General features: G+C 39.9%; 51 protein-coding genes. 13 read left to right on the top strand and 38 right to left on the bottom strand.

All coding sequences use genetic code 11. From position 1 onward, the window contains the following. From L8106_RS16000 to L8106_RS16020, 4 genes are all read right to left on the bottom strand, one after another. Positions 1-225 (bottom strand): competence protein CoiA family protein (locus L8106_RS16000; protein WP_009785394.1); only part of this gene is annotated, 225 nt, incomplete at its 3' end. A gap of 124 nt (positions 226-349) precedes the next feature. Next, complete coding sequence (locus L8106_RS16005) at positions 350-682, bottom strand: hypothetical protein (RefSeq protein WP_039896500.1); 333 nt, start codon at positions 680-682, stop codon at positions 350-352. A gap of 1,491 nt (positions 683-2,173) precedes the next feature. Beyond that, positions 2,174-3,247, bottom strand: a complete 1,074-nt coding sequence (locus tag L8106_RS16015; protein WP_156803706.1) for a hypothetical protein — start codon at positions 3,245-3,247, stop codon at positions 2,174-2,176. 201 nt (positions 3,248-3,448) lie between these two features. Continuing rightward, positions 3,449-4,195: an ATP-binding protein gene (locus L8106_RS16020; protein ID WP_009785398.1), complete on the bottom strand. Its 747-nt coding sequence runs from the start codon at positions 4,193-4,195 to the stop codon at positions 3,449-3,451. A gap of 820 nt (positions 4,196-5,015) precedes the next feature. On the opposite strand from L8106_RS16020, the gene L8106_RS33040 reads away from it, so the two are divergent. Then, the gene (locus L8106_RS33040) at positions 5,016-5,174 is read left to right on the top strand and encodes a hypothetical protein (RefSeq protein WP_198012959.1); all 159 of its coding nucleotides are present in this window, start codon (positions 5,016-5,018) and stop codon (positions 5,172-5,174) included. Between the two features lie 28 nt (positions 5,175-5,202). Here the strand turns inward: L8106_RS33040 and L8106_RS16025 are convergent, their stop codons facing one another. The 10 genes from L8106_RS16025 to L8106_RS16060 all read right to left on the bottom strand — a co-directional run bounded on the left by L8106_RS16025 (position 5,203) and on the right by L8106_RS16060 (position 20,561). Then, complete coding sequence (locus L8106_RS16025) at positions 5,203-6,009, bottom strand: hypothetical protein (protein ID WP_009785400.1); 807 nt, start codon at positions 6,007-6,009, stop codon at positions 5,203-5,205. 236 nt (positions 6,010-6,245) lie between these two features. Next, positions 6,246-6,479, bottom strand: a complete 234-nt coding sequence (locus tag L8106_RS32260; RefSeq protein WP_156803707.1) for a hypothetical protein — start codon at positions 6,477-6,479, stop codon at positions 6,246-6,248. Beyond that, complete coding sequence (locus L8106_RS31495) at positions 6,442-6,669, bottom strand: hypothetical protein (RefSeq protein WP_009785402.1); 228 nt, start codon at positions 6,667-6,669, stop codon at positions 6,442-6,444. The genes L8106_RS32260 and L8106_RS31495 overlap by 38 nt, the downstream gene beginning before the upstream one ends. Further along, positions 6,666-7,013: a hypothetical protein gene (locus L8106_RS29700; protein WP_009785403.1), complete on the bottom strand. Its 348-nt coding sequence runs from the start codon at positions 7,011-7,013 to the stop codon at positions 6,666-6,668. The genes L8106_RS31495 and L8106_RS29700 overlap by 4 nt, the downstream gene beginning before the upstream one ends. Before the next feature lie 379 nt (positions 7,014-7,392). Then, positions 7,393-7,653 carry a DUF2784 domain-containing protein gene (locus L8106_RS30620; RefSeq protein ID WP_071941399.1) on the bottom strand — a complete coding sequence of 87 codons (261 nt, stop codon included), beginning with the start codon at positions 7,651-7,653 and terminating at the stop codon, positions 7,393-7,395. A 446-nt stretch (positions 7,654-8,099) separates the two neighbouring features. Continuing rightward, positions 8,100-16,994 (bottom strand): DUF4347 domain-containing protein, encoded by an 8,895-nt coding sequence (locus L8106_RS16040; RefSeq protein ID WP_009785404.1) that lies wholly within the window; start codon positions 16,992-16,994, stop codon positions 8,100-8,102. A 376-nt stretch (positions 16,995-17,370) separates the two neighbouring features. Continuing rightward, entirely contained in the window at positions 17,371-19,083 is a 1,713-nt protein-coding gene (locus L8106_RS16045; protein ID WP_009785405.1) for a hypothetical protein, read from the bottom strand. A gap of 507 nt (positions 19,084-19,590) precedes the next feature. Then, complete coding sequence (locus tag L8106_RS16050) at positions 19,591-20,019, bottom strand: hypothetical protein (protein WP_009785406.1); 429 nt, start codon at positions 20,017-20,019, stop codon at positions 19,591-19,593. 3 nt (positions 20,020-20,022) lie between these two features. After that, a complete protein-coding gene (locus tag L8106_RS16055; protein WP_009785407.1) occupies positions 20,023-20,229 on the bottom strand; it encodes a hypothetical protein in 207 nt (68 codons plus the stop codon). Between the two features lie 56 nt (positions 20,230-20,285). Then, positions 20,286-20,561 carry a hypothetical protein gene (locus L8106_RS16060; RefSeq protein WP_009785408.1) on the bottom strand — a complete coding sequence of 92 codons (276 nt, stop codon included), beginning with the start codon at positions 20,559-20,561 and terminating at the stop codon, positions 20,286-20,288. A gap of 124 nt (positions 20,562-20,685) precedes the next feature. Here L8106_RS16060 and L8106_RS33730 point away from each other — a divergent pair, with 124 nt between their 5' ends. Then, positions 20,686-20,904 carry a four helix bundle protein gene (locus tag L8106_RS33730; RefSeq protein ID WP_232228510.1) on the top strand — a complete coding sequence of 73 codons (219 nt, stop codon included), beginning with the start codon at positions 20,686-20,688 and terminating at the stop codon, positions 20,902-20,904. Between the two features lie 150 nt (positions 20,905-21,054). Here L8106_RS33730 and L8106_RS16070 read toward each other — a convergent pair whose 3' ends face one another. The 13 genes from L8106_RS16070 to L8106_RS16120 form a co-directional block, all read right to left on the bottom strand. After that, the gene (locus L8106_RS16070) at positions 21,055-21,360 is read right to left on the bottom strand and encodes a hypothetical protein (RefSeq protein ID WP_009785409.1); all 306 of its coding nucleotides are present in this window, start codon (positions 21,358-21,360) and stop codon (positions 21,055-21,057) included. Between the two features lie 235 nt (positions 21,361-21,595). Further along, positions 21,596-22,015 (bottom strand): hypothetical protein, encoded by a 420-nt coding sequence (locus tag L8106_RS16075; RefSeq protein ID WP_156803709.1) that lies wholly within the window; start codon positions 22,013-22,015, stop codon positions 21,596-21,598. Between the two features lie 198 nt (positions 22,016-22,213). After that, complete coding sequence (locus L8106_RS16080) at positions 22,214-23,767, bottom strand: ATP-binding protein (protein WP_009785411.1); 1,554 nt, start codon at positions 23,765-23,767, stop codon at positions 22,214-22,216. 117 nt (positions 23,768-23,884) lie between these two features. Further along, positions 23,885-24,097 (bottom strand): hypothetical protein, encoded by a 213-nt coding sequence (locus L8106_RS32265; RefSeq protein WP_156803710.1) that lies wholly within the window; start codon positions 24,095-24,097, stop codon positions 23,885-23,887. Positions 24,098-24,105: 8 nt separating this feature from the next. Continuing rightward, complete coding sequence (locus L8106_RS16085; protein WP_009785412.1) at positions 24,106-24,648, bottom strand: hypothetical protein; 543 nt, start codon at positions 24,646-24,648, stop codon at positions 24,106-24,108. A gap of 287 nt (positions 24,649-24,935) precedes the next feature. Next, entirely contained in the window at positions 24,936-25,169 is a 234-nt protein-coding gene (locus tag L8106_RS32270) for a hypothetical protein (RefSeq protein WP_009785414.1), read from the bottom strand. Between the two features lie 115 nt (positions 25,170-25,284). Next, positions 25,285-25,434: a hypothetical protein gene (locus L8106_RS32275; protein WP_156803711.1), complete on the bottom strand. Its 150-nt coding sequence runs from the start codon at positions 25,432-25,434 to the stop codon at positions 25,285-25,287. A 248-nt stretch (positions 25,435-25,682) separates the two neighbouring features. After that, the gene (locus L8106_RS32280; RefSeq protein WP_156803712.1) at positions 25,683-25,820 is read right to left on the bottom strand and encodes a hypothetical protein; all 138 of its coding nucleotides are present in this window, start codon (positions 25,818-25,820) and stop codon (positions 25,683-25,685) included. 236 nt (positions 25,821-26,056) lie between these two features. Then, positions 26,057-26,419 (bottom strand): hypothetical protein, encoded by a 363-nt coding sequence (locus tag L8106_RS16090; RefSeq protein ID WP_009785415.1) that lies wholly within the window; start codon positions 26,417-26,419, stop codon positions 26,057-26,059. Positions 26,420-26,455: 36 nt separating this feature from the next. After that, the gene (locus L8106_RS16095; protein ID WP_009785416.1) at positions 26,456-26,713 is read right to left on the bottom strand and encodes a hypothetical protein; all 258 of its coding nucleotides are present in this window, start codon (positions 26,711-26,713) and stop codon (positions 26,456-26,458) included. Between the two features lie 2 nt (positions 26,714-26,715). Beyond that, the gene (locus tag L8106_RS16100; protein ID WP_009785417.1) at positions 26,716-26,895 is read right to left on the bottom strand and encodes a hypothetical protein; all 180 of its coding nucleotides are present in this window, start codon (positions 26,893-26,895) and stop codon (positions 26,716-26,718) included. Positions 26,896-27,869: 974 nt separating this feature from the next. Then, positions 27,870-28,088: a hypothetical protein gene (locus L8106_RS16115; RefSeq protein ID WP_009785420.1), complete on the bottom strand. Its 219-nt coding sequence runs from the start codon at positions 28,086-28,088 to the stop codon at positions 27,870-27,872. Further along, positions 28,072-28,512 carry a hypothetical protein gene (locus L8106_RS16120; RefSeq protein ID WP_009785421.1) on the bottom strand — a complete coding sequence of 147 codons (441 nt, stop codon included), beginning with the start codon at positions 28,510-28,512 and terminating at the stop codon, positions 28,072-28,074. Before L8106_RS16120 ends, L8106_RS16115 begins: the two co-directional genes overlap by 17 nt. A gap of 322 nt (positions 28,513-28,834) precedes the next feature. Between L8106_RS16120 and L8106_RS29705 the strand changes: the two genes are divergently transcribed. Beyond that, positions 28,835-29,608 (top strand): hypothetical protein, encoded by a 774-nt coding sequence (locus tag L8106_RS29705; RefSeq protein WP_009785422.1) that lies wholly within the window; start codon positions 28,835-28,837, stop codon positions 29,606-29,608. 267 nt (positions 29,609-29,875) lie between these two features. On the opposite strand, the gene L8106_RS16130 is transcribed toward L8106_RS29705, so the two are convergent. The 3 genes from L8106_RS16130 to L8106_RS16145 all read right to left on the bottom strand — a co-directional run bounded on the left by L8106_RS16130 (position 29,876) and on the right by L8106_RS16145 (position 31,748). After that, entirely contained in the window at positions 29,876-30,517 is a 642-nt protein-coding gene (locus tag L8106_RS16130) for a hypothetical protein (protein WP_232228511.1), read from the bottom strand. Between the two features lie 94 nt (positions 30,518-30,611). After that, a complete protein-coding gene (locus tag L8106_RS16135; RefSeq protein WP_009785423.1) occupies positions 30,612-30,872 on the bottom strand; it encodes a helix-turn-helix transcriptional regulator in 261 nt (86 codons plus the stop codon). Positions 30,873-31,478: 606 nt separating this feature from the next. Continuing rightward, on the bottom strand, positions 31,479-31,748 hold the full coding sequence (locus L8106_RS16145; protein ID WP_009785425.1) for a hypothetical protein: 270 nt from the start codon (positions 31,746-31,748) through the stop codon (positions 31,479-31,481). Between the two features lie 793 nt (positions 31,749-32,541). Here L8106_RS16145 and L8106_RS32285 point away from each other — a divergent pair. The 6 genes from L8106_RS32285 to L8106_RS16170 all read left to right on the top strand — a co-directional run bounded on the left by L8106_RS32285 (position 32,542) and on the right by L8106_RS16170 (position 38,647). Then, entirely contained in the window at positions 32,542-32,706 is a 165-nt protein-coding gene (locus tag L8106_RS32285; protein ID WP_009785426.1) for a hypothetical protein, read from the top strand. Positions 32,707-32,822: 116 nt separating this feature from the next. Beyond that, entirely contained in the window at positions 32,823-34,205 is a 1,383-nt protein-coding gene (locus L8106_RS16150) for a DUF3987 domain-containing protein (RefSeq protein WP_009785428.1), read from the top strand. A gap of 813 nt (positions 34,206-35,018) precedes the next feature. After that, positions 35,019-35,735: a hypothetical protein gene (locus tag L8106_RS33735; protein WP_009785429.1), complete on the top strand. Its 717-nt coding sequence runs from the start codon at positions 35,019-35,021 to the stop codon at positions 35,733-35,735. Between the two features lie 254 nt (positions 35,736-35,989). Further along, a complete protein-coding gene (locus L8106_RS16160; RefSeq protein WP_009785431.1) occupies positions 35,990-36,592 on the top strand; it encodes a hypothetical protein in 603 nt (200 codons plus the stop codon). Positions 36,593-36,918: 326 nt separating this feature from the next. Continuing rightward, the gene (locus L8106_RS33740; protein WP_232228512.1) at positions 36,919-37,623 is read left to right on the top strand and encodes a hypothetical protein; all 705 of its coding nucleotides are present in this window, start codon (positions 36,919-36,921) and stop codon (positions 37,621-37,623) included. Between the two features lie 124 nt (positions 37,624-37,747). After that, entirely contained in the window at positions 37,748-38,647 is a 900-nt protein-coding gene (locus tag L8106_RS16170) for a GIY-YIG nuclease family protein (RefSeq protein WP_009785433.1), read from the top strand. A 106-nt stretch (positions 38,648-38,753) separates the two neighbouring features. On the opposite strand, the gene L8106_RS16175 is transcribed toward L8106_RS16170, so the two are convergent. The 4 genes from L8106_RS16175 to L8106_RS16190 form a co-directional block, all read right to left on the bottom strand. Further along, positions 38,754-39,221, bottom strand: a complete 468-nt coding sequence (locus tag L8106_RS16175) for a hypothetical protein (RefSeq protein WP_198012956.1) — start codon at positions 39,219-39,221, stop codon at positions 38,754-38,756. Positions 39,222-39,487: 266 nt separating this feature from the next. Beyond that, positions 39,488-39,874: a hypothetical protein gene (locus L8106_RS16180; RefSeq protein WP_156803714.1), complete on the bottom strand. Its 387-nt coding sequence runs from the start codon at positions 39,872-39,874 to the stop codon at positions 39,488-39,490. A gap of 184 nt (positions 39,875-40,058) precedes the next feature. Further along, positions 40,059-41,609 (bottom strand): efflux RND transporter periplasmic adaptor subunit, encoded by a 1,551-nt coding sequence (locus tag L8106_RS16185; protein ID WP_009785435.1) that lies wholly within the window; start codon positions 41,607-41,609, stop codon positions 40,059-40,061. Positions 41,610-41,747: 138 nt separating this feature from the next. Beyond that, positions 41,748-43,259 carry a M50 family metallopeptidase gene (locus tag L8106_RS16190; RefSeq protein ID WP_009785436.1) on the bottom strand — a complete coding sequence of 504 codons (1,512 nt, stop codon included), beginning with the start codon at positions 43,257-43,259 and terminating at the stop codon, positions 41,748-41,750. Positions 43,260-43,545: 286 nt separating this feature from the next. Here L8106_RS16190 and L8106_RS16195 point away from each other — a divergent pair, with 286 nt between their 5' ends. Together L8106_RS16195 and L8106_RS16200 are read left to right on the top strand one after the other, a co-directional pair. Continuing rightward, the gene (locus L8106_RS16195; RefSeq protein ID WP_009785437.1) at positions 43,546-43,965 is read left to right on the top strand and encodes an element excision factor XisH family protein; all 420 of its coding nucleotides are present in this window, start codon (positions 43,546-43,548) and stop codon (positions 43,963-43,965) included. Beyond that, positions 43,950-44,282 (top strand): XisI protein, encoded by a 333-nt coding sequence (locus L8106_RS16200; protein ID WP_009785438.1) that lies wholly within the window; start codon positions 43,950-43,952, stop codon positions 44,280-44,282. Before L8106_RS16195 ends, L8106_RS16200 begins: the two co-directional genes overlap by 16 nt. A gap of 76 nt (positions 44,283-44,358) precedes the next feature. On the opposite strand, the gene L8106_RS16205 is transcribed toward L8106_RS16200, so the two are convergent. Together L8106_RS16205 and L8106_RS32295 are read right to left on the bottom strand one after the other, a co-directional pair. Further along, positions 44,359-44,976 carry a GNAT family N-acetyltransferase gene (locus L8106_RS16205; RefSeq protein ID WP_009785439.1) on the bottom strand — a complete coding sequence of 206 codons (618 nt, stop codon included), beginning with the start codon at positions 44,974-44,976 and terminating at the stop codon, positions 44,359-44,361. Positions 44,977-45,292: 316 nt separating this feature from the next. Then, positions 45,293-52,492, bottom strand: a complete 7,200-nt coding sequence (locus L8106_RS32295) for a S8 family serine peptidase (protein WP_009785440.1) — start codon at positions 52,490-52,492, stop codon at positions 45,293-45,295. 418 nt (positions 52,493-52,910) lie between these two features. Between L8106_RS32295 and L8106_RS29710 the strand changes: the two genes are divergently transcribed. Together L8106_RS29710 and L8106_RS16220 are read left to right on the top strand one after the other, a co-directional pair. Continuing rightward, complete coding sequence (locus L8106_RS29710) at positions 52,911-53,411, top strand: hypothetical protein (RefSeq protein WP_009785441.1); 501 nt, start codon at positions 52,911-52,913, stop codon at positions 53,409-53,411. Between the two features lie 1,363 nt (positions 53,412-54,774). Beyond that, positions 54,775-56,058, top strand: coding sequence for a hypothetical protein (locus L8106_RS16220; protein ID WP_156803715.1), 1,284 nt, complete (start codon positions 54,775-54,777; stop codon positions 56,056-56,058). 51 nt (positions 56,059-56,109) lie between these two features. Here L8106_RS16220 and L8106_RS16225 read toward each other — a convergent pair whose 3' ends face one another. Next, the gene (locus L8106_RS16225; protein WP_009785445.1) at positions 56,110-57,012 is read right to left on the bottom strand and encodes a ParB/RepB/Spo0J family partition protein; all 903 of its coding nucleotides are present in this window, start codon (positions 57,010-57,012) and stop codon (positions 56,110-56,112) included. Continuing rightward, positions 57,005-57,373 carry a hypothetical protein gene (locus L8106_RS16230; protein WP_156803716.1) on the bottom strand — a complete coding sequence of 123 codons (369 nt, stop codon included), beginning with the start codon at positions 57,371-57,373 and terminating at the stop codon, positions 57,005-57,007. The genes L8106_RS16225 and L8106_RS16230 overlap by 8 nt, the downstream gene beginning before the upstream one ends. Positions 57,374-57,671: the final 298 nt, after the last annotated feature.

The raw sequence follows: 57,671 nt of genomic DNA on the forward strand, positions 1-57,671 counted from the left end.
GAAACGGTCATACATTGGCAAGCCAGGAAACTGTTTGGTTTTGTGTCGGCTAACAACTGGTTTACAAGTTTCGTCGGTGTGAGCAAAATGGTGTTGCTTGACTCTGCCCTTTTTAGCCGTTAATTTACCGCCGCAGTAGAGACAAGTTAGATTAGTTTTTCCTTTGAGAACATCATCAACACATTTCAAATACCCGTTGGGGGTTACGCCATACTTTAGCCACATCGTTCAACCTCTGAGTAGAACTGATGCACCCCAATTCTAAATATTCAATACTTAACTAAAGTGTAGCAATTTGGAATGGGAAGTGACATTAAAAGTCAATTTCCCCACTATCCAAACAAAAATTTTACTGAAGATTTTCAAGTATTTTGTTCATTTTTTGAAAATCATTAAGTTTATCAATTCCCGAAAATTGAATCGAGAGGTCAATTGAAAAGATTGTCACAACAATGGCAATGCTAATCAAGAAAAACCAAGTTTTTATTCCGCCTGGAGTTTGCTTTACTATTCTTCCAATCACTCTCAATCTAAATAAATCTGAGTCCATATTTTCTCGGGATTCCTCATTTTGTTTTTGCCGAAACTCTAATTTCTTTAAATGAGATAGTATAGAATTTTCAGACATATAAAGAATCTTTTCAACATTCTTCAGACGAATTCCTGCTTCTCTAATCTCCACTTCAAGCTTAATTAATTTATCGATTTGAGCTTGTGAAAGTTCTTGAATACCGCTATTAGAAGATAAAGGATCTTCGGTTAGCTGTTCGATATAAGCCTTTTTTTATTCCCAGGAATGTAGTAGAGCCGATATTCCTTATTCTCTATTTTTACCGTCGATTTCTCATCGGTTAAAGTTACTTTCCCCTTAATGATACCGATAGCTTGGAAGATTAATATACCTCTACTGAATTCTTCTGCTACAATGAAAACATCTAAAGTTCAAGTCGTTGGAACAAAAAGGAATTAAAATTTTATTAACTGTTGATCCCGACAAGTGTTCACGCTTATGCAAACAGATCAGGCGTTGAGGACATCAAGTTGATCACGTTCCTGAAAATGGTTTAGAAGTTTTGGCAGCTTTGCGTTGTCAATCTTATGATGTGCTACTAATGCCCTTACCGATGTGGGAAATGAGTGGATTGATGACTGCGCGACAAATATGTTCCGAATGGGGTCAAGAGAAACGTCCCTATATTATCGGGATGTTGGCTGATTATGAACTCGGAGATCTACATTACGAAAAATTTTTAGCTGCTATAGATGACCACATACTTATACCACTAAGAGATAAGCAGGTTTTGGTTACAGCTTTGAGGAAATGTTTTTCATCTGACGGGGTGACAAGAACCTCTATATCCAACAATGGATCTAACGACCTACAAACAAAAACATCTCAGCCTGCAAACAAAGTGTTGCCCTTGGTCTGTAGCCTTGATCATATTCTAAAACCCCTGGATAATAGATCAGAGTACGTGTTAAGTATTGTGTTAATTATCCTGTTGAGTTTGACTCTCACCACAGTCAAATATTGAACAATAATTACTCCAAACAATAAAAAACAAACAAAAATATTAAAATCAAAACCACAGCAAAACAAAAAAGTATCTTCGATCATCAATGCCTAAAATTTATAATCGATTTTGTGGACGGAGTTGGGTTTACTACTCACCTGATAGGCGGAAAAACAGCAAAGTTATCAACCCGTAATTATCAGCAATTTTAAACAACATTAAGGAGGGGAAGCGGGAGTTGAGATTGAGTTAGAGAAAGGTTCTGTTGCAGACTTATTTTTTAATGCAACAGAACCTCAACAAAACCCGGCATAGAGATGACTTAATTCCTGTCTTTTGCAGAATTAATCTGAAAACTTTAACTTAATATTATATGAAATTGATTTATTTTTTAACTCTCATACCCAACTCAATTTATATTTTATCACTTGCACGGATAAAACTCCCATCTTTTTGACGGGAGCAATTTTATTGAAACTTTCGGCTGTGATTTTACACAGTCAATCAGTTTACCGGAGTCAGAGTTTGAACGAAATCAAGCCAATTCTAAGTGAGAAAATAAAAACTTAGCATTGATCATTCACAATTCACAATTGAATTCAAAGATTATTCAACATCAAGTTGAGAATCATTCAACTATTCTATTGCTAATTTCTAGTTTAAGGTTTTGATTTCCCTCGTCTTTTCTTTTTATTTCCCTTTAAAGTCAGGTATCCTTTATGCCAATCACAATTAAATGTCTTGGGGATTAACTCTTTCAAAGAAATTACAATTACATCATTATTATGACAAGAACTATATTGGTTTTTTATATTCGTAATTTTATCTCCGATTTCCTGAAGTTTAGGGTCATTAGCTGGAAATACAACTTCTCCAATATAATTGCCATCACTTATACTTTGACCGGGTTCTAATAGCGAATCGAACTCCCAACAGATAATCTGATCGGTGATAACCAAAGGATGATTAAACGTTTCCTCTGTCGTAAATAAGTATTTATATTCTAAGCCTTTGAGTTGTTCAGGATTATCTACTTTATGTGTGCTAAAATCCAAGGCAAGGCTATCAAGTCCCTGTGCAGAAAAGCTCAGTGGTCTTAGCCAAAAACGAATGTAGGGTGAATGGTCTGGAACCAGGTAGTGCAGTAACGTATACAACGCGCCTAAACCCTGTTCTTCGCCTGGAATTGGACAAAAGAATTTCTGCTCTTTTTTTTGAGGAAAATCTAAAATATGAAAGAAGTCTCTGCCTAGAAAATATTCTTTACTTTGATTAAACTGTTTAACTTGGGTATCGGTTTTAGCATCGCTAATTTGGCGACCGATTCTCTCAATTAATTCTCGAAAGATTTGACTATCGTTCCAAGCTTTATCTAAAAAGTTTTTAATTTTTTTCAAAAATTCTTCTTGTTTTAAGATTTGATTGGAAGCTTCACTAATGGAATTACGGTTTGTGACTAATTGAAAGCTTCCTTCTATCATAAAAGTATAATGCGATTGAACTTTATTATCACTTAAAGATGAATAGTCTTCTAATACACTTTCTTGAAAAATTTCATTATAGGGACAAATCTTAATGCCTTCTGAACAGATAAAAGTCCCTCGTTGCGAACTAAAGGGAATTCCTGATTTTTTCTTACCCTGACGAGCTAAATCTTCATAATAATCTAAGGCTTTGCGATTTCCATCAATCGCAAGGATTAAGCAATAAGATGAGCCATTGTAGTTGATCATTTGTGCAATTCGAGCTGAAAACCGACCGGAACTTAATCTTTTAATTTCTTGAGGACTTTTAAGAGAAAAAAGCTCCAAGCTTAGGGGAGAATCTAACTTCTGTATATAGGGATATCCGGCGGGAATTTTTTCGAGTTTTTCATCTTGAGCTTGCGAATTCCAAAGCCCTAATTTACACTGGTCATTATAAGTAGGAGACGATCACTTAAAGTCGTGAGCAACTGTTGATTGAAAGCCTGTTTTTTCCGAATTCAAGATTCTCACATCTCCATGTCTAGTAAAAAATTTAATATAAGTTTTCAGGTAAGAACATTCTTGACTTGTTGCGTAATAGTTAGAAAAATCTTCGACTTCCAAGCCTTTGACCAAAATCAAAGTTCCGCTCTGAAATTGGGTGTTAAAAAAATCTTCATCTAAATGTTTTAAGATCGGAAGGGTTCGAGTATCAGGCTGAGATAGGAGTTTTTTTAAGGTATTCCAGGGCTGTCGATCTTCTACAATTTCTAAGTAATCTTTTTCAGCATCAAGGGTATCTCGTGGATTATCGATAATAACGGTACGCCAGTGGGGTTCATTTTCAGCACCACAGCGAGTAATTAGTGCAAATTTTTGAGAAGCAAAACATAATTTAGAACCCTGACATTTATAGCCGATGGTAGATCCGAGTGTCTTCGTAGACATCCCAATTGAGAAGAAAGCATCGATGGGAGTGATACCATTGACTTCTTTTACACTACTAATCCCAGTGCCATCATCGAAAAAGATAAATCCAAAGTATTGCAGTAAAGGAAAGATTTTAATATTAGACGCTTGAGCATCGTAAGAATTAGAAATCAATTCTCGAATCACTTCACAAGGATCTTTTCGATTAACAGCTAGCTCGGACAGAGTATGACGATAGTTAATTCGACATTTAATTTTATGGGAACTTAATTTGTTCTGATTCATTACTTAATTTTTTATACAACTTTAAGGACATATTCAATTATATTAGTCAGAAAAAACAAGATTGTCAAGAGTTTTTCAAGAATTTTTTTGGATTTTTTGTTAATGTATAATGCTTGCAACTTTTGAGTGTAAATTTGACAAGTTAATGTACTAAGCTCTAAGCAATTATTATTGTTTCGAGTGTCAATCTGACAAGTGATGGTATCAAGTTTTGAACATTTTTTTTTGTATTGATAGAGAAGCTGTTATGAAGTGCCATACTTATTTGAGAAGTTCTGTATAAGCTTTTGGGTTTGGTACTTTTCTCTTTTTAATCTCATTTCTGTGTCCAAAATTCCTAAATTTAGTCCCAATTTGATGAAAAAGTTCCGATACTAGCTAAAAACGAAACTGTATTAACTTCTGTAAATAAGTTACTGAAAATTAAGCATAACAGTGCTTTCAATTCGTTGGTACTTCGTGACAGCTTCTAAGCGCATTAGCCCTCATTAGTACGCCGCCTTAAAAGCCTGTAATGACTGGCTTCTACAGTTGGGGGTGTTTATCATGCAATGGGATTTGCTACTATGCTACTTAGTGATTTTCTCGATTAATGTTATGATTTAAGAAAGGATAATAACATGGTTGAGTACAGAAATCGGCTAAACGTAAACTCAAATTGTTATTGTGAAAAGAAACTTTAAAATAAGCTTAAAAATAAAACAGCAATAATAAATTTTAAAATAAGCGCAAAATAAATTTTAATATAAAATACTTTGATTGTAAGTTTTATTTATGTTCAATAAAGTACCGAATAACAATCGAGTAAGGAGAGGTTATTTTGGTGATTTATAGACCTATACATACAGAAGCAATTTGTCAGCAATCCCCAATTAATGTAATTCCAATCCCGAATAATAAAATTCAAAGTCCGGCTTCTATTCGTGCTTGTTGCAAATCTTCGGAAAATCCTAATCGACTCGACCAAGAGTTTAGATAATCAAAGTCTAGGGATTCTCCTTGTACTTTCAATATTCCCAAAATATCCCGCCATTGCTTATCCGATTGAGCCGATCTTCTCTCTTGGTGCGCGTTACGCAGAGCGGATGAGACATCCGCAGGGTCGCACCGCTCCACTGAAGTTTATTGAGGATTAGATCTTCTGGAGAGGCTAAGTTAACTCGAATACCACCGGGAGTTTCATATTGTTTTCTCCGTTCAAATTGAATGCGTTCAAATTCATCATTATTTGCTAAGATTAGGTCAGCACGGGAAATCGTTTCAATATCGGTAACTTGTAATATTCGCATTCGACCTTCAACAATATCTTCCACACCCGGAACGTAAAATCCCATCCCTTCTAACTCGGTTGCTAATACAAGAATATCAGCAGGTTGGATAAAAATAACAATATCAACATCACGAGTTGTCCGAACTTCTCCGTAAGCGATCGCCGCGACACCTCCAGTTATATAATAGGGAATGTTTAGCGATTCAAAAATGGGGTGCAATTTTTCAGCTAAAGCAATTGAATCTTGAATCCAATTCATTTGATTTTGAGTAGAAGTCAAACTGGGAAAATTATTGTCTCCCAACCAAGCTAAAGCCAACTTTTGAGCTAGTTCCGCATCGGATAGCTGAGAAAAGCGTTGTCTAAAACAGGAGATAGAAAACCGACGAGCATTTTTATTCATTGACGCTCCCATTTCCAATCTCTGTGAGGGTGAGCGTTTTTTCAATAACTCAAACCCTAATAAATCTACTTGGGGAGTTGTATCTGTCGATTGCGGTTTGTAGCCAGGTTTTACTTTGAATTTTGGAATAGATAACGTCATTTATTTTCTATATTATAGAGTTAAAGAATCTAGATTTAGCCCTAGTTCTCTTTGGAAGTTGTCGTAAAGTTAGGGTTCAAGTTCAAGCCTCAATGCTTAAATCAGATTTTTAATACATTTTAAATTTTAACATATTAAACGATAAAACTTTTGCATACAAACTGTTAAATTTGCTGTCTGGGATCAAGAAGAAAGTTTTTAAGTTTGGACTAGGATTGTTGCTGTGCTGATTTAACTTATAAAGTTACAATATTCTGTTTGTTGTCGAACGCAATATAAAACAGTTCTAAGGCTTGGTATCCCAAGATTACTCGGTCTATTTCTGGGAGTTGTCCGACAAAAACAGGGACTTCTATTTGATGAGTGTCAACAAAAATTTGCCCCCGATAAATCAAAAAATCCGCTTCTCCATTCGCAGTCGGTACTCCCCTTTCAGTAGCGATATATTGCCAACAAGACAGCTTCAACATCTTGAACATGGATTCCTAAGATACCCGATGTGAAACCCGTATCAAATAAAGCATCAACTGGAATCAATTCATTATCTGAAGTTATTAAATCTATTTCAAAATAAATTCCTTGCCTAGTAATTTTGCCATCAGGTTCACCGGATTCGTAATCCGGTGCTTGCCTGATGGTGCCTTCCGCACCATTAATCATTTTTGTCCGACAAACCCCGATTGATTTAACTGGTAGATGCACAAGATAGTCTTCGGAAAGTATAGATGGCTCCTCAAACAAACTCCCGTATAGGTCGAATCTAAAAAGTAAACGCCCGTGTCAGGATCTATGGCAATATACCAATCGCAATAATGTTTTCTTAAGTTGGGCTTGATTCGTTGGAGTATAATCCAAGCTTTATCGAGTCGCTGACGGGCTTCTGAGTGGCGCTGTTTGAATGAGGTTTCGGAAAGGGGATTAACTTCAAATAAGCGTCCGGGTTTGGTGCTTATTGGGAGCGAACTTGCTTTGAGCATCGTTTTTCTTAAATTAACTGAATCCATTGTTTTTATTTGATCAGACAAGCCACTGAATATCACTTTTCGGAGGATTAAAATGGAAACTCTCAGTCGAAAAACTTGCAAGCCTATTGAGAAAATTCACTCGCGACCTGTTGCAGTCTAGAAGAATATATTGCCAGCTACAATTGGCAGGGTTCAGTTGGCTAAAAATGCAGATTGAAAAATAATTACTAGGCGTAAAAATAGTAACAAACTAACATACTTTTTAAGCCTTAGTTTTAAGGAGACGAGATCCATAAATACCTAGATTGATAACTAATATAGCACTACGCATAAAGGTTAGGACATTTCTAAATCCTAGAATCCTTTCATAGTCTGCTGTTCCCTGATCCGGTGTTCCCTGTTCCCGATTCAAGTAGCGCTATAGCAACATACCTAAAAAGATTTGTATTGTTCGTGTTAGTTCTCCGGGGTAAATTATAGGCAATATATAGTGTTCGATAAAACTGGTTTCATAACCACTCATCCCACCCTGTTCTCTGAGCCAGTTTTCTAATGGTGTGAGGGGACATACCCAACCAAAGAGAGTTAGGAGTACAGCCCAAGTCAAAGCTGGCAGATGGAGAAGCGCACAACGAGGATACTTCAATACCAACAATCCTCCCAGGGAAGCGAAAAGGATTTTAGGATTTAGGTAACTACCCTATAATAACCGGATTTGGTATGAGAAGTCGGTTGCGGGCAGTATGCCAGGAAAACAGTAAAACTGATGGGATATTAAATATTAAGTAGTACACACGAAAGAAAGCCCGGTACATAGCCTTCAAAGGTGAATTGCCAATATACGTGCTGCAAAGAGTTTGAAAACGGAATCATCAGGAAAAACGGGAAAACCATGAGTCCAGTGGCACGAACAGTAGGTGGTCAGGTAGCAATATTACCCTGCTACCTGACCAGATAGACTCTCTGATTTTGTAGCTCTTAATTTCGGAGAGTGACAGAAGGGGGATAACTCTAAAATCAAATCAAACCCAAAATCACAAATCCCCCGAAAAAAATCACTCTCCAACTACATCTAGTCCTTTAATCTCGTCAATTGGTAAAATTTAGAGAGTTGATATTACCTCATCAGACGAAAGTGAAGTAATCTTCTTCTAGGTTGGGGAATGGAGTGCCTTGAATCATGGCAACTAATTCTTCTTGTTCTCCATTAATCCAGTAAAGGGAAGCACCAAAAGGTAAGCCGTCGGGTTGATCTCCTAAGCGATAATCCTGACGATTTCCATGCAACTGAATCGTATCGTTTTCGGCATCAAAATCGACGATGAGAGCATAATCACCCAAACCGGGATTAGTCGTATTGTCATTGTAATAGAATTGGAGATCATCACCTAAAACGAAGGTATCAGCACCTTCTCCGCCTTGGAGAGTATCAATTTCCCCAACTCCTGGATTGTTGGTTTCGGGATTTACCCCAGTGATAATATCTTCTCCATTATCTCCCCAAAGTTCATCGTTGCCGCGATCGCCAATCAGAGTATCCGACTCTTTACCGCCATGTAGGGTATCATCTCCTTCACCGCTTTCAAGGAAGTCATCGCCTTGGTTTCCATTCAACCAGTCGTTTCCTGCGTCGCCAGAGAGATGATCTTGTGCTTCAAGTCCAAAGATGACATCATTTCCTCCATCTCCATTGAGGATGTCACTGTCCTCTGTTCCCATTAGTTCATCATCGCGATCGCTACCTTCTATGGTTTGACCTGTGATCTGTGGGGGTTCAGGTCGTGTTTCACGAGTGAGTGTAACGGTTGGTTCAGTTTCAGGAGTGAGTGTAACGGTTGGTTCAGTTTCAGTATCGTTACCTTCACTACCATTAATAAAATCATTATCACCATTATTATCACCATTATTATTACCATTACCTTCAGGGATAATTTCAGCAGGTCCAACTGTCACAGTAACAATATTATTATCAACATTGCCGTTACTATCTTGAATCGCATAGAAGATAATGTCTTCTCCTGTAAAACCATTATTGGGAGTGTAGGTAAGGGTATTATCTGGATTGATAACTACCTCACCGTTATCGGAGCCAAAAATATCGACAATTTCCCCAGTATCCTCATCTACGTCTGTATTTTGTGCAGCAATAAGATCGACAATTTCAATTGCGTCGTTATCTGGATCACTGTCATTGGCTAAAACATCTATTGTGACGGGCGTAGCAATATCGGTAGTTACGAAATCAGGTTCAGCGATGGGGCGACTATTGCTAAAGTCGGGACGGGTAGTCGGGTCGATTTCTTCAGCGCTTTCAATTTGTTCGGTGAGTTTTTCTCCCGTATTTTTATCGACAATTGCTGTAATATTTCTCGAACTCGTACCTAATTCTACTAAATCTTCTACTGTACCTTCTGGGTCATCGCTTTGGGCTACTTGCTGTACTTGGACGATTTTTATTGATTTTTCGCGGTCTTCGATAGTTCCATCGGCAGTAATATCATCAATGAGTTTGTTAGCTTTGGTAATGATTTCTGCTGCACCATCAACAGTATTATCTTCTAATTCGGGAGCAAGTTCGTTGATAATTTTTTCTACTTGAGTTGAGTCGCTCAAATCGAGATTTTCAGAGTTAGCGATTTGATTTGATAGTGCTTCAACAATTTCGGTTTCGTCAACTCCCGTTACTGCCTCTATTTGGACGAGGGTATTTTGCACCTGAACCTGTTTTGCATAGACTTCTAGCCAGTTGGGGTCGTCATCGGAAGCTGCTTCTAAAGCATCGTAGTTGAGCAAATCCACGTCTTCTGGTATTCCGAATGCGGTTTTAACTCGGTCTTGAGCTACTGTGGTATCGGTACCTTCAGCAAGCAGACGGGAGATGGTTGCTAAAGGATTAGTGACTAGATGTTGGAATCCGCCAGCTAATTCGGGAGATTCTGTACTATCGACAAATACTTTACCAGGTTCGACAAAAGGATCGAGGAGATCTGTGCCATCATCAAAGACAGGAGAGAAGAGTTCTCCGCGATCGAATTCTCCGTTGCTATTACTATCTACAAATGACCATCGATCTACAGGGGTACTTTCAACCACTACTTGTCCTAGTTCGTCTAATTCTAAGACACCATTTTCATTATTATCTTCTCCTGGATCTAAGATACCGTTATTGTTATCGTCTTCTCCTGCTTCTAAAACTCCATTCTCGTTAAGATCGAAAGGAGAAATTGCAACTTCAGTGCCATCGGGATTGAGAGGAGAAGCGATCAAGAAGGGTTCGTTCTCATCTTGTACACCGTTGCCATTATTATCAATAAAATCAATTTCTAAGTTGTTATCACCGCTAGGATTGACAACTGAGAAGGGTTCGTCCGGATCGAATTCGCCGTTAGCATTACTATCTACAAAGACAAAATCTGGGGATTCTCCTTCGATGACAACGCGCACGTCTAACAGACCGTTTTCATTGGTGTCAAAGGGAGTAATATCTAGCTCGTCTCCCCCTGTTTCGTCTACTAAAGAAGAAGGTTCGCCCGTATCTTGTATCCCATTATCGTTAGCATCAATAAAGACATAGCGACCATTAATTTGTTGTCTTTGTTCGGCTTCAAAAAGGAAAGCTTTACCTAATATGCCATCAATATTGAGGTTTTTCTCTACAATGCTTGCGGTCAGTTGAGAAATGGCATTTTCATTAAGATTGGTATTGGGATCTTCAGCGATCGCAACGGTTAAAGCCTCGTTAATAATAGCAGTTACGGTATCAGGGTCGGTAAGATCGGGGGCTTCTCCATTGTTAGCGCGGGTTACAATGGCTTGAAGAATAGCACTGGCAATTTGTGCTTCGTTTACTGTAGAAGAAACTTCGTTATCATCTAATGTTCCGTTGTCGTTAACATCGAAGAAACGAGATCCATCATCAGCTTGAACGACTTCTAAATCTCCATCATCGAACTGTTGGTTATTATTGTTATCGAGATAAATCAGACCATCTTTAGTCAGAATGTCGCTACCATTGATGGTTTGCCCTGTAAAAGAAGTCGCACCGATAGTTTGGGTAGCTAAGATAATCAGATTTTGCAGTTGAGATTGTAAACCCAATACTGATAGTTCAGAAGTTTTGGGGTCATCATTATACAAATCGCTATTTTCTGATAAACCGAAAATATTAATTACTTCTGCTTGTGCTGCTTCGAGATCGGGTTCAGCCATTTCTACCACCAAGCTTGTTAAAGGCGTGGCAATAGTCGCATCGGGAGTGGTAATAATTGGTGCGGTTTGAGGTAAGGAAGTGGAAATATCAATGCCGTTAACAATAACCACTCTACCTTCTTCGGGATCGATAACACTATTACTATTAAGATCGAAGGGAGAGAAGGGAATATCGAGATCGTAACTACCATCGGCATTACTAAAAGTAACGGGTTCGTTGGGGTCTTGAATGCCATTGAAGTTGGCATCAAAGAAGACCGTACCGCCAGAAATCACCCCATCTATGGCACTACTAAAACTATTACCTTTGCCTCCGACACTAAACTCGGCTAGAGGGAAAGTAGCAATACGTTGCTCGAATACCGTCCTCCTAAACAAGCTAACTTCTGCACCCAAAAAGGCGTTAACAATACCGTTTAATTGGAACAGTTCAAAGGGTGTGGAAATGCGGTCGGCAATCTCCGAAGCACGCAGTCTACCATCATCCGTGCCGTTTATTTCCCCACCATCAATTAGATCCAAACCGATAATCCCTTCTAAACCTCCTTTGAGAAAGCCCGAAAGAGCAATCAGATCGACACCCAATCCTGCTGCAATAGTAGCATTAGCAATCAATTCATCGACATCTTCTCCCGTACCGTCGGGGTTTTCGCGATCGCTGACAAAGAAACCATCTAAAACTCTAAAAGATTCTAGGGGGTCAAAATTATTAGCCGACCATTGATTGAAACCAAAAGTATCGAAGCCAAAAGCGAGATCCAAAGCGACATTAAAATCCCCTTCTAACAAACCGCTAATCGGGCCAAAAATGGGAAATGTTTGTTGTACGTCGAATCCAACTTCTAAAGCAGGAAGATCGTAAGTAAAGAGGGCGACATCTTTACCTAAAAGCAAGTCGATCGCGCTTAAGGGATTGTTAATTAAAGGAATATCGAAATTATCGTTATTCAGTATCCGATTGGTATTTGCTTTCTGGGTATTTCTGCTACCATCATCGGGAGCATCATCGAGTTGTTCCTCTAAATCTGGTGCGGACTCGGTTTGGTCTGCTTCAACGCCCGTTGGATCGGCATCGGGATCGCTAGGATCAAAATTGCCCAACTCGAAAGAACCCACATCAATGAGGATGCCTTCATCCCCCGCAATCGATTCATTGAGAGCATCTGACAGAGCGAACAGTTCGGTAATTTGGTTGAAAGCAGCCTGAAAGTTAGCGTTGGGAGGATTGCCCGTCAATTCCGCAATACCGATCGCGAGTTCGATGACGCTAATTTCACCGTCACCATTATCATCAAAACCATCCGCAATGCTCAGATCGTTGAGGATTTCCGTATCGGTGTTGAGAAAATCAACTATAGGGCGAAAAGGATCGATGATGCTATTAATATTACCAATTACGGGGCGAGCAAAGTCGGAGAGAAAACTGCCTAAATCTAGTTGCACGTCATTAAACGCGATCGTCGGTGCAAATTCGCCAACAGCTTCTCCATCTTCAAACGTAAACGAGCCGAATTCCCCAGCCAAATCGAAATTAATACTGGGAAAAGCAGTATCCGCTTGGATGCTAGTAACGGCTTTTAAACCCAAATTGGCAGTTGCCGAAGCACTGGGATTGAAGAGGTCAGATAAGTCGTCGAAAGAAGCATTGCTTAGTTCTGTGCTGGTTAGGCGATCGCCATCTAAATCTTCTTCATTATCTGCATTTTCGGTATTATTTGCATTTTCGGTATTATTTGAATTTTCGATATTATTTGAATTGTTGGTATTATCTAGATCTTCATCATCATCTGAATCTTCAACATTATCTAGATCGTTGAGTCCTAAAGTAAAATCAGCACTGACCGCCGTGGGGCTTTCTTCATCATTGACCAGATCGAGTTGCAAAAAGCCTAGATTACCCGTTGCTTGGAAATCATCACTCAAACCCAGATCGATTCCTGCGGTAAAGTTGGTTTTTTCTGTATCGATAAAGAAACCGAATTCTTGGTTAATGCCAAACCCCAGATCGAATTGGTAATCAAAATCGAGATCGACACTACCATCAACATCAATTCCCAATCCTGGTAAACCTAAATCCGCATCCAGGTCGATATCACCAAGGTTAAATTCTTTAGCAACTGAAATATCGAAAGTTGCTTCTTCTTCCGAGAGAGTTTCTTCTACTGTTACATCAGCTTCTAAAATCTCTGCAATAGTTTCTTCAATTAACCCCCTAAGTTTATTTACGTCTAATACTCCTCCCGTTTGCACCCGATTAATTAAACTAGCTTGAAAACTACCGATTAAATCAGGTGCGAGAGTTTCTAGAGAACCAACAAAAGGTAATTCAATGGCTCGAAACTGTTCGTCAATAGAATCTTGAATCGAATTGAGGGCATTATTTAAACCCCCTGCTGTCTCGATATTATCAAAACTGAGTTCGTTAATGGCAATGGGAAAAGGTTGTACTTCTAATTCGTTGTAAACAGGATCGTCACTCTCAATAACGTGAGTAATGTTTTGAAATTCCGTGTCTTCTACTTCATTATCTATCGCAGCAGTAACTGTAACTTCTTGAGGAGTCGCAAAGTTATCGGGAATAAAAGTTATGGGTGCAATGGCTTCGAGATCGTCGCTAATGCCAAAACTAATATTGACATCTGCTGTGGGTTCGGTTGCTAGAGCAATGGTGTAGGTCTGCCCGAGTTCCCCTTCGGTTACTGTAAAATTATTTCCGTTGCCAATAACAATCCCAGGAACATCATTTTCGGTAATATTGGCAGTAACCTGATTAATGGTAATTCCCTGATAAGCAGCATCATCACTGGTTGCAGTATGGGAAATAACCGAAGTGCGGTTTTCTGTGGTTATATTGTCATCAACAGAAACCACCGTAACATTTTGCCTGATGTTGAAGTTTTCAGGAGTAAAAGTAATGGGTTCGATGCTCTCTATCTGGGTTGCATCGGTAGTAAAATTAATAGTGACATCGCTATTCGGTTGGCTAGTTAACTCAATCGTATAGTTATCCGTAGTTTGTCCTTCTATGAGGTTAGTCGAACCTTGAGATTCGCTAATTTGCACCCCGACTACATTACCCGTATCATCCCTGCCACTATCTACAATAGTTAACTCTGCTGATGCTTCCCCTAGTTCATATCCTTCTCCTTCATTTAAGGTAAAAGTAACGTTTTCATTGACTTCTTCATTATTGTCATCAATGGGTCTAACTTCAATTCTGGCGGTAGTCGTACCTTCTGGTAAAGAGAAACTATCGCCGATAAGATCTCGTTCTGTATTATTAGCAACCAAGACCAAATTGTAGTCTTCACCTCGCGTAGCATCTCCACCGATAGTGAAGTTAAAGATGGCATCCTCGTCATCATTCTCATTGCCATTACTGAGTAAGGGATTGGAGAAATTAAGCTGGAAAACACCGGGGTTAGAGTTCTCTTCAGTAGCATTATCTCCTGCAACAACATCAATTATCGGGGGACTGTCATTATCAACAATATTGGCAGTTATGGTATTTCCGCCACCACCATACTCTTCACTCTCGTTGAGAGTAATTTCTACTGTCTCATTTCCTTCAGCTACCCCATCGTCAAAATCGGGAATCCCCCCCGTAATTCCTGTGACATCTAGTTTAACCACAACTTGTTCTTCACCAGAAATATCGAGGAAAAAATTACCCTCTTCATCGCCAAAGATAGGCTCGTCATCGGTATTGAGAAACCTATAATCTGTATCTAGTTCGGCTGTTCCCCCAGTAACGCTAAAGCTTAACTGACGACCTTCAGGAGCATTCGGGTCTAAATTAAAGATAAACTGACCGTTACTCTCCCCTTCTACTGCATCTGTCCCATCAAGGCTAATATCTGGTTCGTCGTCCACAATAGCCAATTCAGCAGCAATAGAAGCACCTAGATTGTAAAGTGGGGAATCTTCCAAGGTGACAATGATATTTTCATCGGGATCGAAAATGCGATCGTCAATTACTTCAATCTCGATAGAACCTTGTGTTGCTCCCACAGGAATTGTAACGCTACTGGGAATTTCAAAATCTTCACCATTGGTAGCTGTTCCTGTAACGGTGTAGCTAACGATTAAATCTATGGGTAAAGCTCTGTCTAGAGATAGATTAAAAGAACCATTTCGATCGGGTTCTGATAAATTATCTCCTGGAGCTAGATTAATTGTGGGCAGAATAAAATTGCTGATGTCACCAAAGACGCGACCATTATCTAGGTTATTTCCGGTAGCAACATTGGTATTAGCCTGAGAAACGGTGGCATCACCCCTGATAAAGATATCATTTCCTTTTGCTTGACCGTTATTCGCACCTGTTCCTCCAGTGGTTGAGTTCCCAGAAAAATTGCTGTTAAGAAGTATTAAATCAGCACCCTGATTGACAAAGATAGCACCACCGAGTGCAGCACCACCGCCACCGCGAACAGCTGGACCTCTACTTCCACCTGCTGGGACATCAACACCATCACCGCCATCACCGCCAAATGCTCCGCCATCACCGCCATCACCGCCTAATCCGGTTCTTCTTTTTCTTCTGCGGTTACTGGGATTCGAGCCAGCACCGCCTCCAGCACCACCTCCAGCACCGAAACCACCATCACCACCATCACCACCAAAACCACCGAAGCCTTCTAACAGTCCACCAGATTCGCCGCCGCCTCCGCCGCCACCAGAACCTCCGCCATTGCCAAAGCTACCATCCTGACCGCTAGTACCGCTACGACCATTCTGACCATTTCTACTTCCACGAGCACCACCATTACCACCATCAGCACGAGTTGTGTCAGCAAAAGCAGTACCATCTATATTGGCAATTCCCCCACGACCTCCATTTTCACCCGTTCTCTCAGCACTACCGCCTCTGGCTCCAGTGGTACCATTTCCACCAACGGCACTATTGTCAGTAAAATCAACGTTATTCGCAATTACCGTACCGTTGTTAATAAATAAAGCACCACCAGCACCTAAGCCTCCGCCTCCGCCACGAAATCCACTACTCCCCCTGACATGACCACCTGTTAAGGAAAGATCGGATAAGATTATTTGGGTCGCGTCGGTTTCGCCATTAATTGCTAAAATTTGATGTTGGTTCAAGCCATTAATTACAAGGCCGTTACCCCGAATCTCCACATCCTCGCTAATAGTTGGCAGGCTGTCAGCTAAATTAATAAAACCTACATCTATCTGAATGGTGTCTATTGTCCCACCATTATTATTGTTTTCCGAATCTAGAATGGCTTGTCGTAAAGAACCCGCACCGCTATTGTTAGCGTTAGTAACTGTAAAAGTCTGCAATACAGAATTAAACGCAGACATTGCCTCGACTTGAAACGCTAGAGGTGAATCGATAAATCCCGTCGTGGCTTCTAATATCCAATCTCCCCCCAGATCGCTATTACCCGTCAAATCTTCAGAAGCAGCAATATCTGCTGCGGTAATCTCTCCTAAGCGGCTAATAAAAGCTTGTCCTTGTTCGCCTTCTGCGACATTACAACCATATAAAAGAATATCCCCATTTTCACTTAGGGCTTTTCCCCACTGTTGCAATTGGTTTGCATAGCTCTCAATATTACCATTATCTAGGCTGCTATTCCCCAACTGTAAAACGGCTGAATCTCCGTGAGACAGAATTTGTACGCTATCTAAATTGTCGTAGTTAGCTAATACTTCAGTAATTTGCTCAACACCATTGCGGTTGGGGTCTAAGACAACTATTTTTGTCTCTGGTTCGACGCTGTTAACCAGAGATTGGTAGTCAACAACATTGCTATCAACAAAAATGACGGAAGAGGGAGCGTTCATTATCATCCTATCTGTAGTCCTATTTTCAAGAATTGCTGTAAGAGGGTCATACGATGTCCGGTTGAATAGTTATAAATAACGATAGAGGAGTCAGGAGATCCTCCCTTGCCCCCCAATTCTGGCAGAGCCGTTTCATTCTAACCAAGATCCAAAGTTTAGACCACCTGTTCGCTCACAATAACCTATTTCCTGCTTTGAGGAGCTTATGCAAATTCAATGGAAATTGAAACAAAATCGGGAGCAGCCCAACCGAACTATAAAACCTGAAACGATAATACAACAAAGATTTAATAAAAATACATAAAATATCATTTAAAATAATCAAAAATATCGTTATTAAACCCAAAGAAAATACAATCTAGAATATTAATGAAAATTATCTCTCAGAGTTGACAATATACAGTTGATAAGCTGGAAAAAGTCGATTAAAGCTTTCTTGAGTCTTGGGGTTAATAAACTTGACCCACCATTGCCCCGGACTGCATTCAAATTCATGATCAACAATTCCTCTCATTCCTGTAACAACTCGTTTGGGATCTAATAAGATTTCTACTTCTACACCTGAACGCAGTTGTTTTTGGATTTGTGTTTGTAGAAGATCTCTCCATTGCATTAATTCTTCAAAAATATTCTCTTTTTCTCGGAGTTGATTTTGAACGCCTCTCAGTTCCAATTCTAATTGATATTCTTCTTTTTTGGAGACATTATTATTGTCGAGATCTTCGATTTCCGCAATTCGCTCTTGAAGTTGACGATTTTGATGTTTTAATTGAGTGAGTTGGCTTTGCGCTCGTTCAGTTCCAATCATCCGTTCAAATCGATATCCTGATGCTTCATCTTGTTCGGATAAAGTACCCGACCACTTCGTTTTTGGATGGTCATCTCGGTCAAAACCAACAACTAAATCGTCAATTACCGTTGCTTGACCGTCTTTTTCTGGAGAAATTACCCGAATACGATCATTTAACTTTAATTCTTTGAGTCGAGCCGCAATAAATACAGGTTTAAAAACAGCGTTATTATCATTAGCTTCTGAATCTTGTTGATGGAGATAGGCAATATATTCCTCTCGTTCTTTGAGTTGACGTTGTAATTGCTCAATTTGATGGGATTCAATGGATTCTGTTAATTCAATCGATTTAGATTCCAATTCAGTTTGCTGAGAATCAGTTTCGAGTTGAGATTGTAATTTTTCTAACTCATTAGGGTGATCAGAGTTATTATTTTGAGGAGTTGATTCGGTTAATTCGGTTAATCGTTGTTCAAGCTGCTGAATTTGTTCTTGAAGTTTAAGATTACTTTGTTGTTCAACTCGGAGTTGTGATTGCAATTTTTGAAGTTGTAGTTCGGAATTCTCTGAATTCTCTGAACCCACGTTAACTGTTTGAGATTTAGGTGAAGACTGAAGGTAAGTTGATGTCGATTGCCCTGGAGTTATCGTAACTGATTTCGGGTCAAAGTCCTGGCACAGTTGCTTGATTCTCTTTTCAGTTTGATTTATATCCACCATCAACTGTTCTTGGGCTTGTGCAGTGACAGCTTCATTGAGTTGGGCTTTGAGATTAACGAGATTCGCTGCTAACTTAGCTAATTCAATGGTAACTTGATTGGGTTGAACTGCAAGCTTTGGAGTCGATGTAGATGCTGACAACTTCTGTTTTCCTTGTTCTTCAGCAATTAGGTCGTTAATCTGTTTGATGGTTAATTTCTGTGAACTTGATAGAATTGTTTTAACCAGTTCATCACTCGCACGCGAAAGGGCTATGATTGCCCCTGTTGCCCATCCCATCATTGATTCTACCTGTTCGGGAACTCGTTCGGCTAAATCGACAATTTTTAGCCAGTTACGAATTGTTTTTTCGGCATCGGGGAAGTAATAAGCTAACCAATCTCGAAATTGCTTGGCACTAAGCTGTTCTCGCAGTTGATTAATACGACGAGCCAGTTCTAATGCCTCCAGATTGAATTTTATCAAACTAATCCGAATCCCGTCAACTAAGGACTCCGCTTCATTTTGCAGTGATTCACAGATATCGCCGTAATTAAAGGGGGGTTTAAATCCAGTTGGGCTAGATGCTAGAATCGTCATAATATTGAAATAAATAAATCAGTTTTTTGAAAGCCAGCCGTCTTGTGCTGGTCTTTTTTTTATTTCTATAACAGTCTTTGTCTGAACGGGTTTGCGTTTGACTGGAGAAGGCGGTTCAAGAAGCGAAAGAAAATGGTGAGATTACCGATTCTGATTAAATCAAGTCGAAAATCAAAACTATTACAGTTAAGTTGATTCGAGTCAATTGATGATTGGATGGAAATCTTTACACATTCGCTGGAAGTTAAGTAACTGTAAAAGTTCAGTCAGAAAGTTTGTAGTTAATGGTGAGAGTGCTTTGAGATTTGAACTCAACTCAGAAGTTAATTTATTTAAAGTTACTTAGTTTTATCTGAATTTGATAACTGGTTATAGGTTAACTTCTGACTTCTGACTCTCGCGGCATCGTTGCTCATGGGGGAAACCCCCAAGACCGCACTTTGCGCTTCACACTTCTGACTTCAATAATACCTGCCCAAATTTTGAACAGGTATTAAACACGCTTGACTAAACTTCGGCTTTTTGTTGAGATTCTACCCATTGAGAATGAGCCTCTTTATCTCCCCCAAAAGAATCAATTGAGACTTGACGTTCTGGCATTGGATGGAGGGAAGCGTTAATCGGGTTATACTGACAATAGCAAATCACAATCATGTCAAAATCTATACCTATGGGTAAATCAGGCGTATAGGTTTCGACTCGTGAAACTTCCCAATCTCCTCGACGGTAGTGGGTGCTATGGCCATGTATCTCTGGGTCATACAGTTTGGAGACTTGGATAAACTCGGTGGGCCGATATCCCGGTTCGGGTATGGGTTGATTGGATGAGTCTAAATATTCAGTCAATATCCGGGTTAGTTGTTGGGTATGCTCTAGTTTGCGATTTTCCCAACCGGGTTGGTCTTTTTCGGCTCGAAATATGATGTATTTACTCATCGGTTACTCCTCCTCGTCATTGTAAAAGGACTTCGGAAATTCAGTTTTTCCTTCAAACACACAATCGACTTTTAAAACAGAATCGGTGGGATTCAATTCGACTCGTTTCAATTTCCATCCGTATTTTCGACTCATATCTTCGCATTTTCCTTCGCTGGTTGCTCCGTGACGAGATATGTATTCTTCCTCATCGTGACGAGGTTTAACCATTTTGTTGATTGCTCCTAATTCAAAGTGGATAATTTTGGGTGAAATTATTGTGTTACTTAAACTCCTCTAAATTGATGCCAGCGTTGAGCCATTGTTAATGTGTCCGAAGTGTTTTCTAACAGCAAATCAGCGAGGGCAAAAATTCTTTGATAATGGTCGCTAACTTCTCGTTGACTCATTCCTTCAACTCTCCAATGAGAAACTGTTGAAGTCGATAAACCGCAAAGTTTAGCTATTTGTTGAGATTCTAAATCCCAACGATTTTGAAAAGTTTGGAAATCAAGGGACATACGACAGAGGAGTTCTAACAATTGCTCGTTATTGGGATTCATGGTTGTGACCTTTAAGTTGATGTTTTTTTGTTTCGTTAAATGAAGGCAGAGGGCAGATGGCAGATGGCAGAAGAATAGTAGTATAATGTTTCGACTTCAAACATAATGACTTCAAACTTCTGCTATGAGCTACAAAGAACAGTTTATTTGGAAAAAAGCTATCAACTTAGCCGTTCGATGCTATAAGCTAACTGAATATTTTCCTAAATCAGAAATGTATGGAATAACTTCTCAAATCCGAAGATCTAGTGTCTCCATTGCAAGTAATATTGCTGAGGGATACGGAAGAAAGGGAAAAGGCGAATACATAAATTTCTTGCATATTGCTTTGGGATCAGCGTGAGAATTAGATACACAATTAGTCATTGCTTTAGAGGTTGAACTGTGCAAAAAAGAGTACATAAACTCTGTCATTAATGATGTCGATGAAATACAAAGGCTACTGGTTTCAAGCATCAACAAATTAAAAAATTAATTCCTTCTGCCCTCTGCCTTAAGAGCAAAGCTCGTCGAGGGGGGCAAGATCTTCTTCAAAGGCAAAGTCATAGTGAACAATTGAACGACTTGGACTATCAATATCGAGGGAAATTAAATAATGCAATCCTTCGACTTTGCAGTTAGATTGAGTTGTGTAAATGACACCTGAAACTCGTCCAAAATCTGGATTTTTGACTTGATGCCAATAAACCAAATCTCCCAATTTATATTTTTGATTGGGTAAGTTTTTAGGCAAAATGTCAGAATCGGGATAGTTAACCGGAGGGATAACGGGGTGGGGATGACATTTAGACTTAGACATGGTGAGAATTCTCCTTAAATAAATGTGCGAGTTCTTGTGCAGTAATTCGGAATCAAAATTCTTTTTGTGGAGGCGGACGCGCTCTGAAATTTATCATCAAAATAAAATCATTAAATAAAAAATAAATAATTAGAAAATAATTAAATACAAAACAATAAAACATGGTTAAACTTCCAAAAATAAACTACAAGCAGTTTGAATGGTTCTCAAAAAATTACGAAGAATATTTTTATTCTTAGCATCGATTGGGATTGAAGATTATTTGGCAAATTCTCGTTGCAATGTCAACTTTTTGAACGGGTTGGATTTGAACATCAATTTTGGCGGTTAAATAAGTTTTGGCTTCCAAACAGGCGTTTCCCTTTCCCGCCGATAAACACTCCTCAATTCTCAATTCATAGTGCGGTGCTAAAGCTTTGGCTTGTCTCCGAAAATATTCTCTATTCATGCAGGGATTAATTTCCGAATTCCCATCATTACCCCCGTGAAATTCGCACAAATTTACAGCGAACTTTTCCATTAAAGTTTGAGGTGTTGATACTCCATTCTCAAGTTCAGCTAGCCTCTGTTCTAATCGAGTAATTTGCAATTCAATCTCTTGGGGATTTTGAGAAATTGATTCGGACTGTAATGTGGGCTTAACTGATTCTGACATTTTAATTTTTGGCAAAGTTATCGACTGTTCGTTTATCGACTTTTTTGATGAACCTCTGTGAACAATGAAGCCTACTCCTAACAGCGCAATTAAACCTAAGCTAACGAATGACGAGAAAGGAGATCGCGACTTGAGTTGATTGAGTTTAAATGCGGAGGAAAAAGAACTATTAATATTTTGATTCATGGCTTAATTGTCTTAATAGTTAAGTTGTGAACAAATTTCGTTAAACCAATAGCTTACTGCCTTATACCTGGGGTCACTTCCACTTTTTGAGATACCCCAAACGGCTTTGATTGTTTTAGCTTTATTCCACCTACACCGCTTGCACCGAACAACTGCGGCTATTGTTTCGGGGGTGGGGTTTTCAAAGGCATCGGGGAAGTTCCACCCTTCACTTACGGGGTGAGTGCAGTCGGTGGAGTTCCCGTATAGAGACGATTCTAGGTGGTGGAGGTTTCGGTGGAGGTTTGGTGAATTTTCACCCTCATCTGGTGAAGTCTCCACTTCTTCCCCACCAGAGTTATTAAAGTTTTCATCTTCAAAGTTTTCCTCATCGTCTAAGTTGTTATTGGAAGATTTTGAAAGGTTAATTCTGTAGAACATCTCTGAGCGAGGTTCACCGCTTTTTGGGTCAGTTGATGATTTTTGTGGTGATGTTTTATCTGTTAACTTTGGAAAAAGCTCTTGCAAGTATTCGGCATTCATCCAGTCCTCAATTATCATTGGTGTGGGTAACGGTTTTCCCTTTTCATTTTTAAACAAACCCCAAATTGTGGCGTCGGGAGAGGGAACTTTATCCTCACCAGGAATTCTCTCGGCATACCGCATAACTTTGACGACGGAACGCTCGAACATCTGAGCATCTCCTTCGGTTCCACAAAGGGTTTTTAAGGTATCTCCGTGGGAAAGTAATATGCTGTATTTCTTCCGTTTGCGGGTGTCTCCGACAATATATCCCATGAACTTTTCGGGGATATCTTTACTGAAATATTTGGCATAGTTGGTGAGTTCATCCCAAATACAGCATTCTTCTTTAAGGTTTTCAATGACCTTTTTACGAGCGTTGAATTCATCGCGAATTTTGTTTTCAATTGCTTTGTAGTCGTAACCGGAACCAATGATATTAATACCCGTTCCCCATTTACCAGGATTATCGTGTGCATGAGGGTCACAAACTACAATATCCATCCCATAAAATAACTTTCTCAGGAGCGCTATAAATCCAGCAAAGGTGGTTTTTCCACTTCCGTTTTCTCCCACAATAAGAAGGATTGTTTCTTTGAGCAAGTAGAGGATTTCCGGGTGATTAAAAGCGATAAAATCCCAGAGTTTTACAATTTCTTCGCTATCCTGTCTCGGGCATTTGGGAGGGTTACTTAGATTGAGTTTGGGAGATTCTTTGACTCCGGCGACGGGAAGTTTGGGTTGTTCGGGTGCGGTTCTGGGCGGTAAGATATATTGTTCGGGTTGAACGATTTCTAAGTAGGTTTGTTTGAGTTCATAATCTAAAATCTCGTCTGTGATAATGGATTTTGCGGCTACCCTTTGTTCATTTTTTGAAACTTTGAAAGAGAGGGCGGTTGTTGCAGCCCCACAAACTGCTCCTGCTGTTGCATAGAAGGTTCTGGTATCGTTTTCAAGGGTTTCATTAAAGGCTAAAACATTGAATGCAATTGCCCCAATTGTTGATAATGTTGCCGCTGCAAGGATATCCCAATTTATTTGAAAGGGAGAGAAAGGGGCTGCCATTAATATCACCTCCTCAAGTTTTCATGCCCCGATATTTGCAATAAATGCGATTCTTGGGAAAGTTTTGAGTTAAGCCAGTAAGATTGTTACGATGGCTAACAGAGTCAACCAACCTGATCAAGCCCAACTGAAAGCGGATATTGTCGTGTTGTTTGCCATCAGGTTCCGTCCGTTATGACTCGTCAGTAGCAAGCCAATAGTTAACGAGAGGGCTAAAACGAGCCAGTATAAGGGTTGAATGCCTGGTGAGAATGTTGCCCAAAGGGTGAGTCGGTAAAGGGTGCCAAGAACGGCTGTAAATACCCCAACTGTGAAGAAGAATTTGCCCATCTTGCCCCCTATATTGAGAGTTTGCTGACTCTTTCTTGCAGCCGCGCCTCAAATTTGGTGAGGTTGCTTACCGTCGAGGCGGCTTCTACGGACATTCTCTTCTGTTCGCCGATGTATCCGGCTGTTGTACGACCAAAGCTGGCTTTGAGAACGTTGTGGTTTTGGTGCTGACGAAGGTGGTTTTTGGCGACTTCGGCTTCGGTGCGGGTTCCCAGTCGATGAATTTTCTCGGAGTTCTGACTGCCTTTGGTTACGTTTTTGGCCCACTTAACCATGTTCCGCAAGCCTTCGCTTGTTCGTTGGTAAAACTCTTTGGACTCGCCTACCATCTCGTCGGTGACAAACCAACCGTTCTCTTTTACGGTTTTAAGGAGCGCCCCATCGACGTAGATACCCCTGTAGTCATTGTTTGGGCTGTACCACTCCCCGAACCCGTCAGCGGCGATGGGTGCTGTATTGGCATCGATGCTACCGGGGACTTGCTGTGCTATTGCACTTCCTTTTTCGCTTCTATTGTTACCTGTGAAAAATTTGATAATTCTTCCAAACATTACTTTCCTCCTTTACGTTTTTTTACTTTTTTTTGAGCTTTACTGTTGTTTTTGTGAGCTTTGTATTTGGAATTTTGACTGACGGGAAGTATCTGGCGTTTTGTCATTTTTTTCTCCTTAATAAATGGTTGGTGACGGTCTAACCATCCTCCCGACAGGGGTATCGATTTAAAACAAATCAAAATTGCTCAAAAACGATTTGAAAAATTTAAAAAACTTTCAAAACAAATCAAAATTATTGAAACTATTATTCAAATAATTAAACGAGCAATTAAATCAAGGGCGGATCAGAGTCCTGAACCTGTAATTTCTGCGATGGAACTTAAACTTTCAAATGTTGAAACTCCCGCATGAATAAAAGTTTCTCCGATTAAAAGCAGGATTAGTGCAAGGCACAGGGCGAGTTTTAGGGAATGTTTGAGTACCAGTCTTCGATATTTTTTGAGAAGATATTTTCGGCATTCTTTGAGGTAATGCTGCTTATTTTTACAGCCTCCAAGAAAGGGGTTAAAGGGTTCCATGTGTAAGCCTCGTTTAATAATTGTGCAAGATTTTTTACCATTAGTTGAGGGTTTAACCTACCCACTCTCAAGGTTTAGTTAATGCTGAAAACTAAAAGTTTTTGAAAGCATTAAGTTATTCGTCGAATATTTGGTGTTGTCCTCTTTCGAGTAAGATAACGGAGTATCCAAAGCGACTGTTGGTTTCGCAAGGAATAACGCATCTGATATCATTAATATTGAGGATGAAGGGTTTCTTTCCCGGTGCTGAATTTTTGACTATCATCTTCAATCATCTCCTTTGTCAAATGTTAGATTAAGGTTTAGTACACGCATCAGAAATGGGGATTGATTACTTGGAAAGAAGTAAGGTTTTTTCCATAACTTCAATTCTCAGTTGTGATTCTTTTAGCTGCTGTTGAACTATTGTTAATTCGGGGTTAAGTTTCATCCACATGGTTGTTAAACCAATGATGAAGCAGAGGAGTCAAAACAGAATATCGGGGGTTGAAAAGATGCTATTGTTTTGGTCTTTCATTTCAAGTTTTCCTCGTTTTTATTTCGTTCAAGAAGGGTGACGATTTCTGAAAGTTCGTGGTTAGTTTTTAGAAGTTCGTTCAGGTAATCTAAGATAGTTTTTATCTGTTCTTCTAGTTGGTAAATTCGTTGCATTGCTATACATAAAAGACTGAAGGTTGTTGCACAGCAAAGTATTGTAAGTAGGATTAACATGATTGATTGTTTTAGTTACTAAGAATGGTCAAGCTTGTGAGTAAAAAAAGTAGGAGTAAGAATGGGGAGAGTTCGACGAATACTCCTACTAGACTAAGACAAATTTGTTTCATTAGACTCTGATGTAAATGTAGTGTTTGTGGTCATTATTTTCATTGTCATTGCTATTGAATTAGCTATTCAGTATTTTCTTGATAAATCGCGATTAGATTATCATTCTCTAAGTTGTACAAGTGATCACCAAGCAAGTCATTTTCTTCTAAGTCTTTGAGATAGTAATCTTCTTCGTTTTCATCCCAGTCAAGTTCATGTTCGTCTTCTCTTTCTATATTTAACTTCATTATTACTGTGAAAAATGGGTCAAGTTCGTCATCATTGAAGTCATCGAAGTCATTGTCATTGAATAAGTTATTGTTAAATTCATCATCATTTTCAGCTTCACAGTCATCGTAATTTACTGTTAATTTTTCTGGGATTTTGTGAAGAACATAGATGGGTTTCAGTCCTAAGATTTGGCGAAGTTTACTAAACAGTGACATGAAATATTGCTCCGGGTTGAATATTTTGGGGTTTTATTAGTAAAAGGAATTGGCAATTGCGGATAACAAGTTAATCAAATTTTCGACGGACAATTCTTTGATGGACTGTTGAATTTGTGGGTGAAGGTTTGAGGAGGTATTGGGTAACAGTTTTGCAACTTCTAAAAAGAGGGTATATCGGGCTTCTTCGGAAAGGTTTTGGAAGGATGAACCGCAAATATTCTTCAGTTTTATGATAGCAAGTTGTTCTGTTGGGTTCGTTGAACTGACCCAGTATCCGATAGGTTTTGTCATGGTTAAAAACTCCAATTAATAGCGTACATTATTCTCATTTGGGCGTTGATATTGAGTGCAGCTATTGCTTGATGTAGTGGATTTTCAATACTCAAAGTTTCCTCCACGATTCCAAAGTAAGTGTCTTTTAGAAATTCTGAGTCGTGAGTGATAAGTTTATGAATAATTTCTTGCTCTGTCATATCCTTTTTACTCCTGTTCAAATTCTTGTAATTGTGCAGAGAAAAGTTGCTGTGAGAATTGCGATGCTTTCGGGTGTGTTCTTGATTTTAGTTTCTAATTTGATAACTGTTGTTTTGTTCTGAATTTTTATTTATGCGATTTTTTTCTCCTGTTTTTTAAGTTTTGAGCGGTGGAAATGATGAGGTTTAAAATATAGGTTTGGCTCAATTTGTTGAGTGATTCAACCATTTGATAAAGCTTTGTATCAGAATTGATTAGGCTAAAGTATTCCAGGTCAATAAGTGAATCTGTTACCCCGTGTGTGTCGAAATGGGTTGCTCTAGTTTGAGCATTTAAGGCTAATGCGAGTAGTAAGTTGTACTGTTGAAATTCGTTCATCTTTTTGTTCTGGTTATTTTTGAGTATTGTTTCGTAGCTAACTGCGGGTACAAAACTGAGGAGAATTATTAAGGCAAAATCCATCAGATAATTCCATTGAAGATTGCTTGCGGTGCGGTAGAGTCGAGCGTGATGTTTTTACACTTTTCTCTGAAGAATTGAAAGGTTTTTAATCCTAGTTTTGCGAGTTGGATAGTTTTATCGCTAAGTCCCTTAAACATCCAAATTGACAAGAAGATTGCGATAATAAGACTCCAATATCCCAGGCTTATAAGGAATTTCAAAAGGGATTGGTAGTTGATGGGGCGGTTAGGGCGGAAAAAATTTAGCATAGTGCGATCTTTCCATTCAAAATATTCCCAAAAACATGAAGGAAATGAAGGGTCAATTCTGAAAGCCAATTTGGGCTTGGATGCTGCTATAATGGCTTTCAGGATTTTACAATTTAAGTCTCGGAAGTTGACAGCATTTTTATATGGGTTAAGGGCTATCCTGATAACAAAAAAGCTGCATCTTCAAGGGTAAATTCGTAGGATTGTAACGCCTCTAATTGGGAATTTAGGGTTTTAACAATCCCGCAGCTTTCTTGTAAGCCCTAGCCGAATTTTCGGATGGTTTCCGATTCTACTAACCGAACCATTTGCTTGGCTTTAAGGTCGCTGGTTAAATTTATTAACTGTCGTTCGGTTTCGTTTAATCCCATCGCATCTGCAATAGAGGTGCGGGGGGGTTCTTGTGATTTTTGTTCAGGCTGTTGGGGCTGTTGGGGTCGCTGCGTTGCTTTGTTTCCATTGCTGTTAGGCTGCTGGTTCATTGCATCGGCTAGAGCTTGTTTGTCTGTCGGATTCATCGTAAATAATCTCCAAAAGTCTACAAATATTTGTGATGGCGAAATAGCGAGATGTGAGTGAGTGAAGTTGTCGAAATTCCCACCAAATGACTAAGGTTTTGAGGTCGTAGCCGTCCCGGTCTTTTCGCTTTTCCGGTAAGAGTTTTAGGGCTTTTAGAATGACTGCATCTCGTCGCCTGGTGGGTGAACTGATACTGAGTAAATCCTGCAATTGCTTGTTGGAAAGCCAAACGACGTTATTCGGTAGAACGTCCAATAAGCGTTTCGTTAATTTAACGTAATCTCTCAGTGAATGCTGTTCATACATCGCTCCTAATTGAGTTGCAATCCAGTTGTCATCCGCTAATATCTGAACAATCCCAAACTCAAAGCGTTGGTGAGGAGCCACTTTGGGAAAATAGTATCTCAAAGAACTACTGACCTACATCAGTCCAACCCTTTGGACTCACAGGGGACGATATCAATTGGGGACTGGGAAATTTTAGAACCTGTTCGCGTGATTTCCATATCAGCCAGCCCATATAAACCTGGCTGGCTTTCATCCCCAATTACAAAAATTAAAAATTATGTACACAAAACGAAAATTCAAAGGATAAGAGATGCAAGCTCAAGTTATAAAAGTAAAATAAAAGTTGTTTTTTAGCCAGGAACGGTCAGCAGTACAGCATAATAGAGATTTGGTACATTCTGTCAGATATCTATTCTATTCAATGAATAATTTTGAACAAGCACCAGAATTTGGTAAATATGATCATAGGAAAGTTTTATATGAATTAGAGAAGGAAAAAGATTTAGTATCATCAGGACTAACCCTTGAGGGATGGCTAACTCTGCTTGGTTCTGCAACTATACCTCCACCTTTTAACTGGTCACTGTTCGTTTACTTTGTCTTTTCTAACTTAGTAACTCCACTTTCTTTTAAGAGAGTTAGAAAACTTGCTCAAGTAATTAATGTGATGGAAGCCATTGTAGATGCTTTTGAATATCAAGGTGTTGAAGTATTTCCTTTCGTTGAAATTGAAAACTCTGAGCCTATCGATTTATTCGTTAGATTTCCCCAAAAAGTCTTTTTACTAATTTCAATAGAAACTCGAAATAATGTTGCAGTAAAACTCAATGAAATGAGAAACGCTCTGTCCGTTCGGCGCAAAAAAGGCAAAGGCTTAAAAATTTGGGAACCCGACCCCATAGATCGCCTATGTCAATCTCATATTTGGCTAAAGAAAAATCGTCGGGATCTATTTGGAGGATCTTCTAAAGATGCCCGCAAACCTTTAATTAGAGTATTGCTTTTAAGTGGGGAAACCCATATTGCACCGCACGAAAAGCATTTATTTTGGAGGGAGTCGGAAAAATTTATACAAGTTCGTACAACTGGAAATGCAGTTTTAAGTCTTCAAAACGATATCGTGGAGCTTATTGACCTTTTTCTCTCCCATTTCTCCAAGGATTCATCTTTCGGCGGCAGGAGACCCACGCCATAAAGAATGTTGGCGTTGGGAGGAATGCCGCACAGAGATTTCTGGTACAATACAAGTGGTCACTGACCCACCCGAGACAATGGATTCAGACAGCCATGAGCGTGCGCGCGTCCAGTTACACCTGGCGGCGCAGACAAATTGGTAGACTCAGGAATTGATGACGGGGCAATGGCATAAACATCCCTTGAATCAACAGTTAAAAAGAAATTCAGTTTGGATTTCGACACATATCTAACCGCAGGACTTGCGGGGATAGTCTGTGGAGCGACCTTAAGACCTAAAGGGAATAACTCTCGGAGGGCAGGTGCGCTCGCCCCGCTCGCGAAGAAGCAGAAACTCAAATAGTGATGTTTGGGAATCCCACGCCAAAAACGAATGTGTTGGCGATGGGAGGAGGTCAATTTTGTAGAAGTTTAGTTCAAGCTGCAACTGGGGAAAGTCCTTAAGCTGTTGCCGCATTAAATCATTTTCGGAAGCTAGGGTCTTTATGCGATCGCCGGACACCGAAGTATCAGCCTTTTGATAGGCAAGCCTGTAACCTGCCACAGCCATTTGGCGCATGACAACCAAGTATTCCTCGGGAATGTCTTGCTCGTCTAATAAGCCATCATCTGTTGCCTCTAGGATTGCCGAAACTACGTCTTTGTCATTCTTACCTTGTTTGAGACTTGAGAGGTTGTCTTGCCTCCATTCTTTAAGCAAGTTGCAAATTGTATCGCTGCTTCCTCCAATGCCGTAAATGTGCTTAAGAGCCGATTGAACTGAACGAGTAACAATGCCTATACGGTTTTTCTGCAAGACCGCACAAGCGGTATCAACCATCTCTCGATCAACACTTGTGTATTGCCTAGACTGGTCTACCTTGAATCCTGCTAAATCCAAAGCCGTGAATGTGGTGGGTAGTTTTGTCATGATAGTCGCTTCGTTGCTAATTGTAAGGTTGAGTTTACAGGAAATCCTCTAAATTATGTAAGAGTAACCTTACATTGTCAAGAAAGTCAACAAACTATTCACTTTTCTGGGATTTGTCTGGGGATTCTTGAAAAGCTATTGCTAATTCAGTGAGCGTACACTCCAATATTTCCAGTATCACAAGCATTTCAGCCGGAGAGAGTCTTGGAATTGCGTGGCCCCTTACCCAAGCGCTAACTGCCTGCCGAGAAAGCTTACGTCCTGAGACTTCAGCCCAAGCCGTTCCTACCATTTCTGCAAACTGCTCTTGAGTTACACCTCTACGTTTCAGCAACTGTTGGAATTTTTGTCTCATACACTTGCCAATGTAAAGCTAACCTTACATAATTTTTGTAAAGTTAACCTTACATAATTCTCCTATACAAACTATAAGGAAGTCATATCACTGCTTACTCCCATTTAATTCAAAAAAAATTGATTAATTAATTAATGACGATTGGAGTATGCAAAAGCTTTTTTTAAAAGTGATTAACTTTATGTCCCATGCGAACCTTCAAGCATTTATTAAAGCTCCAAAGCTGGATTAAGTCTGAAGACTTAACAAAATGCGATGTATGCAAAAAACCATACAAAATAGGCGGTTTAGATGCTTCGCTGTGCGCTGATTGTGGTTGGATTCTTCATCGGTACGAACGGTACAGACAGATTGCTAAGGATTGCAAGTTTAATCAACATCCAATCACAGAGCAACAAGCTCAAATAGTTTTATTAAAATTGAGGAATCCTCAGTAAATATAAAGTCTACAAGGTTGATTCACTCTCCCAAAAAAACCGTGAGAATTTCTAATTAATCCTGTGATTACTGGCAGTATTGGAGAAGCTGAAATCAATGTGAGTTGGAAAATCAATAAAAGCCTGACTCATTGAAGGTCTACTTTCAAGAAAAATAATTTAATAAAAATTACCTTTCATCTGGAGAAGGAGCCAGTAAACCGGAGACTGCGCCAATCGCATTGGAGCCAATCACAATTAATAATTCGGGAATAGGTTTATTTAAAATACTCAAAATTAAACCGCCAACTAAGGTTGTTAAAATCGCCCCAGATAAGCTGCTCACGATTAATCTATAACAAAATCGGTCAATCTTTCTGCTGTTAGAAACATCTTGATTAACCTGGGAATAATTTTGAACTTCCAACGGATTACTTTTGGAGGGGTTTTCTAAATTCATAGCGGGTCTAATTAACTTGCTTAAGATATGAATCCTAATATTAACAAACTTTAGTATTAACCCCAAGTAACAAAAAACAAATAATGCTATCTGATTCTTGATACTAGGATAACGAATAGCAAATTATGCACTCTGATATTCTTCTAATATTTTAATGTTGGGTCATCGGAAAAATAGACAAGAGGAAAGCAACACAATGGAGTTTCAGTCTGTGTTAATTTTTCTTAACATAGAACTATTTTCGGCTTGAGGATTGGTGAGCAGGAGAGAGAGATAGAGGTATTGAACAGATTACGAATAATTTACTTGTATGACAAATGCTTATTCATTTTGAACAGCAAGATTACTAAATCTTACGCTTTACTGGTACTTTCAGCTTACTTTTCATCAATAAACATCAATTTTTATTAGTAATAAATAACGCGAATGCTGTATTTGACCTTCGGGAGAGGGGGTCTAGCCCCTCCATTTAAGATTTTCTTAAGTTCTCGGGAGGAATGAAATCAAGAGTTCAAAATTTTTCTTGATAAAATTTGCATTCTTATATATCATTTTAAAATTGCAATTTGTCTTGATGTTTAGAAACCGCTTACCCTTTCACAGATTTTCTTGTTAGGGAGTGGTCTAATATTTAAGCCAAGTGCAGTAGATGTTCACTTTTTTAGTCAAGTAAGTATTAATTGCTTAACCCTATAAAAAATGGCCCACATACTGAGAAGCTCGCAAAAGCCGAAACAGTAGGTTAAGCCGACATAAGTAGTAAATACTTACTTGACTGAATAAAAAAATATCAATGAAAATCATAACACATCAAGATTTTGTTGAGAAGCAGTCAGGTTCAGTAGATCATTACCTTAATGGTTTACAGAATATTCTCAAGCCTTACCAAGCCAGCGTTACAGCCAATTCCATTGAGATTGAAATCGAAGTAAATCTTAACAATGGAGGCAGCATTTAATGTTTACCTCCAACAAATTCAACATCAACGACCACCTCGACAAGCTCACTCCAGCCAAAGAGAAAGGGAAGTATATCTGCCCAGCCTGCAATGGCCATAACCTATCCATCAACTCCATGACAGGGAAATACAACTGTTGGAACTGTGGGGACACCCAAAAAATCAAGGATATCTTGACCGCAGACGAAGTTCTTGAACAGCCGAAGAAATCCCCCAGGGAGAAAAAGACCAGCTATTTCAACTATCCCGACCGTCAGGGGAACCCGTTAATCCGCGTGGTCAGAATCGACGACGGACAAGGAAAGAAGCAGATTTTTCAGCAGCATTGGGATGGCCAGAACTGGGTAAGGGGATACGGCTCGGTCAAAACCAAAGATATTCCCCTGTATCGCTATGCCGAAGTGATGAATGCGATCGCTCAAGGTCAACAGATCATTTTTGCTGAGGGAGAGTCAACCGTCGATGCCTTCTGGGAAAAAGGCATTCCCGCAACAACCACCATTGGGGGAACGGGCAAAACAGTTATTAAGGTCAAGGACAAAGAAACCGGAGAATTTAACTTAGAACGCAATGACAACGCCTTTGAAACCATCAAGCCTGCCCTAGCGGATTTAGTCGCAGCTTCCATAATTCTGGCACCCGACTGTGACCAGCCCGGATGTCTGCACATGGAAATGATGGCTGAGGTTTTAAATATAGTAGGTTGGCTGTATGCCCTGCCTGATTCGTTCCAGTGGTCAAGATTGCCTAAAAAAGAGGGACTGGACTTCGTGGACTGGATGCACGACTACCCAGACCTTACCCGCGATGAAATTCTCAACCATATTCAACCCGAGCCAAAACATCAAAAGACATCCATTGGTGAAAGTCCGACAGGGACAACATATTCTCAAGTTGTATCAGGATTAAATGCACTGTTCGATAAAGAGGACTATGAACGAGTCGTTGGAGTTCTCCTAACTCAAAATCTAACCGAAGCCCAACTGGACTTAGAAATTCAAACCATCGCCCAAAAGTTCAACCGCAGTGATTCTCAGGTCTGGAGGCTATACCGCAAGCGGTCGGGCGAAACTGAGAAAGCCGAAAACTTGGCTGATATTGCCACAGAATTAAACTCTCTATTAGAAAGCCGCAATGCCACCATCAAGCTAGAGGACTACCTCCCCGGCAACTTCATCAAAATCAAAGATATTTACCAACGGCTCTGTATGCGCCCCGAAATCGGTCTAATGCAGTTTCTCTCAGCTTGTTCAGGCTTATTACCCGTAGGAACAAAAATTGACCTGTGCAACTACACCAACTTCGACCAGCCCATGGGAATTTACTTCACTGTCTGTGCCGAACCCTCCCAACGCAAAACACCGGGTCAGAAAATTATTACCACCAAGCCCCTGCGTATCCTCCAGAAAGAAGCCGATAGCCAATATAAAGAAGAACTAGCCGAATACAAACTCGAACTCGCTGAATGGGAAAAGAACGTTGACACTCCCACGCCGTAAACGGCGGGGATTCTTGGTTCAGCGAGTCCATTTAATACAGATAGGCTGCCCTATCTGCACCAGAGATGAATTCTCCCCAAGCGTTTTGCTCCATTTCAGAAACCTGTTTGGGTATGCCCTACCCTACAGTTCAAAACCTAAAATCTTGGTTTCTCTGTACTTGTTGCGTTGCGCTAATAAGCGTACAAGCTTTCCTGTACGGAACCCTATAACTTCAGTGCGTCAAGGTGCGTTGCCTTTCGGTGACTGGGTTTTTAGTGTGGTTGATTACCCTTTCCACAAAAGAAAGTTTAACATAAAGCCGTCCTCAAGGACGGGGCTTGTATCCCAATTTTTTCGGTCAATAAAATCAAGAAGCTAATCCAAACCGCTACCAACCCCAAACAAAAGGCGATGTATCAGGACTTGAACACGAAGTTGCAAGCTGAGTTAAACATTCAACCAAACGACAAAACCGCTCCATAATCTCAACCCAAATCAACCCCCAATTCAGCCATTCCTAAAACCTCTGTTCAAGACTTTAAACCCAAGCTCGAAATAGTTAATCAAGAGTTAAAACCGGAAGCTAAACAATCCACTACTGAAAAATTTATTGAGTCTGCCGTACAGAAAACTGAACCCTCAAAAACCGAAACTTTAAGTGACGAGTCTCAATCCAAATCAGAAGAACCCCAAAACAAACCTTATTTTCAGGCAATTGGGATTATCAAGGGGGAAGTTATTCTCACTGACGAACGTTCAGCTATCAAACTCGGAGAACATGAATATCGACTATTTTATATCCCCAATAAACGCCAAAAAGCTTATAAAGCATTGAAAAAAGAGATTGAAGTCACAGGTAATACTACTCTAAGATTGATTGTTTATCCTAAAATCTTACACTTACCCCAAAAAGACCAGCCCCACAAGGTCAGCTTTCAATTAGTGGGTTTCATTGGCTCAAAAGCAAAGCCCAGTCAACTAAACACAGAGTTGGATGATTTTGAGTTTAAATTCTCTGGACTATGGCAATTTATTCCCGTTTGCCGCACTCCTTGCATTTCCATTTTCCGCAACTTCAATAAAGATAGATTAGCATGGATAAAAGAAGCCGAAGCCGCCAAAAAAGTTAAATTTATGAAATCCTCTCACGTTCCGTTACTCTGGAGAGATTCACCTGTAAAGCCGTTTAGATTTAATCCCAGACTAGAGAAAGAACAGCAAGGTCAAACTTATTTTGTACAGGTCAAGGCTAAGTTTCTCCCCGGCAGAGATGTGTTTGGATTTGTGGAACAACTTGACGAACCCACTGGAGATATACCTGGATTCTTGAAAGCCTCTAAAAAGCTAAAAGCCGAAGCTTTAAGGGAAATTAAAGACAACAAGCAAAAGCAGAAATCTGTTGACCCACCTAAAAATAAATCAACTGACGAACAGCCTAAACAATCTGAAGTTCAATCCGAAAATCAATCCCTACCTGAACAGCCTAAAAAATCCCAAAGACAACAAAATAAACAGTCCGTTGTTCAAGAAACTGATAATAATGTCTAATAACTTTTACAGATTTTCAAAGTTTTTTCAATGGTAAAAACAGGTAAATTTAGTGAGACGGAGAGGAAAAGATGAAACCCGAATGTCTACCTTTGGTTGCGGCTCAAGTTATTGTTGACCGCCATGTTATTGAACGTTAGAAATCCAATTTAAGTTTTCCTAAAGGCATCTGTGGGTAAAATTATTTTTGTTGCAATTGCTCCATACTTATTCTAGCCTAAAGTTAAGTGTCAATACTAGAATAAAGACGAGACATGGTTCAAAATAATAGAAAGCAGCAGAAGAAGCAAACCAAATTCATCGGTAGCAAGAAAATTGGCTTTGCGGCAATAGATGTTGATTATTTAGATGATGTTTATCGGAGAAAAATTAAATGTTTAAAACCCATTTTAGAACAAATTTTAAGTCAAATAGAAGCCGAAATTTTTAGCTTTCAGAATAATGCTGCGGATGATAATTATAAGTGGCACACTTACACTGTAAAGCGCAAACGCATCGCTAAGGGAGAAAAAGTGACTGATTCTAAAGTTATTAAACAGTTTAATGAACAATTTAAGGATAAAAAGAAAGAGACAAACTTGGCGATGGTTTTGTCGGGTTTTTGCTGGTCAAATTCCGGTGAACTCCATTATACCGTCCCCGCATACGAGGAGTACCAGTATCTAAAAGTTGTCGAAGAAACTGAGGGAAAAAAGCATCACCATCATATTAGGAATTATGGCTCAAAAACCGAACGAGGGTCGTATGCCAGCAGCCCCGACTATCGGAAGTGGGTAGAAAAATTTGCCGCCAGAGACGCCATTCGGGAGTTGACCAAGATGGCCAACCGCATTTCTAGTTTGCTATCCGATACTTAAGCACATTTCCTGAAATCTCTGACAGACAATGGTTTCCACCTCAGAGTATGTTTGTTCTAGCCATTTAGAATCCTGAAAACTAGAACAAGCAAACATCGAGATGAAAAACGCTGAAAGGCATCCGTTCACATAGTTGAGAATATGCACAAGTTGGAAGGTTAAAATAGAAATAAATGGGTAGAGAGATGGAGAGTTTAGCTAAGGGAAAGGGGAATAATTTTCTGAATAGTTATCCGGGAATGGCGAGTCTAATTTCCTACGATTTAAAGTATCTTGCCGTCAATCAACAATTAGCTGACTTTTTCAATAAACCCATTGATTATTTTGTGGGTAAACCCATTAACTGCAAAAATGATAACCTTAGAGAAAATATTGAACAATTTATTAATCAGGATTATGAAGTTAAGACCTGGGAAGTAAGATTTGATTATCCTAAATTTGTATTTGCAATTTCAGCCAAAAAACTCCCTGAAGGAATTGTTCTATCTTCAGTTGATATCACTAATGTTAAAATATCTGAAGAAAGAAGTTTGGCATTAATTAAATCTATTCCACAAGTTCTCAAGCAGTCTGATCCCCGAAGGTCAAACAGAAACCTTGAAGATTTAATCGAACAGCTAACCGAAGATCCTTTATTTTCTAATAGTGGTATCCAAGAATTTTCACAAGTTCAAATTGAGAAATTAATTAAGCTTGAAGTGGAGATTAGAGAAGCAGGAATTCGTCTGAAGAATGTTGAAAAGATTCTTTATATGTCTGAAAATTCTGTACTATCTCGCTTAAAGGAATTAGAGTTTCGGCAAAAACAAAATGAGGAATCCCGAGAAAATATGGACTCAGATTTATTTAGATTGAGAGTGATTGGAAGAATAGTAAAGCAAACTCCAGGCGGAATAAAAACTTGGTTTTTCTTGATGAGTATTGCTATAATTGTGACAATCTTTTCAATTGACCTCTCGATTCAATTTTCGGGAATTGATAAACTTAATGATTTTCAAAAAATGAACAAAATACTTGAAAATCTTCAGTAAAATTTTTGTTTGGATAGTGGGGAAATTGACTTTTAATGTCACTTCCCATTCCAAATTGCTACACTTTAGTTAAGTATTGAATATTTAGAATTGGGGTGCATCAGTTCTACTCAGAGGTTGAACGATGTGGCTAAAGTATGGCGTAACCCCCAACGGGTATTTGAAATGTGTTGATGATGTTCTCAAAGGAAAAACTAATCTAACTTGTCTCTACTGCGGCGGTAAATTAACGGCTAAAAAGGGCAGAGTCAAGCAACACCATTTTGCTCACACCGACGAAACTTGTAAACCAGTTGTTAGCCGACACAAAACCAAACAGTTTCCTGGCTTGCCAATGTATGACCGTTTCGGGATTCAACTTCCGGGTCGTGAACTCGAACAATTGAAAGTGCTGTGGAAAGAATATGGTTCTCAAGACATCTTAATTCCCCGTGACTTGATTAGCCTGCGCTGGAAATTTCGGAGTTTAATGCAGTTGGCTGGTAATGAGTTTGAATTCACCGACTTAGGCAAAATTCCGATGGGTGCTTTGGAGTTGGCACGGTTCAATCAAATTCAGGAGCCATTACTATTGGAAACTTGGGAAAAATATAGACAGGCAGCAGAGAGAGCAACATTAGCCAATTATTCAAACATCCAAGATTACCAAGCCGATTTGAGAATTTATGAAACCCAACTTCGGCGGATTCTGGTCAACTCCCTTTATTTTTTGGAAGTTAAAGCCAACGGAGAAACCCTATATAAAATAGGAATTACCCAAAGAACGACTGACGAACGAATCTCAGAAATTCATCAGGACTTGAAAACCCATTATACCAACATCACCATCAACTTACTCGGATTCTGGGAACATCGAGGAAATGTGGAACTATATTTTAAACATCGTTATCGGGAGTTTAACTATCGGCTTGGGAAGCTGACCGAATACTTTAAGTTTCCTGATGTGAAACTTGTTCTGAATGATTTATATAGGATGGAACAGAAAGTGTTGTCTGAAGCCGAGTTAGAACTAATTAGTGATTGAAAGACGCGCCCGATACTTGTCTAACAAATGTCACTCGTAAATGTGACTGTTAAAATTTTTATGCCGTTGTTAAGCTGATGTTAAGAGAGTGCAGTTTTCAGTTTTATTAAATCGAAATGAAGTATTTAACAACAAAGTTTTTGATGGGTAGTCTGTTGATGTCAACACTATTTGTAAGTTTAAGCACAAATGTTAATCCCTTAATTAGTTTGGCGGAAACTAAGCGAACTGCAACGGAAGAAAAAAAATCCAACGGCAATCGAACTTTAATCGAAAATTCTATTCTTAGCTTGGCGTGTGAATAGTGAATTAAATCTGCAATAATCGGTGCAATCAGCATTTCCCGACGGGTAGCCTTATTCTCTAAATCTACATAAGGTAATATTTCCTCAATGCGTTGTTTTAAATTGGTGATTCGGTCTAATTCATTAGAATATTGGGGTAAAGTCAGGAATTTTCGCTCAAAGAAATAACCTAGTTCAGCAACCAAATCGTCTGCTGTAAATCCCAACTCAAAATAATTGCTGAAAGTGTAAGAACGATTGGGATCGAGTAAGGGTTGACGGGTCATCATTTTTCTCCATTAACAAGCAATATATTGAAGCATTTGACTGGAAATTAAGTCAATTATATATCACAATTCCTATAGTACAAGGACAGGGTAAGTTCGATATGTACGAAGGGTCTAATTACTGTTGATGATAAACAATTTGCTATTTTTGTTCAATTCATAAATAAATTGCTCGAAAGTCTTATAGGAGTAAGCAGTTTACTTTATTCAATCTTGTGGTTAATTAAGTCAGTCAACTCTCCAAAGTTTTTAATGCTTTGCCACTTCTATTATTTAGCTATATTATTCTTGAACCATTGCTCAAGATTTGGGTTGATTTTCTTCCACAGAATTCCATGATAGGATGGACGCTTACATTCAATCATTATTATTACGATGCCAATTAATAACCCTGCTGTTCCCCAAAACACAATACTTAATTCATACATTAACCCCACAAGACAGATTAATACATATAAAAAAGCCCAAATTAATTCAGGTATTCGGGAAACCCTAAATACATTACAAAATAAAAAGAATTGAATAGCCGAACCCAAAATCATTAAAGATAATCTTTCATTGACTGACCACAAGCGAAAGATCAACAAAGCAATACAGATGGTAAAACCTGTATCTATAACGGAAAGTCGAAAACCCGGACTGAATTTGGCAGTCATTGTATTTATGGCTAACGAAAAAGATAATCGGTTTTAAGGAGCGAAGATGACCCAGATGATTACCTATTATTTAAACCTTCCTCTGAGCATCCCACCCCGGCTAATTTTCTAAAAATTTAATCCATATTTTTGTGTATTTTATGCTTTTTTGTTGGATTTTGTTGTAAAATCAAAGGATGCAAATTTACAGCTTCCACCAGGGAAATAACTTAAAGAACTCCCGCGAAATCTTTTGATAAACTCGCAGTTGGGGAGTTTGAATGTGGGCGACTCCTTCCAGTCCTGGTTGCAGTTGGCGGTCATCATTATCAATCGTAATCCGAATTTGCAACACCGAGTTTTGTCCTGACTCGTCGGATTTAATCACGGGTTGAATATCTTCAATTTTAGCTTGATATTGGTCTACCGTCGCCTGACGGGGTTTGAACGTTACGGGTAAGCTTTGATGAATTAAATCAATTTCCTCCTGTTGAATTTCCACTAACCCGGTTAAACTCGATAAATTAACAACGTTCAAAATTTCTCGTCCCGCTTCTAACGTTTGGTTATTCAGTAAATCCAAATCCGTTGTTGTAATTGTACCGGATACTGTAGCTTTAATTGCCAATTGTTGCTGCTGTTGTTCCAAACGATTTAATTCGGCTGACTGTTGGGATAATAAATACTGTTTATCCGCAATTTCCGCTAGCGACGCTTCGACTTCCCGTTGAGTTGATATTCGTTCAACTGTTTTTTGTTCGACCAAATTTTCCGCCTCTTCTAACTGTTCTTCTAGGTTTTCAATAACTTCGTTAACTCCCTCCGACTTTACCCCGATTTGCTGTTGACGTTGATTAATTAACTGTTGAGTTTGTAAAATCTGGTTTTGTTTTTGATTGATTTTTTGTTGGTGAGTTTCTATCGAATTTTCTTCCCGTTTGATTTGAGTTTTTAACTCCGCAGCTTTCACTTTTAAATTCATCAATTCGGGAGAAGCCGAGCCAATTAATCCGTCCTCAACCAACCCCTTTCGCTTTTCTAAAGCCGACTCGACAATTTCTAATTGCTCGTTCAATCCTTCAATATTCTTCCCAATACCAACAAGTTCATTTTCCAATCCCGCCCTTTCATTTTCCAGTCCTAAAATTTGGTTTTCAATCCCTTTGATTTCGCTTTCAATTCCCGCTTGTTCCTGTTGAATGGCTCGAATTCTAGCCGCTCCTGACGAAAATTGTGCTTGGTTCAAATCTTGCTGTTTGCGGTTCCTTTGTTCGAGGGCAATGGATTCTAAACTTTTGGCAACTTCCAGGCGAGTTTGTGCTATAATTAACTTCTGTTCTGCTCCATTAACAGCCGTTTTTGCTTCACTAATTTTTTGTTCGGTTGCTGCTTTTTTATCCTCCAAAGCTGAACTCGAAACCGTTGCTAAAACATCTCCGGGTTTTACCGTTTGATTTGAACGAACGTGCAGGGTTAGCGTTCCCGCTTCCGGCATTGTAACCGATTGACGTTCTCCAACAGTTGATGTAATAATTGTTGATCCGCTAATCGAATGGTTAACAGGAATCATCCCAATTCCACCCAGTCCCAATATTACAACTCCCCAAGCTATCCATTGCGTTGGAAAGGTGGATTTTTTGGGAGTTTGTTCAATGGGAGGTTGAACGGGTTTATCTTGGGGTTTGGCTTGTTCTGGAACTGTTGGTGGAACAACTTGAAGACGGGGTTGGGAGGATTTTTGGGGTGTAGAAGTCATGGGAGTTCAACCAATAAACAACAATTAAAAAATCAGCGAAAAGCCATTCAATTCAATTGATTCAAAAAAATATTTACAATTTGAATCAACAATACAAAAAATCAATAATTATTACAGCGTTCGCCCGACGAACAACAGTTAGGATTTTGATTCGGGTAGAATTGAATAAATTCCCCAAATCAGTAGTAAAATTAAACTCAGGGTGGGGATATTGGTAAAAGACCAATCTGCAACTCGCAATAACAGAAACCCAAACACAAAGTAGATGTATGCCAAACTAAAAGGTGCGTAACAGGCTAATATTAATGTGTCCTGTCGATTTTCTAAATTAGGTTTTCCGGTGAAAAGTTTTTGGTACAATTTAAAGGAACGGCTTCTGAGGTTATTAATTCCAGTTATTGCTGAAGCCAGATAGTAGCCATCAAAACGAGCTAAAGGGTTGAGGTTCAACGCAACGGTAAATAAAGCCGCTGTCATTAATAAATAACTAACCGTGTGTAGCCAACTGCTCGGGTTTGACCAATTCCACAGCAGCAATGCGATCGCCGCCATGGTAAACTGTACTATCACCCCGGCTGCTATCACCAAAACCCGTTGATAGCGTTTCACCAAACAGTAACTATCGGTGGTGTTGGTATAAGCCGCAGGCATAAACATCATAATTAACAGCCCAATTTCGGGTACAATACCGCCATACTGTTTGAGGGTGAAAGCGTGTCCGAGTTCGTGAATGGTAACAACAAACATTGCTAAAAGTCCGAAGGGAACTAACAGAGAACCCCCCGCATTGCTTAACAGTTGAAGTCCCGTGTAGAGAATTTCACCTTTTTGGGAATAGCCGATAGTGGCGGAAGTTACCAGAAATATTGTCAGGAGAAAAGCAACGGGTTGAGTCCATATCCACCGCAACTTATCAATATGTTGGCTTAACCATTTGTCGGGGTTAAACAGGGGAATGCGAAAGAATAATAACTGCATGGGGTTGAACTTGCGTTTGGGAGGTTTTGGGGGTGTGGTTCCCTCCAACATTGCAGTTACCGTTAGTTTTTGCAGCAGGAGTTTGATGTAAGTTTGAGAAACACAAAATTCCGCAGTAACGACTGAAACGGGTTGATATTTAAGTTGGTCTATAATGGTTTTGTCTTGTTGTCCAACTTGCAGAAATTTAACATCTTCGGGGTTGCGAAGTATCCAATATCCTTCAGGATGTTCTATCCAGTGAACGCAGTCTTTGAGTTTGAGTAAGATTTTTTCTTCATTCTCTCCCTTTTTTGAAGTTGAGTTTTGGGAACATTCTTTGATATAATTCTGGTTTGTGAAGTTTGAAGTTTGGGAATATTCTTCCCCGTTATCCCAAGCTAAGATTTGCAGTTCTATCAGTTTTTGTAGAAGGTTCAATACAAAATCTTCGGGGAGATGATTAAATTGTTTTTGACAGGCTTTTTGAACCTGTGGGATTGTAAATTTTCCGGTAAAGTACCGCAGTACAAAACCTTCTTCGGGGGTTAACGGATGAGTGATTGAACTGTTTTTAGCTTTAAGAAGGATGGAGTTAGAGGTTTTGGTTTGGGTCAATTTCCAATAAGGCGTTAAGTCTGGTAAGATTAACTCGGACTCATCGGACTGAACCCTTTGACCGTTTGATGTCATGGTGAATAAGTAGATGCCTTGTGTTTATTTTATTCGCAAGTCAAGGAATTAATCAATCCGTAATGTTAACGATATTTGCAATTTAATAATTTTCGATTTCCGTAAAAATACTGAGGTTTTTAAGTTGATATTTTTTTATAGTAAAATCGGATTAATAATCTTGTCGGCGTTTTTTGGTTATAGAACGATACGGAACATACTGTCCGAGTCCTTTTTGAGCGGGGAAATGCGGCTGTAAAAACTTGAATTATGTTAGAGTGAACTGGCACTTAATCACAGTTAATGAATGCCTCGACTCGATCTTTATCATAACGTTGTCAGAGCCGCTTTGGTCAAAGATGGTTGGACAATCACTCACGATCCGTTTACAATTGTATTTGAGGATCTGACAGTTTATGCCGATTTAGGTGCCGAAAAAATGATCGCGGCTCAAAAATCCGGGGAAAAGATCGCCATCGAGATCAAGGTATTTCGCAGTCCTTCACCTGTTACCGAGTTAGAACGGGCTATTGGTCAGTATTATTTGTATTTAACATTTATTAACCAGCAAGAACCCGATCGCAATCTTTATCTTGCAGTTCCCAAGCGGACTTACGATAACTTTTTTCAGCGTCCGTCAATTCAAATGTTTCTTAAAGAGCGTCAAATTCCTTTTTTTGTTTTCAATCCAGAACGGGAGGAAATTGTCAAATGGATTGTCAAGTAGAGTCTTATCAAGCGATCGCACAAGAAATTATTAACGATTACGCCCGTTATCAACCCAGTCTGGGGGAAATCGAGTTGCGGGCGATCGCCGATGGCGACAGTTATTTGCTGATTAGTTTTGGGTGGAATGGCGATCGGCGGGTTCACAGTACGATTATACATTTGCGAATTGTAGATGGAAAGTTTTGGATAGAACGAGATGAAACGGAGGAGGGCGTTACCCAAGATTTACTCGAACGCAATGTTCCAAAATCAGATATTGTTTTGGCTTTTTATCATCCCGAAGATCGAAAGCTGACCGAATTTGCGAACGCTTAATTTGAGGGCTTGATTGTTGACAATAAAATTTGAAAAGGTTTGGAATCGAAAAAAAATTCGTAAATTATCGGTTTGCTTATGTGGTATTATCGGGGTATTTGATACCAACTAAGCGTTGATTGTCGATAGAATTTTCTTGATTTTGCTCGTTTATTTTTTCCATTAGGGGTAGCATTTTAAATCCTAAGCTTTGGTAAAATTTGGGAATGTAAGCATAGTTGGGGTTGTTGGTTGTCCTCAATACATAGGCGACAGAAGAATCAAAGTGAGAAAATAGGGTTTGAAACAGTTTTCTGGCAATTCCTCGGCGGCGGAATTTTGGATCGACACCTAGAGAGGCGATATATTGATGCTTGTCGGGACTGAGTTGAGTCTTTTGGGTGAAAAATTCTGGAGTTAAACAAATCTTTTCACCTTGATAATAGACCCAAGTATCGATGAAGGAGAGTTCGCCAATGTTTTTAGTTTTAATTAGGGGTAGGGTGGCGACAAAGCCGATGGGTTTGCTATTTTCATAAGCCAAGTAGAGGACTCCTTGGTTGACGTACTTGTGAAAATAATAGTTGACCTTTTCTCGCGTGATAATTTCGCTAAATGGTGGAAGCGAAAAACAGTCGTAAATGGTTTGATAAAAGCCGGAGTCTAAAGCTGCGTTAATGGCATCAACGGATTGAATTTGTTTGATGTTTGGCAAAGTCAGACACCTCGGTTTTGATTTTCTAATGAATTATTTTGAGTAGTCTAGTAGTAGTCCCATAGGTGTGTTAGCGGGGAATTAACTTAGGCGAAAGTTGAGTAAATTTTATTCACCATGTAACGCACCAAAACAAGGTTTATTATTAGCGATTTTGGTGCGTTACGTCGGGCTTTTTAATTTCTTGGGTTTTGCCGAAAATTTGTTCCCGACTAACGCACTCTACCATTAATACTGACTACTACTCTTGGGTTTAATGGAACCAAGAACAGAGCGATCACCCCCAATTCACCAGGAGCGATCGCTTTTTAAAGCACTATGCTTTTGGGACGGTAATAAATTTACTAGGCCATCCATATTTATTCGGATAGAGAGTCCTCGTGCCGTAAGCATTTCCTGTAGGCCAGTTTGATTCTGAAATCAGAATCGAACCATCTGAGTTAACTCGTTCAACTACGGCTACATGACCCACACTTCCTGCACCGCCCACTCTTGCTTCCCATACAGCAATGCTAGGAACTTGCGGTGTAGATCTTACTTTAGCTCCACGCGCTGCGGTATTGTCCCATGTTCCCGCATTGCCCAACATACTGTCTAAAGCATATTCGCTATAACCCAATTGCATCATACGACCGTGAGCGTACCAAGTACAATTTGCTCCTTTGCCAGGGAAGGGATTTCGCGAAGAAGTGTACTCAGACCAGTTCCGCCAGTTATTAACAAACTCGCTATAACTCATAATTTTCTGGGGTTGAGGTGATGGAGATGTGGGAGTGCTACCTTCTTTGACATAGGCAGCAGCAACGTAGCCAACTGTATTTCCAACCTTGACCTTATACCAGTCTGTCCGATTGCCAGGATAGTAAGGCTGGCCAGTGACTTTCTCGAGTATGGTCAACTTAGTGCCATTAGGCAAAGTCGATATCTTGGCTTGATTGGTACTCGGATCGCGACGTAAATTTAGACCGATACTAGAATTGACGTATCCCGTCTTAGTCGAACTACCTCCACTGTTGGGAAGGTTTAACTTCCACTGATGGAAAGAGTTACCCGGTATGGGATTGGGGTGCATATATATGTGATTACCATTAGCACCACCCGAATCTAAGGCACGCCCCGTAGCTTTATTGACAATCAGATAAGCGTCACCCACTTTCTGGAGCTTCCAAAGTTGGTAAGGATTGCTTTTTGTAGGATCTGGGTGAACGTAAGGTAGTTTTCCGCCATTTCCGCCACCATCTAAGGCTTTCCCCGTAGCTTTGTTGATGATCATGTAATAATTACCGACCTTCTCAAATCCCCATTGGTGATACTCATTCTTAGAATTAGGTGATGAATGAGGATAAACAGAATTATTTTTGCCACCCGCATCTAGTGCTTTGCCTGTTGCTTTACTCACGACTGTAGAGAACTTCAACCCAGGAAAACGCTTGAGATTTCGATCTCGCAACCACTGTGCTGAAGCAGATAGGGTTCGTTGACGTCCATTAACCGTTCCCGTGTTAAATAACGCCTTGCGATTTGAGGAATAAACAACCAGGTTTCCATCGCCTTGAATAGAGAAATATGCACCTTTGTTGCCTGCGGTATCCGTTGCCCAAACTGGCTTACCACGATCATAAAGTACAACATTTCCATCAGTTTGTACTGAAAATCGATCAGCATTTGTGCCATGTGTTCCCGTCGCCCAAATTGCTTTTCCTTTCCGGTCATACAACACTAAGTTTCCATCTGTCTGAAACTTAAATTTATAACCTGTAGATGTAACCCATTCTTGACCTCGCCGGAAATCTAAGTTAGTGCCTCCAGGCTTAAGATTAAAAGAGGTTTGTGTTGGTTTACTAGAAGACTTGACATCAACATAGTAAGCCGCCACGTAGCCAGTCTTACCGTTGACCTCAATCTGATACCAGTCATTGCGAGAGCCAGTACCAGGGTTATAAGTTCCTCCCGTAACTGATTTCAAAATCTTGAGTGGTGTCCCTTTGGGCAACTTACCGATAACACTGGCACCAACAAAAGAACCAGAACGGAAATTTAAAGGGAATGAACCAACCTTAGAATTGACAACACCCGATGTTGAGGATGGAGTCGGTTTAGGTGTGGTGGGATTGTTTGATGGAGGAGTAGAACCTGTTACTTTACCCGTGAAGAATTTTTCAATTCCACGCGCCACAGCAGTAGCGGCTTTTTCAACGTTAGCACGGCTCATCCCAGGAGCGTCGATAAACAGAGATTCAACCAAAACCGCAGGAACATTGGTAGGAGCATTACGCAAAACGGAGAAATCTGCTTTCTTTGTGCCTCGGTTGGGAATAACATGATCGGGGAAGATTGCATCTAACTCACTGTTAATCGCTTGGGCAAGTTGAGCATCTTTAGCAGGGGCGTTTGAATGAGAATAAACTTCGTGACCTTGAGCATTTTTGTTAAAAGCATTTTGGTGCAGCGAAACGAAAATATCATGTCCCGCAGCCCGTTGACCGATTTGTGCCAAAGATAGGGGTTCGTCTAAAACCTTGACTTCTGCACCTAGTTGCCGTAAATGATTGGCAATCAGCTTCACTTGATGTAAGTTCTCAACCGCTTCGGTTGTACCATAACCAACAGCACCCGGATCGAATCCTGTATTAGTAATACCGTGACCGGGATCGAGAATAATTTTCTTCCCAGCTAAAGTTTTTACACTTTGAGTTGGTGTTCTTTGGAGCGTAGTATTAACAGAAGTTCCGGTTCCTTGTTGTGGTGCTTTTGAATTGAGAGTTTTATTAGCACTGTTGTAGAACTTCTCAAACATCTCTTTGAGGAAGTTTGACCACGAAGAACTCCGTAAATCCCCAAAAGGTTTCAAGAAATTATTCAGGGCTGCTTGTTTAACAGTATCGGAACTAGGTTGAGGTTGAGGTTGAGGAGTTGGTTGAGGTTGAGGTTGAGGAGTTGGCTGAGGTTGCGGTTGTGGATTGGGGTCATTTCCTGGTAAATAAATGGCTTGACCTATAGATAATCGTGACGCCTCTGCACTTGTAAATGGTGTTTTTCCTGCCGGATCTTTAGTGATTTCTGTCCAACGAGATCCATTGCCTAACTCCCGCTGTGCAATTCCCCACAGTGTATCCCCCACTTTCATTTCGTAACGATAACGAACCGCACGTTCAGTTGGGGTAACTTTTCCTTCTCCACTCCAAGTGGTCGGAACAAGTTGTAAATCGGGGTTATATTCTTCGGGTTGTGTTACCTTAGCCAAATGAATTGCAGCAGCAATATTGAGTAAACCCGCCCCCGTTTCAACATCCGGATTGGTATCTTGAAGATCCGTCGCCGTTGCTTTGATAATATCAATAACTTGGCGATAATTTAACTCGGGATTTGCCGCCCAAACTTGAGAAATAGCGCCCGTAACTTTAGCGGTGGCGACAGAAGTTCCATCCATTGCCCCAATACCATCGCCAACAGTAGAAATCACCGGATTCTCTAACGTTCCACTATCAGCAACAATATCTAAACCGTTGCCATAGTTAGAATATTCCGCACGGTTAAAGCCTTGCCAAGCAGAAGTTTCACTATCGATTTGTTGAGCCGAACCAACGGTAATAATGTTATCAAACTGTTGGGAAGCCTGACCCAAAGCCGACATCACGCCGCCCTCATTTCCGGCTGCAACCGCAACCAAAATATTATTTTGACGGGCATACTCTAACGCCGCCATTTCTAGGGGTGTGAATTCGTAGCGGGTGGTGACATTTCCTTCCGCATCAATTTGGGTTAAATCTAAACTCAAATTAACCACCGCATTGGGTTGTCCAGACTCGACAGCAGCATCGACAAACTCAACCAAAGATTCCGCCCACCGTCCCGAACCTATCGCTCGTCCCGCCCAAATAGGGGCGTTATTGTTAATTCCATCGATGCCAATTCCGTTATCTTGTTTAGCGGCAATTAATCCTAAAACATGGGTGCCGTGTTCGTTGCCTTCTCCAGCCGACAAAGTGGGGTCGGAATCGCCATCAACTTTATCGCTTCCCCAGGTAATTCGAGAGTAATCAATATCGGGATTATCCCCGCTAAAACCCGTGTCAATTATTCCAATTAACGGTTGATTTTCCACCGGGAATTCAAAGTCAATGAATGGTTCAACGGGTGTGGGAAGAACGGGTTGGGTAATTAATTGAGTTTCCAATCGTTCAATTAACTGTAATGTGTTGGTACTGACAGCAAAGTTAGGATTTGCTTCCGCTTGGGTTATTAAGCGATTGGTTAATTGTTCTAATTGTTGAATTAAATTGCTGTTTACCGGGGTTTCTGAAAGGCTCTGATTCTGTAAATTGTAGGTCAGGTTTTCTAATCGATTAACCAGATTAATCGTTGGAGATTCAGAAGTTGATGTTGGCGAAGTTTCAGAGAAATTATTTTCAACGTCTTCAAATTCAGTAGTTTCAACGGGTAAAGTTGAACTTTCAGAACTATTATCGACATCAATAAATTCTGTTTCTTCGGTTTTCTCAACGCCAGAATTATCTAAATTTTCCTCAACTTCAACGCTTTCAGACTGTTCAATTTCTTCAACAAAAGAATCTTCAGAAATTTCTTGAAGTTCAGTTTCTTCTAATTCCGCTTCGGCTTCTTTGGCGAGGGTAGTTTCTAAATTATTTTCAACTTCCTCTACAACAGAAGTTTCAGAATTATCTGCAATTTCAATAACTTCTAATTCTTTGGCTTCCTCTACAACAGAGGTTTCAGAATTGTCCGCAATTTTAATAACTTTGGATTCTTCAACTTCCCCTACAATAGTTGAACTTTCTGAACTCTTATCGATAACTGTTGGTTCAGTTTGGGAGGTAGAACTTTCAGAATTTTCCTCAGCTTCGATAACTACCGATTCTTCAGCTTCCTCCACAGTAAGGGTCGATAAGTTTTCCTCAACAACAGGATTTTCCGAATTATCTACAATTTCAATAACTTCGGATTCTTCAGTTTCCTCAACAACAAAAGTTTCAGAATTCTCTGCAATTTCAATAACTTCGGATTCTTCAGTTTCCTCAACAACAAAAGTTTCAGAATTCTCTGCAATTTCAACAGATTCCGACTCATCCGTTTCCTCAACAGTTAGATTTTCTGAACTCTCATCGATAACTGTTGGTTCGGTTGGGAAAGTGGAACTTTCAGAATTTTCCTCAGTTTCATTAACAATAGATTCTTCGGTTTCATTAACAACAGATTCTTCAGTTTCCCCTGCAATAGAAGTGTCTAAATTTTCCTCTATTTCGGTAGCGTTCGATTCTTCAGTTTGTTGAACGATAGGAGTCTCTCCACTATCTTCTATTTCAACAAGTTCAGACTGTTCAGTTTCCTCAACAACAGCAGTAGATAAGTTTTCCTCAACTTCAGTTTCTTCTAACTCCGATAATGATTCCTCAATAACAGGAGTTTCTAAGTTGTCTTCAATTTCAGTAATTTCTGATTGTTCGACAGAAGTTTCTAAGTTGTCTTCAATTTCAGTAACTTTTGATTCTTCAGTTTCCTCAACAATGGACGATGCTAAACTCTCCTCAACCTCAATTTGTTCCGACTCCGGTTCGGTTAATTCTCCGACAGAATAATCCAAATTATCTGCAATTTCAACAACTTCTGACTCCTCAATAACAGGAGTATCTAAGTTCTCTTTGTTTTCACTAACTTCTGATTCCTCAACAACGGGATTTTCTAAATTGTCTTCGATTTCAACAACTTCTGATTCTTCAACTTCCAATTCAGTAGATTCTACCAATTCAGTAGATTCGTCTTGAGATTGTTCCTCCTCTGAAAGTTCGACAATTTCATTACCGATGACTTCGGTTTCTACAACTTCAGAATTGAATACCTCCTCATCAATTTCTATTTCGGTTTCAGATTCTTCCTCATCCAGTAAATCTTCTAACTCAGTCAGGAGATTTGATAGATTATTTTCAATTTCAACAATCGGTTCATCCGGGGTAATATAAGGTTGAGCGTATTCAATCAATGCTTGACCCATATCGGAAGAACGCCAATCTTTATTCGGATTGACAACTTCATCTAAATGAACCGCTTCTCCACTTGCACCCCGCACCTGAAAGATGATATCGTTGTAATCGTGATCACTTTTATTATCTACTCGCAAATCTTCAAATACAAAAGTATTCCCATCTCCGGTAACATCCGCAATTTGTCCGAGTTGAAAACCATCTTCTGGATTTGCATTTGACAGAGAAAATAAAGGTCGAATATTTCCTTCTGCATTGGGATTATCAAAAACTTGCTGAACTTTTCCATTCGGAATCAACATCATTGCAAATTTATCCCCCGGACGCATATTAAAGGTTTTTACACCCAAATATTCTCCCCGGTTAACATCTGCTTCTCCACCCATTCCTCCACTAAATTTTGCACCTTCGTGTCCATCGGAAATCACAACATGACCGAGTTCAGAATCACTCAACGCACGGTTAGAGGCTTCTTGAATAAACCCTTCTAAGCTTAGGTCTAACTCCTCCATTCCTTCCAAACTGAAGATGGCGACTTCACCCCAACCAAATCCTCCACCATCAAACAGATAATCAATTCCAATTTCCCCGGTTTCTCCAACGGTAAAGATACCGGAGTCAAAGTTAAAGTCAATAGGAGAACTGACAATTTCTTCGAGAATTTCGCCGTTGCTATCAGTTTCGTTTTCGCTTTCGTTTACTGTATCGGTGTCGTTAAAGTCTTCAGTCTCAGAATAAGTCGATGATTCGGTTTCTTCTATTGATTCATCTAACTCTGCTTCTGTAGTTGTTTCTACGTCTTCTGTTGTAGATTCTTCTAAGGTTGAAACTTCAGAAATTTCTTCAAGTTCGGATGCAGTTTCTTCTGTCGGAGATTCTTCTAAGCTTGAAACTTCAGATATTTCTTCGGATGAGGACGCGGTTGCTTCTGGTTCTTCTAAGGTTGAATCTTCAGATATTTCTTCAGATGAGGATACAGTTTCGTTTTGATTTTCGGTTGAACCCTCCTCAACTTCTGATGAAAATTCTAAGTCTGATGAGGATTCTTCGTTAACTTCGGGTGAGGTATTTAAAGTTGTTTCTATTATTTCAGTTTCGGAATTTTCGTTAAGTTCTGATAAAGATTCGGCTTCGGATATAATTTCTTCGTTAGATTCTGCTAAATTTTCCTCGGAAGTCTCAGAATTATCTTCAATTTCTAATTCTTCGAGTTCGGTAATGAAAGGAATTTCAACTTCATCAACTTCGTCTAGGTTAGAAAGTTCGACGGGGGTTAAATCTTCTTCTGATGCGGTTTCAACTTCCTCCTCAAGTTCGCTTTCGATTTCATCCGGTAATTCACTCTCAATAATAATGGGGTCAGGACTATCATCTCCTCCATCGACCAAACCACTCGGAGTCAATATCGATTCTAGGATAAACGTTTCTTGAGACGGAGGTTTTTTAGATTGGGACTGAAAACCCGATGCGGATTGACGTCGATTAGAAGAACCGAGCAAATTTTTGAATAAACCCATAAAAAGTTTGCACACCCTGTAGGTGAGTAGTAGTAGTACCCTGTTGCAGTTTTACTCTTTTATAAAACCCAGAAGAAAAATTTAGATACTCAAACGTAATATTCGCCTGGAAACTTTTAAGTTTTTTGTATCTTGTTAACTTTATTTAAGCATAGTCTCTGCAAAAATAACACAGTAGATTTATGGATTTTTCAAGTTTAAAAACTCTCAGTAAATTTACTGAGTTTTAGCTGAATTTTTAGTTTAATAAAGTTTATAAACCAGTTAACTATTGGGTTGGCTGTAATAAAACTATCCCCAAGTTTTTATTTTTGCCAAAAGTTAATTATATAAATAAATGTTGATTTAATTGGCTATTTTAAATTGCTTAAAGTTCTGATAGCATACTAAAAGCATACCTCAACCAATTCAAGCTACTGTGGTTACAAAAAATATTAGAGCCGTTACCTACCTTCCGCCCAAATATCACCAAAAACTAAAAGACTATGCCAACCAGAAAAATTTAACCGAAAGTGCCACATTAGTTGAAATCGTCAAACAGTTTTTTGAGGGGAATTCCCCACAGAATAATTCACCGGATAGAACAATAATTGAAGAAATAGTCAAAGAACAATTGGCGGGGACGGAAGCGGAAATCGTAACCCTTAAAGCTCAAATGGAACAAATGCAGCAACTTCTGGCGGGTGTAATGTCGGGAAAAACAACCGCTCGAAAAACTCGTTCGACCCCTTCTTTTGTTAAACCCAAACTGCAACCGTTGAAAGCTGAAGATTTAGCCAATAGACTGGGGGTAACTCCCGAGACAGTCGAGAAAGAAGCCCACCGGGGTAACGAACACTTCCTCGCTTGGAGTAAAAGTAAAGATATCGGACGAGTCTCTTGGGAAAAACGGGGCGAACTTTATTATCCTATACGATAGCGGAACAACTAAACTATATTGTTTTTAATGACATTAAGGAGAATGTTTTGTCTATTTTTTGACAGCCTCTATTTTTGCATCTATAATATCAATTATACAACAAAACCTTTGCCGATTATTCAAGTAGGCGGAACGAGCATCGATTTCTGCCCTTACAATATCGATTGTGTAACGGTTTTATAATCTAGCTCCGTTCGCACGGGTTAAAGCAAATTAGTTGGAAATGAATTCGCTTTCGGAATAATTCGGCTCAAAACCAGCCAACCGATTGAGTTAAATCCGATTAGCTGGAAACTTTGTACATCTAAATCAATGAAAATGTTTAAAACAAAATCCCGAACAATAGGGTTAAATTCGATTAGTTTTCAACAATCAGATCCGGGTAATGGAGGAGGCGGAAGCGCAGGTGGATAAACCCTACCGATTGGGTGAAATTGGTAAGGTTAGAAACTACTAGCTTTGAGTTTCATCAAACCCCGTATATTACCCCGACAGATTGGGTTAAATCAGACGCAACTTCTTTTCATTTTACCAGTGTAAAAGCAATCGCTTTGCCATATCCTGCACAAGCTTATAAACTACCCGTGCGGGGTATTGATGAAGCTGTACGTGAAGTACCATTGCCCAACAGGTATTAAGTAATTCTCAGTAACTTCAGTCCAAGCTTGTAATTTTGGAATTTATAATTTTAGTTATTATTGTGATTTTAATATATTTATTGAATTTTTATTTATATTATTTTTTCTCGACTATTCTTCAAGAGTAAAACTGCCGCAAGAATCAAACTGTTGTCTTTGAAGAAGCGCCTGAAAGCTAGACATATAAATTCTTTTAGTAGTGTTGGCACTTCGTACCCCCTCCCTCCGCCTAAACTCTCCATCATTTTCGGCTTCATTATTGTTGGCATCCGCTGTCTATTTTAACCTCCCCGCAATAGCAATTGTTCAAAAACACCATCGGCTCGACAATTAAATGTCTATCAATTGCCGTAAAATCTAATCAAACTTTGGGATTATTCGGTGAATAAATCCGCATATTTTTCGGCAAAAACACCCGCTTTTCAAAAGTATAAAACTGCCGATTTTCCAACGATAAAAGTTTCGGTGTAATTGCATTTGCTCTCAAAAAACTTCCACCCTACGCGAACCTCACGCACGGGTGCGGCATCGTGAGGGTTGAAGAACTCAACGCCCGCCTGTGCAAAAGTTTGGCACTTTAGTCAATTTATTTTTCAAGTCACACGAATCCTTTTCGGGCTTATTTATTGACTAAAATTTCGGAAATATTTTTAAAAACCGAGTTGGAAATGGGTTTTAAAATACTGGGTAGAACTAGGGTTCAATCTGGGTTAAAGAATAAAAATATGGTAAAAGTTAGTTTCTCAACCTCAACAACGTTTGAGGGCGATTTGAATGCTTTGGTTGAAAATGAACGGACGGCGCTAACGGTTCGTTTTGACCTCGATGAACCCGCACCTGCGGGGGGACTAAAAGTTTATGTTGATAGCGAGGTCGAACAAATTGTTAATCGCTTGGATTTAACCGGATTTGAATTTCGCCCGGTTGCGGAAAATATTGATCCATCGTCAATTGATACCAACTCTGATAGTTCCGGCTTTTTTGTAACGGTTGATGAAGGAGCAACGACGGGGAGCTTTACGATTAATGTACTCGACAACCTCGAACCGGACAGAGCTTTGCCAGAAATCCTCGATGGCTTGGTCGAATCTGAGTTTTCGCTCGTCGCGACCGATGGGGTAAATTCTGAAAATACAGAGTTGGCGGGCGATCTCGGCGACTATACCCTTAACCCGGATGCGGCATCTTCTACGGTGTTATTTGCCGATGATGAAAGTCAGCTACCCGTCTCCGCTCCTCCCCTCAATCCGGGCTATGATGAAGCGGTGAGTGGAGATATTTCTACCGACCCCAACAACCCGTTAGAACTGCCATTATCGGAAGGAATCACCCCCCTATCGGCGACCACAAGCGACGGAGATCAGGAGTACGTTACCGTCACCATTCCCGAAGGCTTCCAACTCGACACGTTGGTTCTCGAATCCTTTTCTGAGAGCAACGTTGCTTTTATCGGGGTGCAAGAAGGCGATACCTTTACCGAACCCCTAAATGATTCTGCGGTTCGAGGAAACCTCTTGGGCTACGCTTTGTTTGGAGAACCCCGACAGGTGGGAACAGATATCCTCGATAACATTGCGCGGGGATGGGCGGCGATTGGTTTCGAGGGTGCATTACCCGGTGGAGTTTACACGTTTGCACTCCAACAAATTGGAATCTCCAGTGACTACACTTTAGCTTTCAATGTATCTGAATCCCCGGTAGAACCCACACCCGAAGCCGCCAATGATTTCCTCACGGGGGAGAATTTCTTGGGCGGAAGGGATACCGATACCATTACCGACTTTGATGTTACCTCAGACATGAATGGCTCACTTAGTTCCCCACGCGAAGCTTCCGGTTTGGCTGAAGGTGAAATGGCTTTTGAGGAGCTTTTGATTGCCGATAGCGATGCGGTCCCGGCGATTAGTGCGATAGAAACGGGAGAAACCTTGGCAATTGTTCAAGGTGTTGACGCGGATGAATTCACCCCAAATTTGTTCGCAGTTGCGCCCGATATTTCTCTCGTTTAGTTGGTCGCCCCCTCCACATTTCCACAATTCTAGAGGGGGCGGTTTTAGATTTCACTCTTCTTCAAGAATCGCTTCCATTTTTTGAAGTAAGGTTATAACTCGCTTCCACTTCTTTGGGTTTTTCTCCCACAGTTTTGATTTGTTGAGGCGATGGTAAGTATCTCTGAGTTGAGTTTGAGGAGTATCTTGGTGTTGAGGAACCGACTGGAGTTCTTTGATGCGTTCCTTAATCTGGGTCAGGGAAAGATTTTCGCGCTGCGCCTCATTCAGTAGTTGCTTTCGGATTGTCTCATCTTTGAGTTGGGCAGCGGCTTTGGCTTTGGTGTATTCGATTTTCCCCGAGCGCAGAACGTCTAAAATCTCCTGGGGCAGTTTGAGCAGTGGTAGCTTGTTCCTAATAAAAGACTGCCAATTTTGCCCAACACTTTCAAAAACGGTCAAGACCAACTCCACTTGAGGGCTACCTGTAACGTTACGGGTAACTTTTCCTTTGGCTTCATTATTCATCTGGTGAAGCAAAGAAACCACCTCGGGGACTGTAATTTTTAAGGTCAGTGCAAGCAAAGCCAAAACGCCTTCGGTTTCCTCAATTGGGTTTAGATCCTCCCGTTCTAGGTTTTCAATCAAAGAAACAGCCAGAGCTTCTTCATTACTTAGTTCTCGGATAACAACAGGAATTGACTCTAGCTTCAGAAGTTGAACAGCCCGGTATCGACGTTCTCCAGCCACCAGTTCGTATTTTCCTCCTTGAACGGGCCGAACCAGTATAGGTTCAAGCAAACCGTATTCAGCAATGGAAGCCGAAAGCTGTTTAATTTTGTCCTCGTCGAAATACCGCCGGGGCTGAGAAGCTGGCAGAACAATTGCGCTCAGGGGTAAAGTTGAATCCCCCTCAGTTGAATCAGTGGGAATGTCCATTCCCAAGAACGCTTTGAGGTTGCCGCGCTTAACCAAGTTTCAACGCCTCCGAAAATAAATTGTTGTAGTCTTTTACCGCCGCTTTAGCACTCGGGTCAGACAATTCAAACGCCGTAGCTGGAGGATCGCTAAGGCACTGTCTTTGATAAACAATTGAATTGAGGAGAAGAAATCTGGGATCGGAAGAAAGGAGTTCTTGGGCTTCTCTTAGTTGTAGGGTGTTCTTAACCGCCCGACTCAAGAACAATCCGGCTTGAGGTTTACCCCCTCGCATTTTCTGAATGTGTCGAATGATTTGCAAAATTTTATGACTGCTACTGACATCCAAGCCAGAAGGTTGACAGGGAACGAAGGCAATATCACAAGCTCCCAAAATGGCTTTGGTAACTTCACTCAAACTTTTTGAACAACCCACTCTTAAGCTGTTTATCTACTTCAGTATCCTTGACCCTATTTAGCTAGAACTACTCACCTGTAGCAATTAAAACCTCTGCATAAAGTTGACTGCTCACTCCCCAACCTGCTTGTTCGATTAAATCACTATCACTTCCCTAAAAAGTTCGTCTTCTCACATTTCACTCGCGCACGATTACTTTATCAGAAATAATTTAACTCATTTGTTTAATGCTTCTGAAATCTACAAATTATCAAACAGATTTATACTCCCTTTTTCAGTAAGAACAATGAAAATTTAA

The organism is Lyngbya sp. PCC 8106, from assembly GCF_000169095.1.
Taxonomy (GTDB): domain Bacteria; phylum Cyanobacteriota; class Cyanobacteriia; order Cyanobacteriales; family Microcoleaceae; genus Capilliphycus.

What these genes read in the sequence shown, in the direction of transcription:
- L8106_RS16015 (WP_156803706.1), bottom strand. Translation starts at nt 3,247, where the DNA reads ATGATCAACTACAATGGCTCATCTTATTGCTTAATCCTTGCGATTGAT.
- L8106_RS16020 (WP_009785398.1), bottom strand. Translation starts at nt 4,195, where the DNA reads ATGAATCAGAACAAATTAAGTTCCCATAAAATTAAATGTCGAATTAAC.
- L8106_RS16025 (WP_009785400.1), bottom strand. Translation starts at nt 6,009, where the DNA reads ATGACGTTATCTATTCCAAAATTCAAAGTAAAACCTGGCTACAAACCG.
- L8106_RS32260 (WP_156803707.1), bottom strand. Translation starts at nt 6,479, where the DNA reads ATGTTGAAGCTGTCTTGTTGGCAATATATCGCTACTGAAAGGGGAGTA.
- L8106_RS31495 (WP_009785402.1), bottom strand. Translation starts at nt 6,669, where the DNA reads ATGATTAATGGTGCGGAAGGCACCATCAGGCAAGCACCGGATTACGAA.
- L8106_RS29700 (WP_009785403.1), bottom strand. Translation starts at nt 7,013, where the DNA reads ATGGATTCAGTTAATTTAAGAAAAACGATGCTCAAAGCAAGTTCGCTC.
- L8106_RS16040 (WP_009785404.1), bottom strand. Translation starts at nt 16,994, where the DNA reads ATGAACGCTCCCTCTTCCGTCATTTTTGTTGATAGCAATGTTGTTGAC.
- L8106_RS16045 (WP_009785405.1), bottom strand. Translation starts at nt 19,083, where the DNA reads ATGACGATTCTAGCATCTAGCCCAACTGGATTTAAACCCCCCTTTAAT.
- L8106_RS16050 (WP_009785406.1), bottom strand. Translation starts at nt 20,019, where the DNA reads ATGAGTAAATACATCATATTTCGAGCCGAAAAAGACCAACCCGGTTGG.
- L8106_RS16055 (WP_009785407.1), bottom strand. Translation starts at nt 20,229, where the DNA reads ATGGTTAAACCTCGTCACGATGAGGAAGAATACATATCTCGTCACGGA.
- L8106_RS16060 (WP_009785408.1), bottom strand. Translation starts at nt 20,561, where the DNA reads ATGAATCCCAATAACGAGCAATTGTTAGAACTCCTCTGTCGTATGTCC.
- L8106_RS33730 (WP_232228510.1), top strand. Translation starts at nt 20,686, where the DNA reads ATGAGCTACAAAGAACAGTTTATTTGGAAAAAAGCTATCAACTTAGCC.
- L8106_RS16070 (WP_009785409.1), bottom strand. Translation starts at nt 21,360, where the DNA reads ATGTCTAAGTCTAAATGTCATCCCCACCCCGTTATCCCTCCGGTTAAC.
- L8106_RS16075 (WP_156803709.1), bottom strand. Translation starts at nt 22,015, where the DNA reads ATGTCAGAATCAGTTAAGCCCACATTACAGTCCGAATCAATTTCTCAA.
- L8106_RS16080 (WP_009785411.1), bottom strand. Translation starts at nt 23,767, where the DNA reads ATGGCAGCCCCTTTCTCTCCCTTTCAAATAAATTGGGATATCCTTGCA.
- L8106_RS32265 (WP_156803710.1), bottom strand. Translation starts at nt 24,097, where the DNA reads ATGGGCAAATTCTTCTTCACAGTTGGGGTATTTACAGCCGTTCTTGGC.
- L8106_RS16085 (WP_009785412.1), bottom strand. Translation starts at nt 24,648, where the DNA reads ATGTTTGGAAGAATTATCAAATTTTTCACAGGTAACAATAGAAGCGAA.
- L8106_RS32270 (WP_009785414.1), bottom strand. Translation starts at nt 25,169, where the DNA reads ATGGAACCCTTTAACCCCTTTCTTGGAGGCTGTAAAAATAAGCAGCAT.
- L8106_RS32275 (WP_156803711.1), bottom strand. Translation starts at nt 25,434, where the DNA reads ATGATAGTCAAAAATTCAGCACCGGGAAAGAAACCCTTCATCCTCAAT.
- L8106_RS32280 (WP_156803712.1), bottom strand. Translation starts at nt 25,820, where the DNA reads ATGCAACGAATTTACCAACTAGAAGAACAGATAAAAACTATCTTAGAT.
- L8106_RS16090 (WP_009785415.1), bottom strand. Translation starts at nt 26,419, where the DNA reads ATGTCACTGTTTAGTAAACTTCGCCAAATCTTAGGACTGAAACCCATC.
- L8106_RS16095 (WP_009785416.1), bottom strand. Translation starts at nt 26,713, where the DNA reads ATGACAAAACCTATCGGATACTGGGTCAGTTCAACGAACCCAACAGAA.
- L8106_RS16100 (WP_009785417.1), bottom strand. Translation starts at nt 26,895, where the DNA reads ATGACAGAGCAAGAAATTATTCATAAACTTATCACTCACGACTCAGAA.
- L8106_RS16115 (WP_009785420.1), bottom strand. Translation starts at nt 28,088, where the DNA reads ATGAACCAGCAGCCTAACAGCAATGGAAACAAAGCAACGCAGCGACCC.
- L8106_RS29705 (WP_009785422.1), top strand. Translation starts at nt 28,835, where the DNA reads ATGAATAATTTTGAACAAGCACCAGAATTTGGTAAATATGATCATAGG.
- L8106_RS16130 (WP_232228511.1), bottom strand. Translation starts at nt 30,517, where the DNA reads ATGACAAAACTACCCACCACATTCACGGCTTTGGATTTAGCAGGATTC.
- L8106_RS16135 (WP_009785423.1), bottom strand. Translation starts at nt 30,872, where the DNA reads ATGAGACAAAAATTCCAACAGTTGCTGAAACGTAGAGGTGTAACTCAA.
- L8106_RS16145 (WP_009785425.1), bottom strand. Translation starts at nt 31,748, where the DNA reads ATGAATTTAGAAAACCCCTCCAAAAGTAATCCGTTGGAAGTTCAAAAT.
- L8106_RS32285 (WP_009785426.1), top strand. Translation starts at nt 32,542, where the DNA reads ATGAAAATCATAACACATCAAGATTTTGTTGAGAAGCAGTCAGGTTCA.
- L8106_RS16150 (WP_009785428.1), top strand. Translation starts at nt 32,823, where the DNA reads ATGACAGGGAAATACAACTGTTGGAACTGTGGGGACACCCAAAAAATC.
- L8106_RS16160 (WP_009785431.1), top strand. Translation starts at nt 35,990, where the DNA reads ATGGTTCAAAATAATAGAAAGCAGCAGAAGAAGCAAACCAAATTCATC.
- L8106_RS16170 (WP_009785433.1), top strand. Translation starts at nt 37,748, where the DNA reads ATGTGGCTAAAGTATGGCGTAACCCCCAACGGGTATTTGAAATGTGTT.
- L8106_RS16175 (WP_198012956.1), bottom strand. Translation starts at nt 39,221, where the DNA reads ATGATGACCCGTCAACCCTTACTCGATCCCAATCGTTCTTACACTTTC.
- L8106_RS16180 (WP_156803714.1), bottom strand. Translation starts at nt 39,874, where the DNA reads ATGACTGCCAAATTCAGTCCGGGTTTTCGACTTTCCGTTATAGATACA.
- L8106_RS16185 (WP_009785435.1), bottom strand. Translation starts at nt 41,609, where the DNA reads ATGACTTCTACACCCCAAAAATCCTCCCAACCCCGTCTTCAAGTTGTT.
- L8106_RS16190 (WP_009785436.1), bottom strand. Translation starts at nt 43,259, where the DNA reads ATGACATCAAACGGTCAAAGGGTTCAGTCCGATGAGTCCGAGTTAATC.
- L8106_RS16195 (WP_009785437.1), top strand. Translation starts at nt 43,546, where the DNA reads ATGCCTCGACTCGATCTTTATCATAACGTTGTCAGAGCCGCTTTGGTC.
- L8106_RS16200 (WP_009785438.1), top strand. Translation starts at nt 43,950, where the DNA reads ATGGATTGTCAAGTAGAGTCTTATCAAGCGATCGCACAAGAAATTATT.
- L8106_RS32295 (WP_009785440.1), bottom strand. Translation starts at nt 52,492, where the DNA reads ATGGGTTTATTCAAAAATTTGCTCGGTTCTTCTAATCGACGTCAATCC.
- L8106_RS16220 (WP_156803715.1), top strand. Translation starts at nt 54,775, where the DNA reads ATGGTAAAAGTTAGTTTCTCAACCTCAACAACGTTTGAGGGCGATTTG.